General features: G+C 58.0%; 46 protein-coding genes and 1 riboswitch (1 of these 47 cut by a window edge). Of the genes, 32 read left to right on the forward strand and 14 right to left on the reverse strand.

Features of this window, described 5'->3' with window-relative positions; all coding sequences use genetic code 11:
* From R0J87_RS13060 to R0J87_RS13090, 7 genes are all read left to right on the forward strand, one after another.
* A protein-coding gene (locus R0J87_RS13060; RefSeq protein ID WP_498886630.1) for a carbohydrate porin crosses the window boundary here: on the forward strand, nt 1–1,466 show its 3' portion. The gene continues 70 nt to the left of window position 1, outside the view; 1,466 of the gene's 1,536 nt are visible here — the last part of the coding sequence; its start codon lies beyond the left edge, outside the window; the stop codon is at nt 1,464–1,466.
* A gap of 146 nt (nt 1,467–1,612) precedes the next feature.
* Nucleotides 1,613–4,318: an HTH-type transcriptional regulator MalT gene (gene malT, locus R0J87_RS13065; RefSeq protein WP_498886632.1), complete on the forward strand. Its 2,706-nt coding sequence runs from the start codon at nt 1,613–1,615 to the stop codon at nt 4,316–4,318.
* 205 nt (nt 4,319–4,523) lie between these two features.
* Entirely contained in the window at nt 4,524–6,215 is a 1,692-nt protein-coding gene (locus tag R0J87_RS13070) for an alpha-glucosidase family protein (protein ID WP_498886634.1), read from the forward strand.
* Nucleotides 6,203–7,318: a sn-glycerol-3-phosphate ABC transporter ATP-binding protein UgpC gene (gene ugpC, locus R0J87_RS13075; protein WP_498886636.1), complete on the forward strand. Its 1,116-nt coding sequence runs from the start codon at nt 6,203–6,205 to the stop codon at nt 7,316–7,318. Before R0J87_RS13070 ends, ugpC begins: the two co-directional genes overlap by 13 nt.
* Before the next feature lie 115 nt (nt 7,319–7,433).
* On the forward strand, nt 7,434–7,958 hold the full coding sequence (locus tag R0J87_RS13080) for a DUF3455 domain-containing protein (protein WP_399842858.1): 525 nt from the start codon (nt 7,434–7,436) through the stop codon (nt 7,956–7,958).
* Between the two features lie 72 nt (nt 7,959–8,030).
* Nucleotides 8,031–8,708 carry a sigma-70 family RNA polymerase sigma factor gene (locus tag R0J87_RS13085; RefSeq protein ID WP_498886638.1) on the forward strand — a complete coding sequence of 226 codons (678 nt, stop codon included), beginning with the start codon at nt 8,031–8,033 and terminating at the stop codon, nt 8,706–8,708.
* Nucleotides 8,705–9,442, forward strand: coding sequence for an anti-sigma factor (locus R0J87_RS13090; protein WP_498886640.1), 738 nt, complete (start codon nt 8,705–8,707; stop codon nt 9,440–9,442). Before R0J87_RS13085 ends, R0J87_RS13090 begins: the two co-directional genes overlap by 4 nt.
* 40 nt (nt 9,443–9,482) lie before the next feature.
* Here R0J87_RS13090 and trkA read toward each other — a convergent pair whose 3' ends face one another.
* The 7 genes from trkA to malE form a co-directional block, all read right to left on the reverse strand.
* Complete coding sequence (gene trkA / locus R0J87_RS13095) at nt 9,483–10,856, reverse strand: Trk system potassium transporter TrkA (RefSeq protein ID WP_404465914.1); 1,374 nt, start codon at nt 10,854–10,856, stop codon at nt 9,483–9,485.
* The gene (locus R0J87_RS13100; RefSeq protein ID WP_404345414.1) at nt 10,853–11,578 is read right to left on the reverse strand and encodes a response regulator; all 726 of its coding nucleotides are present in this window, start codon (nt 11,576–11,578) and stop codon (nt 10,853–10,855) included. The genes trkA and R0J87_RS13100 overlap by 4 nt, the downstream gene beginning before the upstream one ends.
* Nucleotides 11,568–12,656, reverse strand: coding sequence for a sensor histidine kinase (locus tag R0J87_RS13105; RefSeq protein ID WP_498886643.1), 1,089 nt, complete (start codon nt 12,654–12,656; stop codon nt 11,568–11,570). The genes R0J87_RS13100 and R0J87_RS13105 overlap by 11 nt, the downstream gene beginning before the upstream one ends.
* Nucleotides 12,657–12,667: 11 nt before the next feature.
* Complete coding sequence (locus R0J87_RS13110; RefSeq protein ID WP_498886701.1) at nt 12,668–14,158, reverse strand: TrkH family potassium uptake protein; 1,491 nt, start codon at nt 14,156–14,158, stop codon at nt 12,668–12,670.
* Nucleotides 14,159–14,311: 153 nt separating this feature from the next.
* Entirely contained in the window at nt 14,312–15,202 is an 891-nt protein-coding gene (gene malG / locus R0J87_RS13115; RefSeq protein WP_404345416.1) for a maltose ABC transporter permease MalG, read from the reverse strand.
* Between the two features lie 10 nt (nt 15,203–15,212).
* Nucleotides 15,213–16,772, reverse strand: a complete 1,560-nt coding sequence (malF, locus tag R0J87_RS13120) for a maltose ABC transporter permease MalF (RefSeq protein ID WP_498886645.1) — start codon at nt 16,770–16,772, stop codon at nt 15,213–15,215.
* Nucleotides 16,773–16,834: 62 nt separating this feature from the next.
* The gene (malE, locus tag R0J87_RS13125) at nt 16,835–18,022 is read right to left on the reverse strand and encodes a maltose/maltodextrin ABC transporter substrate-binding protein MalE (RefSeq protein WP_498886647.1); all 1,188 of its coding nucleotides are present in this window, start codon (nt 18,020–18,022) and stop codon (nt 16,835–16,837) included.
* A 312-nt stretch (nt 18,023–18,334) separates the two neighbouring features.
* Here malE and zwf point away from each other — a divergent pair, with 312 nt between their 5' ends.
* From zwf to R0J87_RS13145, 4 genes are all read left to right on the forward strand, one after another.
* Entirely contained in the window at nt 18,335–19,828 is a 1,494-nt protein-coding gene (gene zwf, locus R0J87_RS13130; protein ID WP_404345419.1) for a glucose-6-phosphate dehydrogenase, read from the forward strand.
* A 1-nt stretch (nt 19,829) separates the two neighbouring features.
* Nucleotides 19,830–20,495 (forward strand): 6-phosphogluconolactonase, encoded by a 666-nt coding sequence (pgl, locus tag R0J87_RS13135; protein ID WP_188640197.1) that lies wholly within the window; start codon nt 19,830–19,832, stop codon nt 20,493–20,495.
* Nucleotides 20,496–20,537: 42 nt separating this feature from the next.
* Nucleotides 20,538–21,200, forward strand: coding sequence for a bifunctional 4-hydroxy-2-oxoglutarate aldolase/2-dehydro-3-deoxy-phosphogluconate aldolase (locus tag R0J87_RS13140; RefSeq protein ID WP_399842888.1), 663 nt, complete (start codon nt 20,538–20,540; stop codon nt 21,198–21,200).
* A 197-nt stretch (nt 21,201–21,397) separates the two neighbouring features.
* The gene (locus R0J87_RS13145; protein ID WP_498886650.1) at nt 21,398–22,879 is read left to right on the forward strand and encodes a glycoside hydrolase family 32 protein; all 1,482 of its coding nucleotides are present in this window, start codon (nt 21,398–21,400) and stop codon (nt 22,877–22,879) included.
* Nucleotides 22,880–22,900: 21 nt separating this feature from the next.
* Here the strand turns inward: R0J87_RS13145 and R0J87_RS13150 are convergent, their stop codons facing one another.
* From R0J87_RS13150 to edd, 4 genes are read right to left on the reverse strand one after another with little or no spacing between them, the layout of a single operon-like run.
* Nucleotides 22,901–23,866 (reverse strand): carbohydrate kinase family protein, encoded by a 966-nt coding sequence (locus R0J87_RS13150; protein ID WP_498886652.1) that lies wholly within the window; start codon nt 23,864–23,866, stop codon nt 22,901–22,903.
* Between the two features lie 44 nt (nt 23,867–23,910).
* A complete protein-coding gene (locus R0J87_RS13155) occupies nt 23,911–24,780 on the reverse strand; it encodes an aldo/keto reductase (RefSeq protein WP_404465925.1) in 870 nt (289 codons plus the stop codon).
* Nucleotides 24,781–24,796: 16 nt separating this feature from the next.
* Nucleotides 24,797–25,762, reverse strand: a complete 966-nt coding sequence (gene glk / locus R0J87_RS13160; RefSeq protein ID WP_498886654.1) for a glucokinase — start codon at nt 25,760–25,762, stop codon at nt 24,797–24,799.
* Complete coding sequence (gene edd, locus R0J87_RS13165) at nt 25,762–27,651, reverse strand: phosphogluconate dehydratase (RefSeq protein WP_498886656.1); 1,890 nt, start codon at nt 27,649–27,651, stop codon at nt 25,762–25,764. Before edd ends, glk begins: the two co-directional genes overlap by 1 nt.
* 275 nt (nt 27,652–27,926) lie before the next feature.
* On the opposite strand from edd, the gene cobT reads away from it, so the two are divergent.
* The 19 genes from cobT to rho all read left to right on the forward strand — a co-directional run bounded on the left by cobT (nt 27,927) and on the right by rho (nt 45,004).
* Entirely contained in the window at nt 27,927–29,003 is a 1,077-nt protein-coding gene (gene cobT, locus R0J87_RS13170; protein WP_498886658.1) for a nicotinate-nucleotide--dimethylbenzimidazole phosphoribosyltransferase, read from the forward strand.
* Nucleotides 29,000–29,992, forward strand: coding sequence for an adenosylcobinamide-phosphate synthase CbiB (cbiB, locus tag R0J87_RS13175; RefSeq protein WP_498886660.1), 993 nt, complete (start codon nt 29,000–29,002; stop codon nt 29,990–29,992). The genes cobT and cbiB overlap by 4 nt, the downstream gene beginning before the upstream one ends.
* Nucleotides 29,983–31,125, forward strand: a complete 1,143-nt coding sequence (gene cobD / locus R0J87_RS13180; protein WP_498886662.1) for a threonine-phosphate decarboxylase CobD — start codon at nt 29,983–29,985, stop codon at nt 31,123–31,125. Before cbiB ends, cobD begins: the two co-directional genes overlap by 10 nt.
* Nucleotides 31,109–31,660 carry a bifunctional adenosylcobinamide kinase/adenosylcobinamide-phosphate guanylyltransferase gene (locus R0J87_RS13185; RefSeq protein WP_498886664.1) on the forward strand — a complete coding sequence of 184 codons (552 nt, stop codon included), beginning with the start codon at nt 31,109–31,111 and terminating at the stop codon, nt 31,658–31,660. Before cobD ends, R0J87_RS13185 begins: the two co-directional genes overlap by 17 nt.
* Nucleotides 31,657–32,433 (forward strand): adenosylcobinamide-GDP ribazoletransferase, encoded by a 777-nt coding sequence (gene cobS, locus R0J87_RS13190; RefSeq protein ID WP_498886665.1) that lies wholly within the window; start codon nt 31,657–31,659, stop codon nt 32,431–32,433. The genes R0J87_RS13185 and cobS overlap by 4 nt, the downstream gene beginning before the upstream one ends.
* Nucleotides 32,370–33,023, forward strand: coding sequence for a histidine phosphatase family protein (locus R0J87_RS13195; RefSeq protein WP_498886667.1), 654 nt, complete (start codon nt 32,370–32,372; stop codon nt 33,021–33,023). Before cobS ends, R0J87_RS13195 begins: the two co-directional genes overlap by 64 nt.
* A complete protein-coding gene (locus R0J87_RS13200; protein WP_498886669.1) occupies nt 32,975–33,406 on the forward strand; it encodes a bifunctional adenosylcobinamide kinase/adenosylcobinamide-phosphate guanylyltransferase in 432 nt (143 codons plus the stop codon). Before R0J87_RS13195 ends, R0J87_RS13200 begins: the two co-directional genes overlap by 49 nt.
* A gap of 45 nt (nt 33,407–33,451) precedes the next feature.
* Nucleotides 33,452–33,687, forward strand: a riboswitch (cobalamin riboswitch).
* Between the two features lie 144 nt (nt 33,688–33,831).
* Nucleotides 33,832–35,649 (forward strand): TonB-dependent receptor domain-containing protein, encoded by a 1,818-nt coding sequence (locus R0J87_RS13205; RefSeq protein WP_498886671.1) that lies wholly within the window; start codon nt 33,832–33,834, stop codon nt 35,647–35,649.
* The gene (locus R0J87_RS13210; protein ID WP_498886673.1) at nt 35,630–36,562 is read left to right on the forward strand and encodes a cobalamin-binding protein; all 933 of its coding nucleotides are present in this window, start codon (nt 35,630–35,632) and stop codon (nt 36,560–36,562) included. Before R0J87_RS13205 ends, R0J87_RS13210 begins: the two co-directional genes overlap by 20 nt.
* On the forward strand, nt 36,562–37,533 hold the full coding sequence (locus R0J87_RS13215) for a FecCD family ABC transporter permease (RefSeq protein ID WP_498886675.1): 972 nt from the start codon (nt 36,562–36,564) through the stop codon (nt 37,531–37,533). Before R0J87_RS13210 ends, R0J87_RS13215 begins: the two co-directional genes overlap by 1 nt.
* Nucleotides 37,533–38,321: an ABC transporter ATP-binding protein gene (locus tag R0J87_RS13220; protein ID WP_498886677.1), complete on the forward strand. Its 789-nt coding sequence runs from the start codon at nt 37,533–37,535 to the stop codon at nt 38,319–38,321. The genes R0J87_RS13215 and R0J87_RS13220 overlap by 1 nt, the downstream gene beginning before the upstream one ends.
* 14 nt (nt 38,322–38,335) lie before the next feature.
* Nucleotides 38,336–39,646 (forward strand): cobyrinic acid a,c-diamide synthase CobB, encoded by a 1,311-nt coding sequence (locus R0J87_RS13225; RefSeq protein ID WP_498886679.1) that lies wholly within the window; start codon nt 38,336–38,338, stop codon nt 39,644–39,646.
* A gap of 115 nt (nt 39,647–39,761) precedes the next feature.
* Complete coding sequence (locus tag R0J87_RS13230; RefSeq protein ID WP_239285986.1) at nt 39,762–40,202, forward strand: YtoQ family protein; 441 nt, start codon at nt 39,762–39,764, stop codon at nt 40,200–40,202.
* Nucleotides 40,203–40,221: 19 nt separating this feature from the next.
* Entirely contained in the window at nt 40,222–40,833 is a 612-nt protein-coding gene (gene cobO / locus R0J87_RS13235) for a cob(I)yrinic acid a,c-diamide adenosyltransferase (protein WP_498886681.1), read from the forward strand.
* Between the two features lie 547 nt (nt 40,834–41,380).
* Nucleotides 41,381–42,061, forward strand: coding sequence for a hypothetical protein (locus tag R0J87_RS13240; protein WP_498886683.1), 681 nt, complete (start codon nt 41,381–41,383; stop codon nt 42,059–42,061).
* A 67-nt stretch (nt 42,062–42,128) separates the two neighbouring features.
* Entirely contained in the window at nt 42,129–42,782 is a 654-nt protein-coding gene (locus tag R0J87_RS13245) for a hypothetical protein (RefSeq protein WP_498886685.1), read from the forward strand.
* A 112-nt stretch (nt 42,783–42,894) separates the two neighbouring features.
* On the forward strand, nt 42,895–43,164 hold the full coding sequence (locus tag R0J87_RS13250; RefSeq protein WP_498886687.1) for a helix-turn-helix domain-containing protein: 270 nt from the start codon (nt 42,895–42,897) through the stop codon (nt 43,162–43,164).
* 140 nt (nt 43,165–43,304) lie between these two features.
* Nucleotides 43,305–43,997 carry a Fic family protein gene (locus tag R0J87_RS13255; RefSeq protein ID WP_498886689.1) on the forward strand — a complete coding sequence of 231 codons (693 nt, stop codon included), beginning with the start codon at nt 43,305–43,307 and terminating at the stop codon, nt 43,995–43,997.
* 50 nt (nt 43,998–44,047) lie between these two features.
* Nucleotides 44,048–45,004 (forward strand): transcription termination factor Rho, encoded by a 957-nt coding sequence (rho, locus tag R0J87_RS13260; RefSeq protein WP_498886691.1) that lies wholly within the window; start codon nt 44,048–44,050, stop codon nt 45,002–45,004.
* 49 nt (nt 45,005–45,053) lie between these two features.
* Here the strand turns inward: rho and R0J87_RS13265 are convergent, their stop codons facing one another.
* Nucleotides 45,054–46,253 carry a DEAD/DEAH box helicase gene (locus R0J87_RS13265; protein ID WP_498886693.1) on the reverse strand — a complete coding sequence of 400 codons (1,200 nt, stop codon included), beginning with the start codon at nt 46,251–46,253 and terminating at the stop codon, nt 45,054–45,056.
* Nucleotides 46,254–46,484: 231 nt separating this feature from the next.
* On the opposite strand from R0J87_RS13265, the gene R0J87_RS13270 reads away from it, so the two are divergent.
* Both R0J87_RS13270 and R0J87_RS13275 read left to right on the forward strand, forming a co-directional pair.
* The gene (locus tag R0J87_RS13270) at nt 46,485–46,907 is read left to right on the forward strand and encodes a tetratricopeptide repeat protein (RefSeq protein WP_498886695.1); all 423 of its coding nucleotides are present in this window, start codon (nt 46,485–46,487) and stop codon (nt 46,905–46,907) included.
* A gap of 10 nt (nt 46,908–46,917) precedes the next feature.
* Entirely contained in the window at nt 46,918–47,388 is a 471-nt protein-coding gene (locus tag R0J87_RS13275; RefSeq protein WP_188640221.1) for a YehS family protein, read from the forward strand.
* On the opposite strand, the gene R0J87_RS13280 is transcribed toward R0J87_RS13275, so the two are convergent.
* Together R0J87_RS13280 and R0J87_RS13285 are read right to left on the reverse strand one after the other, a co-directional pair.
* On the reverse strand, nt 47,385–48,140 hold the full coding sequence (locus tag R0J87_RS13280) for a class I SAM-dependent DNA methyltransferase (protein ID WP_498886697.1): 756 nt from the start codon (nt 48,138–48,140) through the stop codon (nt 47,385–47,387). The two genes, R0J87_RS13275 and R0J87_RS13280, sit on opposite strands and share 4 nt — an antisense overlap.
* A 92-nt stretch (nt 48,141–48,232) precedes the next feature.
* A complete protein-coding gene (locus tag R0J87_RS13285; RefSeq protein ID WP_498886699.1) occupies nt 48,233–48,844 on the reverse strand; it encodes a LysE family translocator in 612 nt (203 codons plus the stop codon).
* Nucleotides 48,845–49,121: the final 277 nt, after the last annotated feature.

Here is a 49,121-nt window from a genome sequence, read left to right on the forward strand (position 1 = left end):
CCGCCAACGCTAACATGACCATGGAAGAGCGCTTTGCCGAACTGGAAGCACGCATAGCAGCCGCCGAGCAGCGTGCTGATGCGGCTGAGCGTCGTGCGGAGCTGGCCGAACAGGGCCGCGGCGCAGCGCCTGCTTCAAGCGCCCCAGCCGTTGCCACTACCGATGCTGACATTGAAGAGCGCCTAGCGCGCGTCGAGCGCCAGGCCAGCGGTGAAGAGGGCTTCTCGTTTAACGTTTACGCCCGCTCTGGCCTGTTGATCGGTGAAGATGGCAAAAGCGCACCGGGTGGCCCTTACCTAACACCAGCAGGTGGCAACGGTGGTGCCGTCGGTCGCTTGGGTAACGAGCCCGACACCTACTCTGAAGCCATTTTGAATTACCGCATGCAGTTTGATAACGGTGCTAAAGCCCGTTACACCACCATGTTGGCTCATGGCACTAACTCCAGTAACGATTGGGTGGGCGATGACACCAACCTAAACGTGCGCCAAGTGTATGCAGAATTCAGCGACCTGCCCAGCTTCACCGGGGCGTTTGAAAACGCATCCATCTGGGCCGGTAAGCGCTTTGACCGTAACAACTTCGATATTCACTGGCTCGATAGCGATGTGGTCTTCCTAGCTGGTACCGGTGGTGGTGTGTACGACGTACAGCTGGCGGAGAACTGGAAAACCAACTTCTCGCTCTATGGCCGTAGCTTCAGCGAATTCCCGATCATTAACCGTGAGAACCCCGGTTTAGACGGTGGAGATAGCAACACCGACAACCTGGTACTGACCTCCAACAACTACTTCGGTAACTGGCAGGTGATGGTTAACGGTATGTCCGCTGCCGATAACGATGAGCGCGATATTGGCGCGGGCCAAACCGCTGCTGATACCGGCTGGCACACCATGGTGGCTTACCACGGTGATAGCTTCTTCGGTATGGGCGAAGGTAACTTCAAAGCCGCCGTGCTGCACGGCCAAGGCTTGGGTGCTGAGGTGAAAGGCCTGGGTAGCAATGGCGACCTCACTGACGACGCCACGGCCACGCGTTTAGCCGTTTACGGCACCACTTACATTGCCCCGCAATGGCGTATTGCGCCTGCTATTTTGGCAGAAACCAGCGATGACCGTTTCGCGAATGGCGACAGCTACGACTGGGCGACCCTAAACGTTCGTCTAGCGAATGAAATCAATCAGAACTTTGAAATGCAGTACGAAGCCAGCTACCAGTGGATAGACTTCGAGCCGCAGGGTTACAGCGGTCGTAACGCTGTCGATGGCGACTACATGAAGTTCACCATTGCACCGACCTTCAAGCCGGAAGTGGGTGGGTTCTGGAAGCGTCCTGAAATCCGTCTGTTCACTACTTACAGCGATTGGGATGAAAGCCTGAACAGCTACGGCGCTAGCTCGCTGGGTAGCGACGGCTTCACCGGCGGTGAGTTCACCTTCGGTGTACAAACTGAGGTATGGTTCTAAGAGCGAACCGCTCCCTAGCAAGGCTGTTTTGATCTCATGGAATCATGACGCGTATTTGACCAATGCTGATTGCCCGCGACTCGTCGCGGGCTTTTTATTGGCCTAGCTTTACTAGGCTAGGTTTTGGGTAGAGAAAAGGAGGGGCCATGCCGCTGCTTCAAGAAAAGTTAAAAGCACCGCCACTGCCGCTGAGTGTGGTGGCAAGGCCGCGTCTGAATGACTATTTCGCTTTAAACGAGCGGGTGCGTTTGTTAGTGGTGCAGGCACCTTCGGGCTATGGCAAGACCACGCTGCTGGCTGAACGACTACCCGCCCTGGAGCAAGAGGCCGCCTGGCTTTGCTTGGACCCGCGCGATAATCAGCCCGCTCGCTTCCTAAACTACTGGCAAGCCGCCATCAATGCGCTGTTAGACGAACATACGCCGCTGTCGCCAGCGGTTGAAGAAACCGGGTGCGTTGATCAGCTAGAGCGCTGGCTAAGCGAGCTCCCCGAACAGCACGCCTCATGTCGCCTAGTGCTCGATGAATTTGAACACCTGACACATCCCGATATTTTAGCCGGGCTTGCCTGTTGGCTGCGCCACCAGCCCGCTTGGCTCACGTTAACGCTTACCAGCCGTTCACGACCCGCCTTGGGGCTTGCCAGCCTGCGGTTGCGCGGCGAGCTTGAAGAGATCGACCTAAGTGCGTTGGCGTTTGATAGCGAAGAGGCACACACCCTGTGTGCGGAACAGCTCAGTTTCCCGCCTACGCGGGTAAGCCTTGAGCGGGCGCTGCGCAGAAGCGGCGGTTGGGTAATGGCGCTTAACTGGCTGGTAGAGCGCACGACGACCCGGGCAGGCTTCGATGCGCTGGTTGAGCGATTAAACGGCGCTCACCCTGATTTTGTGGCTTGGTTTGATGAACTGCTTGCCCAGGCGCTGCCACCCGATGAGCGTGAACTGCTGCTGCAGCTGGGGGTATTAGAGCGGTTCTCGCCGGAGCTAATGGCGCGCTTACTAGAAGGTGAGCGCCTGACCCAGCGGTTTGAGGCCTTTGAACAGGCGGGGCTGTTTATTGAGCGCCCCGACCCCCACGCCCAGTGGTACCGCTTTCAGCGATTGTTTGGCGAGTACCTGCGCCATCGACGTCACGAGCTTAGCCTTGCTACCCAGCGCACGCTCCACCAGCGCGCCAGTCAGGCATGGCTGGCGCTTAACGACCCAGTGATGGCGCTGCGCCAAGCCATTCTTGCCGAAACGCCCGACGATGTGGCTAGCCTGCTGGTATCGCAAGGGCCTGCGCTGTTGGCAAGCGGTGCCTACGCGCTCTTGGCCCAAGGCCTCGCGCTGCAAGGAGAACCACAGATTTCACAACGCCCAGAGCTTGCGCTGCTGTATGGCTGGGTGTCTCATGCTCAGTTTCAGTTTGATATCACCGCGCGGGTTATTAGCTGGATCGAAGCACAGCTGGAGGTGCCTGACTGGCAAGTATTGAGGGCGGAGTTTGCCACACTGAGAGCGCAGCTGGCGATCAATCAAGGCAACGCTGAACTCGCTGCTCCGCTCGCCGAACAGGCACTTGCCGTGCCCGCCCGCTATTTGGCCTCTACGCCACTCACAGCGACCGCCATCCTGAGCGAGGCGCGCTTTGTGCTGGGCTATTTAGAGGAGTCGCTGCAGCGGGTGCGCGAAGTGGAGCGCCAGGCCCGACAGCGTGATGACCATCAACTGCTGCTGTGGTCGTTTTGCCACCAGTCGGAGACGCTAGTGGCTCAAGGACGCTTGCAGGCCGCCTACGATATTCAGGAGCGTGCCTTCGCCCACTTAGAGCGCGCCGAGCTTGAGCACTTGCCCGTCGCAGAGTTCCTCTACCGGATTCGCAGCCAACTGCTTTGGGAGTGGCACCGTCTGGACGAGGCCGAGCAGGCCGCGCTAAAAGGCATTGCCGTACTGGATAACCAGGGCGAGCGCTGGACGCTACAGTGCCACATTCAGCTGGCCAAAATCGCCCAGAGCCGTGGCGACCAGGCCCAGTGTGCCGACCATATTCGGCGGCTGCGTAAAATCCTGGCTGAAGGCGATTACCATATTGACTGGGTCGCCAATGCCCATGCCACGCTGCTTTCCTGGTGGCACACTACCCAAGACTTAGAAGCGGTGGAGCGCTGGCGTCAGGAAGCACCAGCCCCGATCACCGAGGGGGCGACCAACCATTTCTCCCAATGCAATGTGCGTAACCACGCCCGGGCGCTAACGCTGTTGGGCCATTTTGATGAAGCACGCACGCTGCTAGAAGCGCTGGAGGTACATACCCAGCGCTTGGGGTTAGTCACCGATGCCAACCGTAATCAGCTGTGTTTAGCGGCAGCGGCCTGGCACCAAGGCGGCGCTGATGCCGCCAGCCATCATGTGCAGCAAGCGCTCAGCTTGGCGTCGCGCACCGCGATGGTCGGCAGTTTTTTACGTTTGGGTAAACCGTTAAGGGAGTTGCTGACCGGGCTTATCGCTAGCGGCTCGTTGCCAGCCTTAGAGCATGCAAGAGCTGAACGGCTGCTAACGCTTGTTGGACGACAAAAAGATTTTGGCAGCGCCCGACGCCTTATGCTGGATGAAACGGTGATTGCCGATATCGTTGCACGGACGGATGTTCCTGAGCTTATTCGCACGTCACCGCTGACCCGCCGCGAATGGCAAATCCTTGGGTTGATTCACGCCGGGCTCTCTAATGAGCAGATCGCCGAGCAGCTCTCGGTGGCTCCGACCACGATCAAGACCCATATTCGTAGCCTCTACCAAAAGCAGAACATCCGCCGCCGGGATGAAGCGATTGCCTTGGCCGGCCAGCTGTTGGCACATATACAGGGGGAGTAGTTCTTAAAAGGTAGTTCTTGCAAGGAAAGCCATACGGCGCTTGGCCGTCTCGTGACTGCTTTCTGACACCTCCTCCTCGCGTCTACGCCTAACGCTCCCCCCGGGGGAGGATTTTATCTCTCCCCTCAGCCTGCATCATGCCAATCATCGTTTATAAAACCATCGTTTATAAAACCGTCGGCAATAATAAGGATAAGGACTCACTATGATGCAGACACCGTCTACTTCTCACTACATCGGCAGCCAAGGGGCCGACTGGTGGCGCGGGGCCGTGATTTACCAGATTTATCCCCGTAGTTTTATGGACAGCCACAGCGATGGCACCGGTGAAGGCGTTGGCGATTTAAAAGGGGTGATCGAGAAGCTCGATTACATCGCCTCGCTGAACGTCGATGCGATTTGGCTCTCGCCGTTTTTCACCTCGCCGATGAAAGATTTTGGCTACGACATCAGCAACTACCGCGATGTAGACCCGATGTTCGGTACGCTGGAAGACTTCGACCGCCTAGTCGAAGCGGCCCATGCGCGAGGGCTGAAGGTAACGATTGATCAGGTGATGTCTCACTCCTCAGACCAGCACGCCTGGTTTGAGGAGAGCCGCCAAAGCCGCGATAACCCCAAAGCCGACTGGTACGTGTGGGCCGACCCCAAGCCCGACGGCGCGCCGCCCACCAACTGGCAGTCAGTATTTGGTGGCAGCGCCTGGCAGTGGGATACCCGCCGCTGCCAGTACTATCTGCATAACTTCTTGGCCAGCCAGCCGGACCTCAACTTCCGCACCCCAGCGGTGGTAGAAGCCATGCTGGAAGAAGTGCGCTTTTGGTTAGAGCGCGGCGTCGATGGCTTCCGGCTGGATGCAGTGAACTTCTGTACCCATGGTGAGTTGAAAGATAACCCGCCGCGTCAGGAAATCACCGAGAGCTTCCTGGGCGTTCGCCCCGACAACCCCTACGGTTATCAGCTTCACCAATACGATAAAACCCAGCCGGAGAACCTGCTGTTTCTAGAGCGGCTGCGGGCACTGCTGGATGAGTACCCCGGCACCACCAGCGTGGGCGAAGTGGGCGACGACGATGCGCTCGGCGTGATGGCGGAGTACTCACAGGGCGGCAAGCGCCTGCACATGTGCTACTCGTTTAACCTGCTGACCGATAAAGCCGACCCCGGCTACCTGCACGAAACGCTTACCGAAATGGAAGCGCGCATTGGCGACGGCTGGCCCTGCTGGGCGCTGGGAAACCACGACGTGACGCGGCTGGCAACCCGCTGGCAGGCGGAAGGGCAGCTCGATAAGCTGCGTCTTTATATGGTGTTTTTGCTCAGCCAGCGGGGCAGCGTATGCCTCTATCAAGGCGAAGAGCTGGGCCTGCCCGAGGCGCAGCTGACCTTCGAGCAGCTCGTCGACCCGGCAGGCATTACCTTTTGGCCCGCCTATAAAGGCCGTGATGGCTGCCGCACCCCGCACCCCTGGCAAGCAGATGCCCGCCATGCAGGCTTTAGCCGCGCAACGCCTTGGCTGCCGGTACCCGATTCACACGTAAGTTTGGCGGTGGACCAGCAAGAGCAGGATGCCGATTCGCTGCTTAACGCTTACCGTGCTTTTCTAGCGTTTCGCCGCACCCAGACTGCGCTGGTTAAAGGCGACGTGCGCTACCATCCGGTACGCGACGAGGTGCTCTGTTTTGAACGCACCTATCAGCAAACGCGCTTGTTGGTAGCACTCAACTTTAGCGATCAAACCGTTACTCGCACAGCTCCCGAGGGTGCTGAAGCACTCGACGATGCGCCTGCGTGGTTAAACGGTGAGTGGCAGGCAGGTACGCTGACACTGCCGCCGTTTGGGGTGGCCATTGCCCGTTGCCCGCAAGCACAGGAGGATGCGCCATGGGACGTTTAACTCTGACCGGTATTGGTAAATCTTTTGACGGTGTTGAGATTTCACGGGATATCGACCTCACCATTGAAGACGGCGAGTTCGTGGTGTTTGTTGGCCCCTCTGGCTGCGGAAAATCCACGCTGCTACGCATGATCGCGGGCTTGGAGGACATCACCACTGGGGATATGCAGCTCGATGGTCAGCGGATCAACGAGATTCCGCCGCAAGAGCGGGACATCGGCATGGTGTTCCAATCCTACGCTCTCTATCCGCATATGAGCGTGGCCGAGAACATGGCCTTTGGCCTGAAGCTGGCGCGCACCGACAAAGCGGAAATTCGCCGCCGCGTGCAGCACGCTGCCGAGATGCTGCACCTCACCGAGCTTCTGGAGCGCAAGCCCAAAGACCTCTCCGGCGGCCAGCGCCAGCGGGTGGCCATTGGCCGCACGCTGGTGAAAGAGCCCGCTGTATTTCTGTTCGACGAGCCGCTTTCCAATTTGGATGCCGCGCTGCGCGTGGATATGCGGGTACAGATCGCCGCGCTGCATAAGCGCTTAAACGCCACCATGATTTATGTCACCCACGATCAGATCGAGGCGATGACCCTGGCGGATCGCATCGTACTGCTTTCAAAGGGGCGTATTGCCCAGGTAGGCGCGCCGCTATCGCTGTATCACTTTCCCAATACCCTTGAGGTGGCGGAGTTTATCGGCTCGCCGCGTATTAATACGCTGCCGGTGACGGTGGTCGACCCCGGCGAGCGCCAAACCGTGGTGCGCCTGCATAGCGGTGAAACGCTGGCGGTGGCGGTGAATGGCCAGCAGCTTCAGGCAGGCGATAGCGCCACGCTGGGGCTGCGGGCCGAAGACTTTGTAGCGGCTGAGCAAGCGGATGCAACGCTGAGTGCAACCCTGATGGTGGCTGAAAAGTTGGGCTATGAAACTCTGGCCCACTGGCAGGTAAAGGGCATTGAAGCGCCTTTAACCCAACGCCTGGATGGTTTAACCCGGCTTGAAGAAGGGCAAGCGTCACATCTGGGGTTGGCAGGGCAGCGCTGCCATCTGTTTGACACTAACGGCAACGCCTGCCCACGCCAAGTCACGGTGGATGGGGTAAGCCGATAATTTTTTAAATAATTAAACTTTTTTTTAAAAAGAGTGCATCCAATCGGTCTCCTTGTGTGTATCCCCTATACAGCCGCTATTTAAAGCGGTTGATACAAAACCCAAGGAGACTGAAATGACCATCCAACATATGACGCGTGCTACTCTCGCCGCTACCTTGATTGCATCCTTCAGTCACGTCGCGCTGGCTGACATGACGCCTGCCGAAGTCCAAGTACCGGACGGCAACACCGTCGCTCTCGAAACTGTGGGCGTTGGCGCTATTACCTACATGTGTGAAGCCAAAGAAGACGGCACCATGGGCTGGGTATTCAAAGGCCCGCACGCTGCGCTGAACGATAGCGAAGGCACCCAAGTAGGCAGCTACTACGGCCCGCCCGCCACCTGGGAAGCCCTGGATGGTTCTAAAATTACCGGCACTCAGCTCGCCGTGGCGCCGAATGGCGATGGCAACATTCCGCTGCAGCTTGTTGAAGCCAACCCAGCTGAAGGCGAAGGCGCCATGAGCGGTGTTAGCTACATCCAGCGCCTGAACACCCAAGGTGGCGTTGCCCCTGATGTTGCCTGTGACGATGGTCACGACGGTGCCACTGCGGTCGTTACCTATCAAGCCGACTATATCTTCTGGACCGCTAACTAAGCGTTCAAACACTGACTAAACTTTATTAAGTTCAGTAAGGCTAGGGACTCGTATCAAGGCTCCCTAGCCGCTATGCTAACTGGCAGTGCGACGACCGATATCGGCGCGTTACCAGGGAGTGAAGATGTGTCTGAACGCGATATGTCTGAAACAGGTAAGGCTAACACCATTAGCACCGAGAACGGCCACGTAAGGCCCACTCAAGAATTTGATTACGCTGATGCGCTCGCCCGCTGCGCCCGGGGGGAGCACGCAGCGCTACAACAGCTTTATCAATACGAAGGTGCCAAGCTGCTTGGCGTTGTTTTGCGCATAGTGAAAGACCGAGGCATGGCGGAAGATATTGTTCACGATGCCTGCCTGAATATTTGGCAGCGCGCGGACAGCTTCGACCCTCAAAAAGGGGCGGCCCGTACCTGGATCTTCAGTATTGCCCGCCACCTAGCGCTGAATGCCATCCGCGGCCGTGACCGCGAAGTGAGTGTCGACCTGAATGACCCCCACGAACTCGATGACGACGACACCTTTCAACAGGCGTCACGGGTGACGGACGCCTTCGATTGGCAAACCGGCCAGCGGATGGATGAGTGTTTGCAGCAGTTGGAAACCGAACGCCGTAACTGCGTGCTGCATGCTTATGTAGATGGTTTGTCCCATGCAGAGATTGCGGCGCACACGGGCGCGCCGCTGGGTACCGTAAAAGCCTGGATTAAGCGCAGCCTACTTCGCTTACGGGAGTGTATGGCATGAGCCCTTCAAACGAACCCGATGACCTTCATGCCCTAGCCGGGGAGTACGTGCTAGGCACGCTGCCCATGGCCGAGCGTGAGGCTTTTGAGGCGCGCTTAGCCGACGACCTTGAACTGCAAAAAGCGGTGGCGGCTTGGGAAGAGCGCTTCTTTCCCTATACCGCGATGGTGGAGCCGGTCACGCCCTCCGATTATCTCTGGCCGCGCATCGAGCGCAGCCTGAAGGCATCGTCTGCGAGCGCCTCGCGACCAATACCTCATCGCACGCCGAGCTCCCATGTGCCGCGTCGTCGCTTGGCGCACAGCCTGCCGTTTTGGCGTGGGGTGGCGGGAGTCAGTTTCGCTGCTGTATTGGCAATGAGCGTGATGCTGACGAACGTGGTCACCGGACCCTCAACACCTGAGTACATGGTGGTGCTGTTAGCGCCGCAAACTCAGTCGGCGGGGTGGGTGGTACAGGCCGCGAATCGCCAGGAGATTCAGTTGATTCCTTTGGGCACGTTTGAAGTGCCCGAGGGCAAAGCGCTGGAGTTCTGGACCAAGGCCGATGATTGGCAAGCGCCTGTCTCGCTGGGGCTCGTCGAGCCAGGGCAACCGCTGCGCCTGCGTTTGGATCAGTTGCCGCCGCTTGAGGATAACCAGCTATTCGAGCTGACGCTGGAAGATGATGCTGGCTCGCCCACCGGGCTGCCCACCGGCCCTATTGAGTTTATTGGCCGCGCGGTCGAAATCTAACATCGCCACCCCTGGTGGCGATGTTTATTGACAGCCTCTGTTAAAAGAAGCTCAACCCGACTTGGAATAGACGCTCCACGTCGCGAATGCGTCGTTTGTCGATCACAAACAGAATCACGTGGTCGCCGCTTTCCACCCGCACGTCACCATGGGCGATGAGCACTTCTTTACCGCGTACGATGGCACCGATAGTGGTGCCTTCGGGCAGGTCGATCTCGGCAATCGTACGGCCCACCACTTTTGACGACTGCTTATCGCCGTGAGCGATGGCCTCGATGGCCTCCGCCGCGCCCCGACGCAGGGAGTGAACATTGACGATATCGCCCCGGCGCACGTGGGTGAGTAGGCTGCCGATGGTGGCCTGCTGAGGGGAAATGGCGATATCAATGTCGCCGCCCTGCACCAAATCCACGTAGGCCGCGTTGTTGATCAGCGTAAGTACCTTCTTCGCCCCCAACCGCTTGGCGAGCAGCGACGACATGATGTTCACCTCGTCGTCGTTTGTCAGCGCGCAGAAGATATCGCAGTCTTCGATATTCTCCTCTTCCAGCAGCCGCTTGCTGGTGGCGCTGCCGTGGAGCACCACGGTGCGATCCAGCCGCTCGGAAAGCGTGGTGCAGCGCTCCAGGCTGTGCTCGATGATCTTCACCTGATGGCTGTGCTCTAAGTGCTCCGCCAGCCGCTCGCCGATATTGCCGCCCCCGGCAATCACTACCCGGCGAAAATCCCGCTCGACCTTGCGCATCTCGCTCATTACGGCGCGGATATCCCGCCGGGCGGCCAGGAAAAACACCTCGTCATCGGCTTCAATCACCGTATCGCCACGGGGAATGATCGGCCGGTTGCGGCGGTAAATCGCCGCCACGCGGGTTTCCACGTTAGGCATATGCTTGCCCAAAAACGCCAGATCCTGACCCACCAGCGGGCCGCCGTAGAAGGCTTTCACCGCCACCAGCTGCACTAAACCCCCGGCAAACTCCAGCACCTGTAGCGCGCCGGGGTGTTCGATCAAGCGGCGCACATGGTCGGTGACCACCTGCTCGGGGCTGATCAGCACGTCGATAGGAATGGCTTCGTGGGCAAACAGGCCCTTGCGGGTCAGGTAGGCGGTGGAGCGCACGCGGGCGATTTTGGTTGGGGTGCGAAACAGCGTGTGGGCCACCTGACAGGCGATCATGTTGATCTCGTCGGTGTTGGTCACCGCGATTAGCATGTCGGCGTCTTCACAGCCTGCTTGGCGCAGCACAATAGGGTAGGAGCCCGCGCCGGTCACCGTGCGGATATCCAGCTTGGTGTGCAGTTCACGCAGTTTTGCGCCGTCGGTATCGACGACGGTGATGTCGTTCTCCTCACGGGCGAGGTGTTCGGCCAGCGTTGCGCCCACTTGGCCGGCGCCAAGAATGATAATTTTCATTCGTTTATGTCCTCACGGTCGAACTCAACGCAAAGCCGATAGCCAATCCCCGGCTCGGTTTGCAGCAGGCTAGGGGCCTGTGGGTCATCGCCCAATTTCTGGCGCAGCTTGCTGATGACGATGCGTAAATAGTGGGTGTCTTCTTGATGGCTTGGCCCCCAGATCGTGCGCAGCAAATGGGTTTGCGTCACGATTCGGCCAGCCTGGTTAATAAGCTGGTGCAGTACCGCAAACTCTTTGCGGGTTAAATGAATCGTCGCACCGTGTAATGTCACTTGATGGGCCGCGATATCAACGGTTAACGCGCCATACTGATAACGCGGTTTGGTGATAGCGGGCGGATGCTGGCGCAGCAGAGCGCGAATACGGGCCAGCAGCTCCTGAATGCCAAACGGTTTAGTGACGTAGTCGTTGGCGCCGTTATCCAATGCGCGCACCTTCTCCACTTCTTGGCCGCGCACCGAGACAATAATGATCGGTATGCTGACCTGCTGGCGCAGCGTGCTGAGTACCTGCTGCCCATCAATATCGGGCAGTCCCAGATCCAGCAAAATCAGATCGATAGGATCAGCCGTTAACATCTCACGTACGGTGTGGATCGCGGCATACCCGGTGCTGGCTTCGCTGATACGAAAGCCTTGCGACGCTAAGCTAATGCGTAAAAACTGCCGAATCGCGGGCTCATCATCAACGATCAGTATGCGTGCGGGCTTAGGCGTCATCGCTCGGCTCCTGGGTGGGGGTCGAGAGTGGCAGCCGCATAATAATGTGAGTTCCTTGCCCGTTGGGCCCTTCAACAGCAGTTACCGTTCCGCCATGGGCGCCCAGCATTCCACGGCAAATAGCGAGCCCCAGCCCAGTACCGTGCAGGCTACGGTCACCCTCATTACCTGTGAAAAACATCTCAAATACCTGTTCACGCATGGCGGGTGGTATTCCGGGCCCTTCATCGGTGACGGTGAGTGTGAGCGTGCTATGGAGAGGATCGGTAGCAGCGGCAATGGTGATCACTCCGTTAGGAGGAGAAAACCGCGCCGCGTTTTCCAGTACGTTGACCAGTGCTTGCTCAATCAGGGCGGGGTGAACATTCAAGAGCGGCAGCTCGCCATCCCATGCTTGACGCACGTTAATATCGGCCAGCGCGCCGGTTAAACGACGCCGTGCTGACGCTACCAAATCGTCGACGCTGATCCAGTCCCGCTCAATCGCCAATTCGCCGTGGCCTAGTCGTGTCATGTCCAGCAAGTTTTGAATGTAACGGTTCAGTCGCTCGCTTTCATGAAGGACGCCGTCAAGCAGTTCAAAGCGATCCTGTTGGCTTAGCTGGGCATCTAACGTGCGCAGGGAGCTGGCGGCACCAATAATCGATGCAAGCGGCGTACGTAGATCGTGAGACACCGACGCGAGCAGGGCAGAGCGCAGCCGCTCCTGCTCCTCTGCCAACCGAGAGGCATTAAGTGCCAGCATTCGCTCGCGGCTAACGCCTGCAATATGACCCACGACCAGCGCGATTAATAAAAAGAACAGGAGCGTGACCAACTGCTCCCGCTCAGACACTGCCAAAGAAAAGTACGGCTCGGTAAAGCCAACGTTAAACACCACAAAGTTCACCAGCGCACTGATAAAGGCCGCATGACTGCTGGCCAGAACGGCACAGGCAAGCACGGCTGTTAAAAAAATCAGCGATAAATTGGCCAGCGCGAGCCAGGTATGTAGCCACCAAGCAGCCAGCAGAGCCACACTGCTAGTGCCGAACACTAAAGCTAACTCGCGCCGGTTGGGAAGACGAAATACGCGCATGTTGTTCACCGTTAGCGCCGCCAAAACATCGGTGTCATGAGGACGACCACGGTTAAAATTTCCAGGCGGCCCATCAACATACCCACACATAGCAGCCATTTGGCGGCATCGGGCAGGCTGGCGAAGTTGCCAGCCGGGCCAATGGTATCGCCAAGGCCTGGGCCTACGTTGGCCACGGCCGTGGCCGCACCGGTCAGCGCGGTAACCAAATCTAAACCGAGCGCCGCTAAACCCAATGCAAGCACGGCAATGGTAATAAAAAAGAAGAACGAAAAAGCCACGACGCTGCGGGAGATATCGCTAGTGACCGGCTGCTGGTTATAGCGGGTGTTAAAAATACCGTTCGCGTGGATCAGGTAGCGCAGCTGGTTGCGTAGAATCAGCATGGCGATTTGAAAGCGGAATATCTTCATACCGCCGCTGGTAGAGCCGCTACAGCCGCCGATAAAAGTGAGGTAGAAAAAAGCGGCAATCGGTAGCGTGCCCCACAGCGTATAGTCGTCTGATGCGTAGCCAGTGGTAGTAACCACTGAAACAACGTTAAAGGTGACGTGGGTGAGTGAGACAAACCAGTTGTCGCCTTGAAATACCCGCCAAGCGCTTAGTATCACAATGGCCGCCAGCAGCAGTTTAAGCAGCCCGCGTACCTGTTGGTCTTTCCATAATGCGCTGCGGGAAGAGCGGATAAAGCGAATATAGAGTACGAACGGCAGCGCGCCGCTGAGCATAAAAAAGCTGCCCATCCATAGCAGCCACGGCTGTTCGGAATATGCTCCAAACGATGCATCAGAATTGGCAAAGCCACCGGTCGCCAGTGAGGTCATCCCATGCACGATGGCGTCTAACGGCAGCATGCCACCCAGCCAGTAACTGAGCATCGCTGCCAGGGAAAGAGTGACATAAATAGACAGCGTGGCTTTGGCAATGCCGCCGGTGCGAGGCATGACCTTATCCGACCAGTCAGAAGACTCGGTATGAAAGAGGCGCATGCCGCCCACTTTCAAAAACGGCAGAATGGCAATGCCCATCACGATGATGCCGATGCCCCCCAACCACTGCATCAAGCCGCGCCATAGCTTTAAGCCGTCTGAGAGGTTCTCAATGCCCACCAGCACGGTTGAGCCCGTGGTGGTGATCGCCGATACGGATTCAAACACGGCGTTGGTGAACGTTAGCTGCGGCGCGCCAAGAATCAGCGGCAGGCTGGCAAAGCAGCTAATGCTGGTCCAACTGCCTGCCGTGAGAATAAACATTTGCCACGGCTTAAGCTCAAGCGATGCACGGTAAGTGAGCAGTAGCGTTGTCGCCACACAGGCGAGCACGATCATAATAGACAGGCTAAACGCCTGGGCGTCGGGGTCTCGTTCAATCAGTAGCACCGCCCAAGGCACCGCCATAAACAGCGCTAGAATAAGCCACAGCACCGACAAAATCTTAAACACCGGTGCCCAGTGGCGGTAGAGCTCTTTGCTGCGATAAAACCAGGGGTTGGTAGTGTGCATTGCCATACTCATCGTTCATTTGCTTTAAGCATGGTCTATAACATCATGCACCTGCATAAAAAGTCCGTAAAAAATAAAACCCGGCGTAGATTTCTCAGGCGCCGGGAATGAGCAAGCCGCTCAAGCGAGGAAACAGTCTAGCGATGCACTCTTTTAACCCTTCACACCCCCTGCAGTTAAACCGCCAATAATCCAGCGTTGGCAGATCAAAAACGCCACGGTAATCGGTAAGCCTGAGAGAACGGCGGCAGCGGCGAAGTTACCCCAGCGCTGGTTGTGGTCGGCTAGGTACTGCTGGGCACCCACGGCGAGGGTCAGCTTGTGTTCGTCCACTAGAAGCACCGAGGCCATGGGGTACTCCATAATGCTCATCACAAACGCCAGAATGAACACCACCATTAAGATCGGGATAGAGAGCGGCAGCAGAATGTAGCGAAACGCTTGCCAAGTGCTGGCGCCATCCACCATGGCAGCCTCCTCAAGCGAGCCGTCGATGGATTCGAAATAGCCCTTAATTGTCCAGATATGCAGTGCCACTGCGCCGAGTGAAGCCACAATCAGCGCGCCGTGGGTATTGATCCCCAGCCAGCCAACAAACTGCCCCAGCCGGTCAAATAGCGCATAAAGCGCCACCAGCGACAGCACCGCCGGGAACATTTGAAAAATCAGCATACCTTTGAGCAGTGGCTCCTTGCCTTTGAAGCGCATGCGGGCAAACGCATAGGCGCTGGTGGTGGCCAGCATCAGAATCAGCACTGACGACACCACGGCCACCTTGATGGAGTTCCACAGCCACAGCAGCACGGGAAAGGGCGGCTGCACAATGGTGCCGTCTGGCCGCTCCCAGGGGATGCCCAGCGCCAGGGACCAGTGCTCCAGCGAGAAATTCTCTGGAATCAAGCTGCCGGTGGCAAAGTTGCCCTCCCGAAACGAGATCGAGATTACCAGCAGCAGCGGAAAGACAATTAGCGATACAAAGCCGATCAGCGCTAAGTGCGCCCCTAGGCGGCGCACGCCAACGGAGCGGGGTTGAACCATGGCCATGTGTAACCTCCTATACCTTCACTTTGGAAAGGCGCAAATTGAGCAGCGACATGCCTGCCACCAGCAGGAAAATCAGCGTGGCAATTGCGGCCGCTAGGCCAAAATTCTGCCCAGCATCCTGAAAGGCTATGCGGTAGGTGTAGCTCACCAGCAGGTCGGTGGTGCCCGCCGGGGTGCTGGCCCCTAAAATATCCGGGTTGCCGCCGGTGAGTAGCGCGATCAGCACAAAGTTATTGAAGTTAAACGCAAAGGCGGCAATCAGTAGCGGCGTTAATGGCTTGATAATCAACGGCAGGGTGATCTTGAACAGGTTGGTGAGCGGGCCGCCGCCATCCACTGCCGAGGCTTCGTATAAATCCTGGGGAATGGCCTGAATCAAGCCCATGCAGAGCAGCAGCATGTAGGGGTAGCCTAACCAGGTATTCACAATCAGCAGCATGCTGCGGGCAAGCCATGGGTCGGTAAACCACTCGGGGCGCACGCCAAACAAGGTGTCCAGAATCATGTTCACTTCACCAAAGTGCTGGTTGAACATGCCTTTAAAAATCAGAATCGAAATAAACGCCGGTACCGCGTAGGGCAGAATCAGCAGCGTGCGGTAAACGGCCTTGCCCTTGAGCTGGTCCCACTGCAGCAGCGAGGCCAGCACAAAGCCAACCGCTAAGGTAAACACCACGGTGAGGGCGGCAAACACGAAGGTCCACACAAAAATTTGCATGAACGGGCCGCGAATATCCGGGTCCGTGAAAATCTGTGTGTAGTTGGAAAAGCCCACGCTCACCGGCCAGCCGGGCGTAATTTGCTCGCCGTTATCCGCGACAAAAAAGCCAATGTTGGGGTCGGGGGTAAGCAGCCGCTCATCGCGGCGATCATACAGCGCGCCATCCTCGCGGGCTTCATAGCGGTTGACCATGGGCGCAAACTGGCGCAAGCCCGCCATACGCAGTTCGCTGCCGTCTGGAGTGACCAGCCGCAAACCTTGCAGGGCATCCCGTGCTTGAATAATGTCACGCATGCCCAGCGCTTCCTGTGCGGGCGGGGCATCGGCTGCCTGAACGCCAATCTGGCGATTTTCCTGATTGGCAAAATTGAGCGGAGACGACACAAACCGCTGGCCCTGAGGGCTTTCCAAATAGAGCCTTACCAGCTCGCCTTCGGGGTAGAGCGTTAGGTCAAAAGCGTTGCCTTCCGCTTGATAGGTTTGGCTCATGAGCTGGCCACGCACCCGCTCTTCTGAAAGCAGGTTGGTAGAGCTGTAATTACTAAAGCTGATCCCGAAAGTGTAAATCAGCGGGAAAATAACAAAGACCCCGAGGCCTGCCACTGCGGGGAAAATATAGCGGTGGCTCATCAGCGTGCGTTTGGTGAACACCACGCCCAGCGAGCCGCCTAACACTAAAAACAGCAGGGCAAACATCCACTGGCCGTTCAAATGGAAGGCCAAGACTAACCAGAGTAGCGCAATCACCAAAACAGCAATCACGCCACGCATGGCCCAGCGGGTGTAGCGTTCAGTAAGATGGCGAGAGCGATGGCGGGGAAGGCCACGAGACGCGTTGGTGGTATACATGATGGCTTCCTGAAAGCTGCCCAGCGGCTAATGCCGCTGGGCAGGGAGGGGAAAGATAGAGGCTACTGACGCATGCGCCGTGCAGCGGCATCCAATGCTTCTTGGGGGGATTGGCGACCGCTGCCAATGTTCTGCAGCGCGGGCTCCATGGCGGCCCAGAAGGCTCCCATTTCAGGAATATTAGGCATCGGCATGCCTACTTCAGCGTTTTCCAGCGTGGCGGCAATATTGGGGTTGTCCGCCAGCTCGGCTTGGTAATCAATATGGGCCACCGCGCCTAGCGAACCGTCGCTGTTGAAGGTGCGCATCCCCTCTTCGCTGAGCAGGTAGTTCTCTAAAAACTCAATGGCCAAAAAGTCATTGGGGGTGGCGGAGTTGATCATGGCGGTCATCACGCCAAACATCGGTTTCGCGTGCTCATCGCCTACTTTAGGCAGTAGCGCCACGCCGTAATCAATGCCGCTGCGCTCCAGGTTAGGCCATGCCCAAGGGCCGCTGATCATGGTGGCTACTTCGCCTTGGTTAAAGCGCGTATCCATCAGGTTGTAGTCTGTGCCACGGGGGAGTACATCGCTTTCGATCAGCTCGACCAGTAGCTCCGCGCCTTGCAGTGCGCCTTCATTGTTGACGCCGATATCGCTGACGTCATAACCGCTGTCGGTCTGTTTGAACGGGTAGCCGCCGTTGGCCGCTAGCAGTGTCCAGCCGTAATAAGGCTCGCTGTAATCAAACAAAATGGCTTTTTTGCCTTCTTGAGCCAGCGTAGCGTCCAGTTCCATTAACTCGGCAAAGCTTTCGGGAGGCGTTTCCACCAGCGCTTTGTTGTAAATCAGGCCGAGGGATTCCACCGAAATAGGGTAGCCGTAGGTTTCGCCATTCCACAGTGCGGCCTCCCAGGTGAAGTCGTAGAACGCTTCGCGGAAGCTGTCGCTGGGGGCGAGTGGTTTGAGTAGGCCGCTTTGTGCCCACTCACCCATGCGGTCGTGGGCCCAAATCACGATATCCGGGCCTTGGCCACTGCCTGCCGCCTGTTGGAAGCGGTCGGTCAGGTTGTCAGGGAACACAACCTCTACTTCAATGCCGGTGTCTTCGAGAAACTGTTCAGCCACCGCACGGATGCCTTCTTGGCCTTTATTGTCACCCATCCAGATGGTTAAACGGTCATCTTCAAAGGCGAAGGCGGGGAGTGTTGCGGTGGCTGCTAACGCAGCGGCGAGCAGCGGCGTGAAAAATGGACGAACCATTGCCATGATGTGCATACCTCATTTGGACATTGTTGTTGTCGTGCACGCTCTAGAGTGACGTGCTTTGTTCCCTGCCAGCGTCGCTAATTCGGCGCAAGGTCACCTCCTCCTCAGGGGGAGTAGGGGTGGCGTATCCCAGGGGCGTAGAGTAAAGGTAGAAGAGCAGGCCAATTTGTAGGCAAACAGCGTCTGGAAAGGGCGGCAGTAGACAATATTTTGTAGTAAAATTACATGAAATATTGCGTATAATGCCTCGCATCAGATAGATTTTAGGTAATCTAACTACATTAGATGATCTAATTATAAATAGGAGCTGAGATGAGCCAGTCACATGCCCCGCTGGGCGACCCCAATCACGCGATCGATTTAGCGCTATTCGGGGCGCTAGGCGACCTTGCTATGCGCAAGCTGTTTCCTGCGCTGTATCATCTTGATCGCGAAGGCTTAATGCCCGAAAGCACGCGGATCATGGGGCTGGCGCGTCAGGAGCACGACACTGCCGCGTTTCGTCAACTGGTCAGCGGCGCGCTGCAAAAGCGCCTGAAAAAAGACGAGCAGGATAAAGAGAGCCTGGAGCGGTTCCTGAACCGCTTAGAGTATCTCAAGCTCGACTTCGCCACCGCAGAGGGCTACGACGCCATTCGCCAGTGGCGGGAAGGCTCCAAGCAGCCCATGGTGGTGTATCTATCCGTCGCAGCACGCATTTATGGCGATATCTGCCGCAATTTGCAGGCGAGCAACAGCCTGGATGATGACACCCGTGTCATTGTTGAAAAGCCGATTGGTTATGACTTGGCCTCTTCAGAAGAGATCAACGACGCGATTGGTGCCGTGTTCCCCGAATCACGCATTTACCGCATTGACCACTATCTGGGTAAAGAGACGGTTCAAAACCTGATCGCCCTGCGGTTTGCCAATCCGCTGTTCGGCACCCAGTGGAACCAGAACCATATCTCCCACGTCGAGATTACCGTTGCTGAAAAAGTCGGTATTGAAGGCCGCTGGGGCTACTTTGATGATGCGGGCCAGCTGCGGGATATGGTGCAGAACCACCTGCTGCAACTGCTGTGCTTGATCGCCATGGACCCGCCCTCCAACCTGGATGCCGATGCCATTCGCGATGAGAAGGTAAAAGTGCTTAAAGCGCTGAAACCCTTCACCGGTGAAGCGCTTGGGCGCGACGTAGTGCGCGGCCAGTACACTGCGGGCACCAGCGACGGTCAAGCAGTGCCGGGCTACCTGGATGAAGAGGGTGCCAACACCCAAAGCCAGACCGAAACCTTTGTGGCCATGAAAACCGAAGTGGCCAACTGGCGCTGGGCGGGCGTGCCGTTTTACCTGCGTACCGGTAAACGGATGCCGGAAAAACTGTCGCAAATTGTCATTCATTTCCGTCAGCAGCCGCACTACATCTTCGACCCGGACCAGCGCGGCATCGCTTCTAACAAGCTGATTATCCGCCTGCAGCCGGAAGAGGGCATTGCCCTTCAGGTACTCACCAAGGATAGCGGCCTGGATAAAGGCATGCGCCTGCGCCCTGGCCCGCTGCACCTGGATTTCAACAGCGCCTTCCCGAAATCGCGTATTCCCGATGCCTACGAGCGACTGCTGCTAGAAGTCATGAAAGGCCAGCAGTACCTGTTTGTGCGCCGGGACGAAGTGGAGCACGCGTGGCGCTGGTGCGACCAGCTCATCAGCGGCTGGAAAACACGCGAAACCCCGCCGCGCCGTTACCCGGCGGGCTCTTGGGGGCCGGTCGCCTCTATTGCCATGATCACCCAGGATGGCCGCAGCTGGTACGAGGATTATTAAGATGAGCAACACACGACAAGCGCTCGCCGAGCAGCTAGCAGAAGCCGTTTACCAAGCCTTGGCCGACGATCTTTCCCACCAAGCGCGTGCGCTGCTGGTGGTCTCCGGTGGCTCAACGCCCGTGCCGTTTTTCAAGGCGCTGGCGCAAAAGCCGCTGGAGTGGGCGCGGGTAGATATCACCCTGGCCGACGAGCGCTGGGTAGATGAGCAAAGCAGCGACAGCAACGCCAAGCTGGTGCGCGAGAACCTGCTGCAGGGTCCCGCCGCCGCGGCTACGTTTGTGCCGCTAACCTCTGACGCCGGTACGCCGGAAGAGGGCGTGGCAGCGGTAGCAGAAGCCACCGCCGGGCTTGCTTGGCCAGCGAGCGTGGTGATTTTAGGCATGGGCGGCGATGGCCACACGGCGTCGCTGTTCCCCGATAGCCAAGAGCTGGGCCTAGCGCTTTCCACCGATGAACCGCTAGTGGCCGTGCGTACTCCCAGCCAGCCGCAGCCGCGCATTACCTTCTCGGCGGACCGCCTGCATCAGGCAAAGCGCCACATTCTACATATTACCGGCGACGATAAGCGTGCCGTATTGGCGAATGCCATGAGTGGTGACGATGTTCGTACACTGCCCATCCGCGCCTTCTTATCTTGCCCGCTGGCGATCTACTGGGCGCCCTAACGCTACACTTTCGCCAATAACAATTTGCTTGGAGACTCACTCATGACCATCGATAAACAGCTACCCTCAACGCGCACCGCCGAGCTAGACAGCATCTGCCTAAAAGCAGAAGTAATCCCGGTGATCACCATCGAGCGCCTGGAAGACGCCGTACCGCTGGGCCGCGCCTTGGTTGAGGGTGGCCTGACCGTGCTGGAAATTACCCTGCGCACCGACTGTGCCCTGGAAGCCATCAAGCGCATGAAAGAAGCGCTGCCGGGTGCCAGCATTGGTGTAGGCACCGTGCTGACGCCCGCGCAATATCGCCAAGCCGAGCAAGTCGGCGCTGATTTCGTCGTTACGCCCGGTGCCACCGACGCGCTTTACCGCTACGGCGTAGAGAGCACGGTGCCCATGCTGCCGGGTGTATCTACTATTTCTGAGCTGATGACCGGCTGGCAGTACGGCTATCGCCGCTTCAAGTTCTTCCCCGCGGAATCCAGCGGCGGTGCCAAAGCGATCAAAGCATTCGGCGCACCGATCCCCGAAGCGCGTTTCTGCCCCACCGGCGGCATCACGGTCGATAACGCCGAATCCTACCTTTCACTGCCGAACGTGATGTGTGTAGGCGGCTCTTGGCTGACGCCGAAAGCAATGGTCGATGCCGAAGATTGGGACGGCATCCGCGAACTCGCCCGCCAAGCCGCAGAGCGTTTCCACCACTAAGCGTTTCCATCACTAATAGGCAACGCCGTACCGAGCACTCTCGTTACTTGCCTCACTGATGTCGGGTCGTGTGAGCAAGACGTTTGCCCGAGCATGTCGCCATGCTCGGGCTTTTTTGTGTCTACACCTAAAGGGGATGGTTCAGAACATAAGCAGTCGTGATACGCTAACTTAAACGATTAAGTTAAGGTTTAAGCATGACGTTAGCGGATTTTGAGCCCCAGCGCCCGGCGGTGCATTTTGCCCCGCCGATGGGGTGGATGAACGACCCCAATGGGCTGGTGTTTTTCGAGGGCGAGTACCATCTGTTTTATCAGTTCCACCCGTTCAGCACCGTCTGGGGGCCTATGCACTGGGGGCATGCGGTCAGTCGTGACCTGTGCCACTGGCAGCATTTGCCCATTGCGCTGGCGCCGAACGAGGAGGGTGCCTGCTTTTCGGGTAGCGCCGTGGTGGATGAGCACGATGTCACGGGGCTGTTTGACGGCCAGCCAGGGCTGCTGGCGTTTTACACCTGCCACCGGGTGCTTTCTGATGACCCGGAAGATTACCAACAGTCCCAGTGCTTGGCGTATAGCCGCGACAAGGGCCGTACCTGGCAGCGCTACGAGGGGAATCCGGTTCTGCCGCCGCCAGGATTTAAAGATTTCCGCGACCCTAAAGTGGTTTGGCATGGCCCTAGCCAGCGCTGGGTGATGGCGCTGGCCTGTGGGCAGGAGATTCACTTCTATAGCTCCCATAATCTGCTGGAGTGGCAGTTTGCCAGTGCCTTTGGCGAAGGCGAGGGCGCGCATACTCAGCACCCCTGGGAGTGTCCGGATCTGTTTGAGCTGCCGGTGGAAGGCGCTGGCCCGGACGAGCCTGCCTCGCGGTGGGTGCTGGTGGTGGGCATTGGCGCAACGCCGGATAACCCGTTTGGCTCGTTTACCCAGTACTTTATCGGCGAGTTTGACGGCCAGCGTTTCACCAATGACAACGCTGCCGACACCGTGCTGATGATGGATGAAGGGCGAGATTTTTACGCGGTGCAGAGCTGGTCAAACACGCCTGGTCGGCAGCTTGCGCTTGCGTGGTTGAACAACTGGCAGTACGCCAACCATGCCCCCGAAACCGGCTGGCGGGGCACCATGAGCCTGCCCCGAGAACTTACCTTGCGTGCGACTTCTCGTGGGGTGCGGTTACATCAGCGCTTCACTTGTGAAGCGGTTCAATCGCTCAGCGCCCCTTGCCGCCTATCGCCTCGTTCGCTGCAAACGGTAGGGGAGCACTGTATTGCCTTGCCTGAGGGCGCGGCGGTTTACGGCCAGCTGACGCTGGCGCTTAAAGCAGGCACGAGGCTGGCGCTATCGCTACAGCAGGGCTATCAGCAGCGGCTATGGCTGACCGCAGGTGAAGCAACAACGTCGCTACACTATGAGCGTCAAGGGAGTAACGGTCAGGCCGCCTTTGATGAGCACTTTGTCTGTGATCACGCGGCGGGAAGCGTCGATGGGTTAACGGTGACGGTGAGGTGGTGGTGCGATTACGGCACGCTGGAAATGTTGATCGAAGGAGCCACCGAGCAGCGCAGCATCACCCAGGTGAGCTTTGTCGATCAGCGCCGTCAACCGGTTACGCTGGAAATCGTCAGCGGGCGGGTGGATGTGGCGGAAGGGGTTACCCAAAGCGTCGTCGAGTAGCGAACTCGACGACGCTGAGCGCTAGCCTGCCGAACTGCGCAGGGCTTCAATATCGGCGTGGGTGGGCAGTGCGGCATACGCGCCGGGGCGGGTGACCGCGTGGGCACCGCAGCGGCAGGCGATGTCTACCGCGCGAGTGAGAAACGCGCTGTCCTGGTGCCAGCTCTCGCTAATGCCGTAGCTTGAAAGCTCCGCGAGCAGGCCGCCAATAAAGGCATCGCCACCGGCGGTGGTGTCCACCGCCGTGACGCTGGGCGGCGTCACGGTTTGGTCAATGCCGATGCCTTTGAGCACCACGTTATTGGGGCCGTCGGTAATCACAATCACCTTCACCCCTGCGGCCATACGCTCGGCCAGCCACGCGTCTTGTGGGTGGTCGCCACGCAGGTAGTCCAGCTCTTCGAGAGATACTTTCACCAGCTCGGCGCTGTCGATCAGATCGGTGACCAGCCAAGTGTCCGCAGCTCCCTCTGCCCATAGGTTGTGGCGCAGGTTGGCGTCCACGCTCACAAGGCAGCCTGCGCGTTTGGCCATGGCGGCAATCGCGAGGGTGGTCTCGGCAATGTCGGGGTCTGTCAGGCTGTTGCTGCACAGGTGAACGATGGCGGGCTGCTCGAACACGCCGTGGGGCAGATGCTCCAAGCGGTAGAGCAGGTCGGCGGCCGGTGGGCGGTAGAAATCGAAGGTGCGCTCGCCGCTGCTGTCGCGGGAGACAAACGCCAGCGCCGTGCGGGCCTCTTTGGTGAGCACCACGCCCTGGGTATCCACGCCGTGGCTTTTCAGCTCACGAATTAGAAAGTGCCCAAACGTATCATCACCCACCATGCCCAAAAACTGGCTGGGCACGTTGAGCCGTGCGCAGGCCACCGCCACGTTGGCGGGTGCGCCGCCAGCGTAGGGGGTAAAGGTTTCCGGCCCTGTGTTATCGCCCAATCGGCTAGAGAGCATATCAATCAAGGCTTCACCGAAAGCAATCACCGGCGTCATAGGTCTTTCCTTGTCATTATTAGCATTAATGTTGAGTGGGCGTACTAAGCGACGCAGTGGCCGCGGGCGGCCTCCAGCAGTTCATACCAGGCTTCTCTGGGCAGCGTTTCCGGGCCGTTCAGCATATCGGCGATACGCTCTGGTTTCACGCTGCCTACCACCGGTGCCGGGCGGCCGGGCAGGGTGCGCAGCCATGCCAGCGCCAGCGCGCCGGGGGTGCTGTTCAGCTCGCCTGCTAAACGGTTCAATACGCGGCTCACCTCGCCCTGCATCAGTTGGCCGCCCGCCAGCGGGGACCACGCCATGGGCGCATGGCCATCGGCACCCAGGTCGTCAAAGCTGCCGTCAAACAGCGGCGCGCTATGGGCAATGGAGAGTTCGATCTGGTTGGCCTGAAGCGGGTGGTGCATATGGCGTTGCAGCCGGCGCCACTGGCTGGGCAGGTGGTTGGAAATACCCGCCGCGCCAATTTTGCCTGCCTCAATGGCGTCATCCAGCGCGCGACCCGTGGCAGCGGCATCCATCAGCAGGTCCGGGCGGTGAATCAGAAAGTGGTCCAGGCGCTCGACGCCCAGGCGGCCTAGCGCATCGTCAATGGCGCGGCTGAGGTACTCCGGGCTGGCATTGTAGTGCTTTACCTTGCCGGAACCCGGTGCCGGGTTGTCGTTGGCGATGCTGGCTTTGGTCACCACATTCAGCCGTTTGGCGAGCGCCGGGCGGGCGCGCAGCGCTTGGCCAAACAGTGTTTCGCATGCTCCGTTGCCATAAATGTCGGCATGGTCAAACCAGTGCAAACCCTGCTCTAAGCGAGCTTCGATCCAGTCGGCCAAATGGCTCGCTTGGTGCATCTCTTGCGCTTCATGCAGGCGCATCATGCCGAGTACAAACGGCACGTTGAACGTTACAGCAGCCATGGCGTGTTCCAATCCGTTAAAAGACTTCTTCGTTATGCAGCGCTTCGGCGGCACCCAGCAGGCCGGTCCATGGGTGAGTCACAATCCACACCGGGATGTCGGCGTTGTACGCGCCCATGCGCCCTTTATTAACAAAGCTTGAGCGCAGTTCGCACTTAGGCAGCCACTCTAATAAGCGGGGCAGAATGCCGCCGCAGAGATACACGCCGCCGCGTGCGCCCATGGTCAGGGTGGCATCACCGCACACGTCGCCGAGAATTTTCAAAAAGCGCAGCAGGGTGGCGGTGGCGATGGCATCGCCCTGGTTAGCCGCTTGGGTCACCTCGGCGGGGGTCTCGCAGCGCGGCGCTTGGCCTTCCAGGGTGCAGTGGGCTTGGTAAAGCTCTAACAGCCCTTGCCCGCAAAGAATGCGTTCCACACTCACACGCTGGTGGCGCTGTAAGAACACGTCCAGCAGCGCACGTTCGGTGGTGTCGGTAGGCGCAAAGGTGACATGGCCGCCTTCAGTGGGCAGCGGAATCCAGGCGTGCTGGCCGGGGAATACCCCGGCAACGCCCAGCCCCGTACCGGGGCCGATGACCAAGCGGGTAGAGTGCGACTGGGCTTCCCCAGGCTGCACTTCCACCAGGTTATCTTCCCCCACGTGGGGAACGCCCAGTGCTTGGGCGGTGAAGTCATTGATGACTTTGAACAGCGACAGATTCAGCGCCTGCTGAACGTCGCTTTTCATAAAGTCCCAATGGTTGTTGGTCATTTTCACCCGCTCGGCGTGCACCGGGCAGGCGAAGGCCAGACACGCTTCTTGCGGGGCGTTATCGCCCGTTGCGCCTACCCGAGCGAGATAGTCCTGAATCGCTTCAATGACGCCGGGGTAGTCGGCGCAGGGCAGATTAAGAATATCGTGGGGCGTGACCTCGCCTGGCGTGACCAACGCCAGGCGAGCATTCGTGCCGCCGATATCGCCGATTAATGCCGGTCGCATCAGGCGTCCTCTTGAAAAATCTGGCCTTCTTGACGAGCGAGGTCGTCGGCTTCAAAGCCGCCCAACGAGCCTGCGCCCTCTTCACCGCGCATTGCCAAGTGGCGGAAGCCCGAGAACAGCTCGCGGCCCAGGCCAACGTGGTAGTGGTCAAGGTTCGCCACTACACGCTCGCGGTCCGCCCAGGTGGCCACATCCACTTTGGCTTCCAGGGTACCGGTGTTGGCATCCAGGCGCACCACGTCGCCATCGCGCAGTTTGGCCAGCGGGCCACCGTCCAGCGCTTCCGGGCTCATGTGGATAGAGGCGGGCACTTTACCCGACGCACCGGACATACGGCCATCGGTGACCAGTGCGACCTTGAAGCCACGGTCTTGGAGTACGCCCAGGAAGGGGGTGAGTTTGTGCAGTTCGGGCATGCCGTTAGCTTTGGGGCCTTGGAAGCGAACCACCACAATGACGTCGCGGTCCAGGTCGCCCGACTCAAACGCCGCTTTCATTTCGTTCTGATCTTCAAAGATCTTCACCGGCGCTTCTACTACGCGGTGCTCTTCGGCCACCGCCGAAACCTTGATGACGCCACGGCCCAGGTTACCTTTCATGACGGTGAGGCCGCCAGTGGCAGCGAAGGGCGTCGCGACCGGGCGCAGCACTTCTTCGTCCAGGCTGTTTTCCGGGCCTTCACGCCATACCACTTTGCCATCTTCCAGGAAGGGCTCTTGGGTGTAAGCGGTGAGATCGGTACCAAACACCGTGGGGATGTCGCCGTGGAGCAGGCCCGCGCCCAGCAGCTCGCGGAACAGGTAGCTCATGCCGCCCGCTGCCTGGAAGTGGTTAATATCCGCCTGGCCGTTGGGGTAGACCTTCATGATGCTGGGCGTGACCGCTGAAAGGTCGGTGAAGTCGTCCCAGTTCAGCGTGATGCCCGCCGCAGCCGCCATGGCAATCAGGTGCAGGGTGTGGTTAGTAGAGCCGCCAGACGCCAGCAGGCCCACGACGGCGTTAACGATGGCGCGCTCGTCGATCTGCTTGTAGAACGGACGGTACTCGCCGCCGGGCTCGGTGTTGCGAATGGCCTGTTCGGTGGCGTAGCGGGTCAGCGCTTCGCGCATCTCGGTGCCAGGATTGACGAACGAGGTGCCCGGCAGGTGCAGGCCCATCACTTCCATCATCAGCTGGTTAGAGTTAGCGGTGCCGTAGAAGGTGCAGGTGCCGGGGCTGTGGTAGGAGTCGGACTCTGCTTGCAGCAGCTCCTCGCGGCCCACTTTGCCTTCGGCGTAGAGCTGGCGAATGCGCGCTTTCTCTTTGTTCGGCAGGCCGCTGGGCATGGGGCCAGCGGGTACGAACATGGCGGGCAGATGGCCAAAGCGGGCGGCACCGATAAACAGGCCCGGGACGATTTTGTCACACACGCCGAGGTAAATAGCGGCATCGAACATGTTATGTGAAAGACCCACGGCGGTGGCCATGGCAATCACATCGCGGGAGAACAGCGAGAGTTCCATGCCCGGCTGGCCTTGGGTTACGCCATCGCACATGGCGGGCACGCCACCGGCAAACTGCGCGGTAGAACCCATGGCGCGGGCGGCCGCTTTGATGGTTTCCGGGAAGGTTTCAAACGGCTGGTGGGCCGAGAGCATGTCGTTGTACGAAGAAATAATCCCTAGGTTGGCGCTGTTCATCAGCTTCAGGGAGTCTTTCTCCTGGGCGCTACAGGCAGCAAAGCCGTGGGCCAAGTTACCGCAAGAGAGTTCAGAGCGGTGAACGCCGCGCTTGTGCTGGTCGGCCATGCGGCGCTCGTAGAGGGCGCGTCGCTCGGCAGAGCGCTCACGAATGCGTTGGGTAACCTTAGCAACCGTAGGATTAAGTGTAGCGGGTGTTGAACCAGGCATAGAGACCTCTGCGTGTGTAGAGACGGTGAGTCAATCTTGTAGTTATTTTACATATTATGGCGTCGATATAAGAGACTTTACGGCAATAAAAACGCTATTTATAGCTTAAGTTGTAGTTTTATTACCCTGATGGGCAACCACTATCGCCGTTGCGCGTGATGCTTTGATGAATGTCATAAAAAACGGCGCGCCAGCGCCTGTTCAGCGGCTAAAGCACAAGTATAGCAGCCATGCTTTTGCTACTATCCTGCGCCATCAGCCTGTGGAGAATTGCGATGGTTAACGAGCCGACCGCTGAACAGCGGCTTCAAATACTGCTGGCACGTATCAATGCGGTGGACACCGCCGCCGCTGAGCGCAGCCGTGCTTATATCGATACGCTCACCAAGCCCCCCGGTAGTTTGGGTCGGCTCGAAGCGCTGGCCATTCAGCTTAGCGCCATCACCGGCCAAGCCGCTCCTTTCGTTTCGCCGCCGGGCGTGGCGGTATTTGCCGCCGACCACGGCGTCGCTGAAGAAGGAGTGTCGGCTTTCCCTCAAGAAGTGACCGCACAAATGGTGGCTAACTTTGCTCACGGTGGGGCAGCCATTAACGTCTTTGCCCGCCAGATTGGCGCACAGGTAGAAGTAATTGATGTGGGCGTGGCGTCACCGCTTTCACTGCCGGGCGTGGTCGATGCCAAGGTGCGCTCCGGTACCGCCAATATGGTGCAGGAAGACGCCATGAGCCGTGAGGAAGCGCTGAGCGCTATCAGCGTTGGTGCCGATTCGGTAGGGCGCTTGGCTGAAAAGGGCGCAAAAAGCATCATCGTTGGAGAAATGGGTATTGCCAACACCACCGCCAGCAGCGCGATGCTGGCGGCGTTCACCCACGCGCCAGTCGCAACCGTGGTAGGGGCAGGAACCGGCATTAATAGCGCCCAGCAGGCGCATAAAGTGGCAGTGATTGAGCAGGCGCTTCACGCCCGCCAAGCCGATAGCAACGACCCTTTAGATGTGCTGAGTAAACTCGGCGGCCTGGAAATCGCCGCCATGGCGGGGGGCTATTTAGCCGCTGCCGCCCATCGGCTACCCGCCATTGTGGATGGCTTTATTGCCACCGTGGCTGCGCTGACGGCCTGCCGACTGTGCCCAGAAGTGCGCGGCTATTTGGTGTTCGGCCATCGCTCTGAAGAGCCGGGCCACGCCACCGCGCTAGAAGCGCTTCAGGCCGAGCCGCTCTTGGCGCTGGGCATGCGTTTGGGTGAAGGCGGTGGGGCGGCGCTAGCGTTCCCGCTGGTCCAGGCGGCGGCCGCCATGCTGAAGGAGATGGCCACCTTTACTCAGGCCGGTGTTAGCAGTAACGCCGTATGAGTTTTATGACTGATGTGATGCCTGCCGTCGTCATCCTCGTCGCCGTTGCTATTCTCATTGATCTGCTCGTGGGCGACCCGCGCTGGTTGCCACATCCGGTGGTGATCATTGGGCGGATGATTAGCAGCTATGAGCAGCTGTGGAATCGGGGTACGGCCCGGCAGCGTCAGCTAAGCGGTGCCTTTTTAACCGTGATGATGGTGGGTGGCGTGTGGCTGGTGAGCTGGCTGTTTCTCTTAGTGCTTGCCAGGCTTCACCCTGGGTTGGCGCTGATAGCCGAGCTGTGGCTGCTTTCCACGACGCTTGCGATAAAAGGCTTGGGTGATGCGGCCCGTGCGGTGGCAGCACCGCTCAACAAAGGCGATTTGCCCACCGCACGCAAGGCGCTGGCAATGATTGTAGGGCGCGATACGCAACGCCTAGAGGAAGCAGACATCACCCGTGGCGCGGTGGAAACCGTGGCAGAAAATACCGTGGACGGCATCACGGCTCCGCTGTTTTTTGCGCTTATTGGCGGGGCACCGCTGGCGCTAGCGTACAAGGCGGTGAATACCCTGGATTCGATGGTGGGCTACCGTAACGCACGCTTTAACGAATTTGGCTACGCATCGGCAAAACTGGATGATGTGGCTAACTGGCTGCCTGCACGGCTGACGACGGTCTGTTTATGGATAGCAGGGGTTTTGCTCAGCATGAAAGGGGTAAAGCTACGCTGGCAGGGCGCGCTAAGCGCCACGCGCCAGCAGGCCCCCCGCCACCCAAGCCCCAACGCTGGCTGGCCGGAGGCCATGGTGGCGAATTTGCTTGGCGTTCAGCTCGGCGGTACCAATTTCTATCAGGGAGTGGCGTCTCATCGAGCGACGCTCGGCACGCCGCATGAAGCGTTGCAGGTGAGGCATATCGAGACCACCGTTCGGCTTATGCATGGGGCTTGGCTGCTGTTTTTCCTGCTAATGAGTGTGCTAATGACGGGGTTGGCATGGGTGTAGGCGTAGATACAGACACCGATATGACGGGCAACACCGCCCTAGAGAGCGTGAACGACTGGCCCAGCCATGGCGGCCAAGCCGCTGCGCTGCTTCAGCGCTTCGGGCTGCCCGCCGACCACCCGCTGGAAGACTTCAGCGCGAACCTAAACCCCCACGGCCCGCCAAGCTGGGTCGCCCATTTTTTGGCGGAACGCATTCACCAGCTAGATCAATACCCAGAGCCAAGTTACTACGCCGCGCGGCAGGCCATTGCCGCACAAGAGGGCGTGAGTGTGGATCAGGTACTGCTCACCAACGGCGGGGCAGAAGCTATTTTTCTCGCCGCTGCCCATCACGCTGGCCAGCGCGGACTGATTGTGATACCCACATTTGGCGAATACGCCAGAGCCTGCGCGGCGCATCGGCTAACGGTGACAGAACACGCCCTTACCGGCCCCGCGTTCGAAGTGGATGCAGGGGAACTACAGGCCAGTGCGGCCGAGGCGGACGTGGTGTTTCTATGCCGCCCCAATAATCCCACCGGCACGGTGGTGCCCGTGGCCGTCATTGAAGGGCTGCTGGCAGGCTTAGCGCCTACGGCCTCGCTGGTGGTCGATGAGGCGTTTATTGATTTGGCACTGGCAGCCGAGCCGCTGACGCCGCTACTGGCTCGCCATCCGCAGTTGGTACTGCTGCGCTCACTGACCAAGTTTTTTACGCTGCCTGGACTGCGCTTGGGGTACGTTGTCGCTCATCCATCGCACATCGAGCGGTTAGCGAGTCAGCAGCCGCCTTGGAGCGTTAACCATTTTGCGGCAGAGCTCGTCGCGCCGCTGTTGGCTGATACGGAGTTTGCCACGCGTACCCAGCAATGGCTGGCCAGTGAACAGCCGCGTATGGCAAGCGCGCTGGCCGCGCAGGGGTGCGAGGTAGTGCCCAGCCAAAGCTGCTTTTTGCTCGTGAGGCCCGGCGATGCCTTGCAGCGGCGCGGTGTGACCAGTGGAGCGCTTTTTGAGCGCTTGTTAAAGCAAGGTATGCTAGTGCGCCATACCCACAGTTTTCCAGGCCTAGACGGCGGCTGGCTGCGTGTAGCGGTGCGCGATAGTGGGGCAAATGATCGGCTATTACAGGTGTTGAATGATTGTCTTTGTTAGCGGTGGAGCGCGCTCCGGTAAAAGCCACATCGCGGAGCAGTGCGTGTTGAGCGCCGCCAACGGTAACCCGTGCTACTACGTGGCAACAGCCAGCGTATACGATGATGAAATGGCCGAACGCGTGGGTCGACACCAGGCAGACCGAGCGTCGGGGTGGGTTACTCTGGAAGCGCCGCTGGCCATTGACCAAGCCATTGCTCAGGTGCCCAGCGGCCATGCCGTGCTACTGGATTGCCTCACGCTGTGGGTGAGTCAGGTGATGTTTCAAGACGGCGAAGACGATGAGCCACCGTTAACCGACACCGAAGCGCTAGCGCTACTAGGACGCTGCCTTAACGACGCCCGCGACAGAAACCTAACGCTGGTCGTAGTCTCCAACGATATCAATGAATCGCCGCTGCCCCGTGACCCAAACACTTGGCGCTACCTAGAGTGGCTGCAAGGTTTTCACCGCTGGCTGGCGGCCCGCGCGGATAGCGTGGTGGAAGTAGTGGCGGGCCAGTCTATTGAGTGGAAGGCGGTCGCAAACTCGTGAAAAATGTCATCTATGGCGCTCTGCTCGCTCTGCAATTCTTAACCCGCTTACCAATTCCGATTGCCTGCCCCTGGACTCCGGAAACCCGCCGCTGGGCCATTCGCGCCTATCCGCTGGTAGGCCTACTGATAGGCGCGCTGCTGGCCGGTAGTGCGCTGGTGCTGGAACAGCTAACAACGCCTGCGCTCATTACCGCGCTTGTACTGCTGAGCCTGTGGGTGGCTATCTCCGGTGGCCTGCACCTGGATGGCGTGATGGACCTTGCCGACGCGCTGGGCAGCAACCAGCCGTTAGAGCGGCGCTGGGAAATCATGAAAGACCCGCAAACTGGCAGCTTCGCGATGTTAGCGCTGCTGTTTTTGCTGGCCTGGAAAGGCGTGCTGCTGTGGGCGCTGCTTCACTACAGCGCCCCGCTGTGGTGGCTACTGGTACTGCCTGCTTTTGGGCGCTGGGCAGGCGTGGCGCTACTCATTCTCACCCCCTGTGCTCACCCTCGCGGTTTGGCTTGGAGCTGGCAGCAGTCGCTTGGCCGCCGTGATGTGTTATTCGCATTAGTGCCGCTATTGCTGCTGGCGCTGATATTTCCTGCGGTGGGCGTTTGGCTGGTAGCGGTGGCGCTATGGGTGGCGCTGGCAAGGTGGGCGCTGCTGCGACTATTTAACGGCATCAACGGCGATATGGTCGGTGCCACGATTGAAGGAGGAGAGCTTTGGCTACTGATCTTAATGTGGAGCTGGTGGCAGTTCGTCACGGCATTACCGCCTGGAACTTAGAGCGCCGCTACCAGGGCCAGCGGGATATCCCGCTGCTGTTTCCGGACGCAGAAGATGGCTTGCTAGCGCTGCGCGCTGCGCTGGCTGAAGAGCGTTTCGATGCGATTTACGCAAGTGACCTGGGCCGCTGCCAGGAAACCTTAGCGTGGTCTCAAGCCGCCAAGCCGGGCGTGCCGGTGTATGCCGAACCGCGCCTGCGGGAGCTGGATTTTGGCGAGTACGAAGGCAAGGTTTACGATGAATTGAAGGAGCTTCCGCACTATCGCGCCTGGATCGACAGCGTCGGCGAGCTGCAGATTCCCGGCGGTGAGTCGTCCGGCCAGCTGCGAGAGCGGCTGGATGCGTGGCTTGACGATGTGGCGGCTCACAGCCAGGCGCACGGTTATCAAAAAGTGTTGGTGGTCACCCACGGCGGGGTGATTCGGGAGCTGCGTCGGCGCTTTGAAACCCTCGATTTTTGGGAGGGCATTGTGCACCAAGCCCAGGGGCGACGTTGGCAGCTTGTCTATCAGGCAGGGGCGGATGGAAAAGGAGGGTGGCAATGCAACTATTCATCGGCGGTGCCTGCGCAGGAAAGCGCGACGCCGTAAAACAGCGCTTTCCCGGCGCACTTTGGTGGCGCCTAGCGCCCGGCCAGCGCCTTCAGGAAGTGGCCCAAGTGATGCTGACCAATACACCGCTGGTGGTGCACGGGTTATTTGAATGGTTAATGGCGACGCTTGATTCAGATCTCAGCATTGACGAATGGCGTGCCCAGTGGCGAGAAGATTTTCCTCGCCTCCATCAGGCCGCAGAAGCAGATAACGTAGCGCTAGTGATGATTGCCAATGAGCTAGGCCGAGGGCTGGTGCCCATGGCTCGTGACCAGCGCCGCCTGCGTGATTTAAGCGGCTGGTTCACACAGGATGCCGCTGCCCAGGCAAGCCACGTGTGGTACGTGCGGCACGGGTTAGTGCAAGCACTAAAAGGCTAGCCGCCGAGGCGAGCGGTAAAATTGACCTGCTGACAGCAAGTTGCTAGTTTACGCGCACTCTCAGGTGCTGATGGCACGCATGCCATCAGTTAAACGGGAAGTTGGTGACCCTTTGGGGATAAATCCAACGCTGCCCCCGCAACGGTGATCGAGATAAGAACGGCTAGGGACGCCACTGTGCAATTGCATGGGAAGGTGGTCGTTCGGAAAGGCACGGCGCTTATGGTAAGCCGCCCCTTTCGCTCGTCAGCCCGGAGACCGGCCTAAGAGTGACGGCTTTGAGAAGCCACGGATTACCGGTATGCGGAGGGCATACGCAGGGTGATAGGTAGGCAGCTCATGGCTGTCTGTCTCCCTTGCGTGTGCCCCTGCCCGGTCACAAAAACACGCTGTGCGGGTGAGCACAGTGAGCAAGGGACCCCACCATGTTATATCGTTTCCGCACTACCGCTTCGCTGGCAGCCTTTGCCATGGCAGCACTGCCCATGGCGGTTCAGGCACAGGTGGCGAATGCCGCTAATAATGCCTCAAACGCTACCAACGCCTTAAACCCAGTCGTTGTGACGGCCACGCTGGCCCCTCGCACGGCCAACCAAAGCCTTTCATCGGTCACGGTGATCGACGAGGCCGCCCTGCGCCGCCAAGACCCCGTGAGTATTACCGACCTGCTGCGCGGCCAGCCGGGCGTTGACGTTTCCAGCAACGGCAGCTTTGGTAAAAACAGCAGCGTGTTTATTCGCGGCACCGGCAGCGCCCAAAACGTCCTGTTGATTGACGGCATTCGCCTACGCTCAGCTACGAGCGGCGGCGCGGCGTGGCAGTCGCTGGAACCCCGCATGTTCGAGCGCGCTGAAATTGTGCGCGGGCCCCGTGGCAGCCTCTACGGTGCCGATGCCATTGGCGGTGTGATTCAGCTGTTCACCCCCGAAGGCCAAGAAGACGGCCCCCAGCCGCGCATCTCTGCAGGCGGTGGTTCGTTCAACACCCAACGGCTGAGCGCAGGGATTAGCGGGAAAGAGGGCGGTACGCGCTACAGTTTCTCAGGTAGCCACTTCAATACCGACGGCCAGCCGGTGCGCCGAGATGGCGATGATAAAGGCTACGACAATACCTCAGCGTTGGCGCGGGTATCGCACACCTTTGATAATGGTGCTGAAGCGGGCGTACTGGCACTCCGCAGCCGTGGGTTCAACGAGTACGACGGTGGGGAAAACGATTTTGTACAGCAGGTAGCCGGTGTGTATGGCGAACTGCCGCTGGCCGACAACTGGCGCAGCCGGTTAACGCTCAGCGAAGCGCGGGATGAGAGCGATAACGTCGCCGAGTTTGGCGACTCCTCTTTTAACACCAAAATTCGCACCGCCCGCTGGGAAAACACCCTTACCGTCGGTGCCCACGAGCTAGTGGCCGGGGCGGAGTACAGTGAAGACCGTGTAGACAGCACCACCGCCTACGATGAAACCAGCCGCAGCAACGCCGCTGTCTTTACTCAGGCGCTGCTGGATTTCTCGCCCTTTATGCTACAAGGCAGCCTGCGTTTTGATGATAACGAGTCTTACGGTGAAGAAGTCACCGGAAGCTTAGGGGTGGGCTATGAGCTAGACGGCCACCACACTTTGCGCGCCAACTACGGCACGGCGTTTAACGCGCCCACCTACAACCAGCTCTACTTCCCTGGGTTTGGTAACCCAGATTTGGAATCAGAAACGTCCAGTACTATCGAAGCGGGCGTGCGCGGCCAGTATGCCGATTGGTTTTGGGACGCGGCGATTTACCAAACCGATATCGACAACCTGATTGCGGGCCAAGGGCTACAGTTTAACGTGCCGGAAACCCGCATTCGCGGCGCTGAGCTGAGCACTGGCATCGAAGTGAACGAGTGGACGCTCGCCGCCGCACTCACCTACACCGACCCTGAAAACCGCCTGACCGGCATGCGCCTGCAAAACCGCGCCTCACAAAGCCTGCGCCTGGACGTAGACCGCGAGCTGGGCGATTGGTCGGTGGGTGGTTCCTGGGTGGCGCAAAACCATCGCTACCGCGACGCCGCTAATGAAGACCGCCTGAGTGGCTACGGCTTGTTGAACCTACGCACGGGATGGCAGTTTGCGCCCTTGTGGAGCGCCCGTGTAACGTTAGAGAACGTGCTAGACCAAGACTACATCACCACGCGCTCGTTCGATGGTGCTGATTACATCAACGCAGGCCGGGCAGGATTCTTGAGTGTTCACTTTGGCCAATAAGCTAATGCAGTTCGGCGGCGCCTTGGGCGCCGCTTTGGTATGGCTGGGGAGTGGGATTGCCAACCCACTCCAGGCAGACAACCCCAGCCGCTGCGCGGTAGACGACCGAGGCCGGGAAGTGTGCCTGCACGCTTCGGCCAACCGCATTGCCACGCTTTCACCCGGTGCGACGGAACTCACCTACGCCGCGGGCGCTGGGGATCAGGTAGTGGCCGTGGTGAGTTACAGCGACTACCCGCCGGAAGCCCAAGACGTGGCTTCGGTGGGTAGCCATACGCGAATTGATTTAGAAGCCCTGGTGGGGCTTGCGCCGGATTTAGTCATCGGCTGGGTAACGGGTAACCCCGCCGAACAGATGGAAACCCTCGAAGCGCTGGGCATGCCGGTGTTCTACATCGAGCCGCGCAGCGTGGAAGAAGTCGCCCACACCATTGAGCGGCTGGCCCGTTTAGCGGGAACTGAACCAACAGGGCGGCAGGCGGCTAGCGAGTTTAGAGACGGCATGGCCGCGCTTACCGCCCGCTACAGCGAACGCGACCCGGTACCCACGTTTTACCAAGTGTGGGACGAACCGCTGATGGGTGTGAGTGATGAACACCTGATCGGCCAAGTGGTGCAGCTGTGCGGTGGCGAAAATGTGTTTGGCGATCAGCACCGGCTGGTGCCGCGCTTGGATGATGAAGCCGTACTGGCGGCCAACCCCGAAGCCATCATTGCCGGTGGCATGGGGGAGGAGAACCGCGACTGGCTCACTCACTGGGAGCAGTACCCCAATCTTGCCGCCGTCGCGGCCGATAACCTCTATTTTGTACCGCCTTCTTTAATTCAGCGGCCTACGCCGCGCCTAATGGAAGGCGCGCAGCTTCTGTGTGACAAGCTTGAACAAGCCCGCCAAAAGCGCGGGGCCACTTAATGGTGGCGCGCCTGTGGCAACCCCTAGGCCTGCTGGCGCTGATCGCCGTGGCCGCCATGCTGTTTTCTCTGGCGGTAGGTAGCGCGCAGCTCTCGGCAACGCAGCTCTGGGCGGTGGTGCAGGGCCAAGGCGATGCGCTGGCGCGCACCATGGTGATTGAGCTTCGACTGCCACGGGCGCTTTCCGCCTTTGCGGTGGGCGGGCTGCTGGCGGTGGCCGGTGCCTTAATGCAGGTGCTGCTGCGCAACCCGCTGGCGGACCCCTACGTGCTGGGGCTTTCCGGCGGGGCATCGATTGGTGCGCTGGCGGCCATGCTGGCAGGCGTGGGCGGTGTGCTTATTTCTGGTTCGGCGTTTTTAGGCGCGCTGTTCTCCACGTTTTTAGTGTTTGGCTTAGCCCACGGCAGCGGCGGCTGGACGCCTTCTCGGCTTTTGCTCACTGGCGTAGTCGTGGCCGCGGGGTGGGGCGCGGTGATTACCCTGATGCTGGCGCTAAGCCCCGCCGAGCGGCTGCCGGGCATGCTCTACTGGCTGATGGGGGATTTATCCTATGCCCGCACGCCGTGGCCGCCGCTGCTGCTATTAATCGCCACCTGCGTGCTACTCATACCGCTAGGGCGCAGCCTCAACGTGCTGGCCCGTGGCCCGCAGCAGGCTGCCGCCCTGGGTGTAGATGTTCGCCCGCTAGAGTGGGGCATCTACATTGCCGCCAGCCTCTTAACCGCCGCCGCCGTCACCACCGCAGGCAGTATTGGGTTTGTGGGGCTGGTAGTGCCCCATATGCTGCGCCTGCTGTTAGGCAACGACCAGCGGCTGATTTTACCCGCCTGCGCCCTGGCAGGTGGCACGCTGCTGGTACTGGCCGACACCCTGGCGCGCACCATGATTGCCCCGGAGCAGCTCCCCGTAGGGGTGATTACCGCGCTGCTGGGCGTGCCCACCTTTCTCTTTCTGCTCTACCGGAGCCGCTGATGACCCGCTTGGCGACTCAAGACCTGATCATCAACGTGCCAGGGCGTAGCGCAGGCACAGCGCTGAATCTCACCATCGAGCCAGGGCAAGTGTGGGGCGTGCTTGGCCCCAACGGGGCGGGTAAAACCACGCTGCTGCATACGCTGGCGGGGTTAAACGCCCCCCGTTCCGGGCAGGTGATGATAGGCAACACGCCGCTTAGCCAACTGCGCAGGCGGCAAGTGGCGCAGCAGCTAGGGCTGGTGTTTCAAGAACGCCTAGACGGCTTTCCCGCCACGGTGCTAGAGACCGCGTTGATTGGCCGCCACCCGTACCTTTCCCTGTGGCAGATGGAAGGTGCCGACGACTACGCCCGGGCTGAGGCCGCTCTGGAAGCGCTGGATGTGGCTCATCTTCGCCACCGCTTGGTCAGCACGCTTTCCGGCGGCGAACGCCAGCGGGTAGCCATGGCGACGGTGCTTACCCAAGCGCCCAACATTTGGCTGGCGGACGAACCCACCAACCACCTGGATTTACACCACCAAAGCGCGGTGATGGCGCTAATGGCCGAGCAGGCCGCCCAGGGCAGCGCGGTGATGATGTGCCTGCACGATTTGAATTTAGCCGCCCGCTGGTGCGACCACATTCTGCTGCTCTACCCCAGCGGCGAAGCCTGCTGGGGTCCACGGGACACCATGCTGGTGCCCAGCGCTCTAGAGCGGCTCTACCGCCAGCGGCTTGCCACGGTAGAAGTAGATGGCGCGCCGGTGTTTGTGCCCATCCAGGCACCCCTTACCGACCATGAGTGATTTAAGGAAGAGACATGTTGCAAGGTAAAGCACACGCCGCGCTCATCAGCGCCCCCGGTTCGGGCCAGGGCAAATCCATGGTGACGGCGGCGCTGGCGCGGCTGCACCGCAACGCCGGGCGCACCGTGCGGGTATTCAAGCACGGCCCTGATTACTTAGACCCCATGGTGCAAGAAGTCGCTTCCGGCCAGCCCGTGTATCAGCTTCACCCCTGGATGACCGGCGAGCACGAGTGCCGCTGGCGCTTAGCCAAAACCGCCCAAGAAGCCGATGTGATTTTGGTGGAAGGCTCTATGGGGCTGTTTGATGGCTCGCCCTCTAGCGCGGACTTAGCCATTCTGGCGGGCATCCCCGCGCTGCCGGTGATCGATGCCTGGGGCATGGCACAAACCTTTGGCGCGGTGGCTCAAGGCCTGGCCAACTACCACCCCGACCTCGCCATTCATGAAGTGATCGCCAACCGCATCGGCAGCCCCGGCCACGGCAAGCTGCTGAATGAGAGTATGCCAGAAGGCATTGCGCTGCTGGGGGCAATTCCCCGTCATGACGCGATGAAAATCCCCGACCGCCACTTAGGCCTAGTGCAAGCCAGCGAGCTGAGCGGCCTGGATGCCCAGCTAGATGCCGCCGCCAAAGTGTTAGAAGAGGCCGGGCTAGGTCGCCTGCCTAAAGAGGTAACGCTAAGCGCTGACGCCCCCACGCCTGCACCGGACTATTTGCGCGGCGTGCGTATCGCCATCGCGAAAGACGACGCCTTCGCGTTTATCTACCGCGCGAATCTCGATGTATTAGAAGAGATGGGCGCAACGCTGCACTTCTTCTCGCCACTTAATGATGCAGCACTGCCCGAATGCGATGCGCTCTGGCTGCCCGGCGGCTACCCAGAACTCCACGCCGCCCGCTTCAGCGCCAACCAGCCCATGCGCGACGCGATCAGCGCCCACCACCGCGCAGGCAAACCCATTTTGGCCGAGTGCGGCGGGTTAATGAGCTGCGTTGAGCAATTAGTCGATGGCGAAGGCAGCGCTCACGCCATGTTAGGACTACTGCCCGGCACCGCCAAAATGGCTGGTAAGCTGACAGCGCTAGGCCTACAAAGCCTGCACACCCAAAGCGGCGAACTGCGCGGCCATACCTACCACCACTCGCTGCTGGAAACCTCCATGCAGCCGCTGGCCCGCACCCGAAAACTAGCCGGTAGCGAAGCCGAACCGATTTATCGTGATGGCGCGCTGGTAGCCAGCTACTTCCACGGCTACTTCCCCTCAGCGCCCAGGCTGGTGGCGGATATTTTCACCGGCCAAATGGTTCACCTAGCGGAGTAACGGGCAGGGGGGGGAAAGCGCAGCGACCAGCCTAAAAATATGGAAGGTCTTTCCATAAAGCAGCAGTGGGCTATCATAGAGCCCCGAGACACTCCCCAACCCTAAAGGAGCTACCATGAGCTTTTACGTCTACCTTTCCGGCGAGATTCACACTGACTGGCGTGAAGAGATCCAGCGCGGCGCAGAAGCGGCAGGCCTGGATGTCGTCTTCACCGCCCCGGTGACCGACCACGACGCTTCCGATGCCGCAGGCGACCACCTGGGCAAACCGGATAACGGCTTCTGGCGCGACCACCAGTCTTCCAAAGTGAACGCCATCCGCACCCGCACGATGATTGAACAGGCGGATTTAGTGGTGGTGCGCTTTGGCGACAAGTACAAACAGTGGAACGCCGCCTTTGACGCAGGCTACTGCGCGGCACTGGCCAAGCCCTACATCACCCTGCACAGCGAAGACATTGTTCATCCGCTGAAAGAAGTCGACGCCCAAGCGCAAGCCTGGTGCACCACCACCGATCAGGTCGTTGAAACCCTGCGCTACGTGCTGAAAGCGTAAAACACCCCAAGGAGACCCCATGCGCGAAAATGCCAAAACCCCCGAACGCCATGCCCAGCGCATGGCGGCCAAGCAAAAAATCATGAACGAGCGCATTGCCCGCGCCGATAAAGAGCAGGGCATCTTGCTGGTGCTCACCGGCCCCGGCAAAGGCAAAAGCAGCTCCGGTTTTGGCATGCTCGCCCGCGCCCTAGGCCACGGCATGAAGGTTGGCGTTGTGCAGTTCATCAAGGGCGCGTTCAGCACCGGCGAAGAAGCCTTCTTCCGCAACCTGCCCAACGTGGACTACCACGTGATGGGCGAAGGCTACACCTGGGACACCCAAGACCGCGAACGCGACGTCGCCGCCGCCAACGCCGCCTGGGAACAAGCCAAGCGCATGCTCCAAGACGACAGCTACCACATGGTACTGCTCGACGAACTCAACATCGCCCTGCGCTACGAGTATCTAGACCTAGACCAAGTCCTCGACGACCTACAAGCCCGCCCCGACATGCAGCACGCCATCGTCACCGGCCGCTACGCCCCCCAACAACTCATCGACCTCGCCGACACTGTCACCGAAATGAAAGTGGTCAAACACGCTTTCAAAGACCAAGGCATCAAAGCCCAGAAAGGGATTGAGCTTTAAGGGGGGAGAGGCGGTTAGTGAATTGTGAATTGTGAATGGTGAGGGAACGATAATCGAACCCTCATTACCCTGCGCCATGGCTATGGCTATGGCTATGGCTATGGCGGCCTGAAGTTGTAGGAGGGAGCTTTAGCTCGCGATGATAAAAGCACATAGCCCAATCCCCACGTAGCGCGGCGTAACGACTAAGCGAGAGCAACGAGCGAAGAAGGCACCCGCGAAGGCGGCGACTAGCCGCCCATCCACTGCGCCACGGCCAAGCACCCAGCTCAAGTTCAGCAGTTATCAAACCACTCACCTCTTATGCCGTAGCACAACTCGCCCAAAAATCTACGTGACCTAAGCCAAATTTATGAATACAGTATGAATAAGTCGTAAAAAGAAGCGGTCACGCGAATTTTGGATATGCTGCCCAGCGAGATGAATAATGCTATAAAAACAGTGGTTTATTTTTTTAAAGCGGCTAGATAACACCAATAAACGCGCAGTCACGTTCATCAGTGTTATGCGGCAGTCTGTATAATCACTGTTATACAAGGGGAAAGCCTTGAGTGATACATGTTACATGTGTGATGCCCCTTCAACCTCTCGGGAACATGTTCCACCAAAATGCATATTTCCCGAGAAGAAAGATTCACCCAAAGGGGTCGATTTTAGAAAAAATCTTATCAAGGTCCCTTCTTGTGATCGACATAATTCGCACAAGTCGAAAGATGATGAGTATCTGATGTTTGTGCTGGCTTGTGCTTTCCGTGGCAACGAAGATAAGAGTAACCACTTTGCGTCAAAAGTATTACGGGCTTTCGCCCGAAAGCCTCATGTTTACAGGAGTTTTATGGATGGCTTGTCCCCCATCTATTTGAAGCACCCAAATGGAAAAATGGAGAAGACGGCATCTTTCAAGGTTGATCTTGAAAGGTTTCATAACGCGATATTCCAAGTTGCTTGTGGCTTATTTTTCCACCAGTACGGAAAAAAGTGGCAAGGTGGGTACCAAGTCATAACCAATGAGCTAATAGCTCTTGATTCAACTAATGCAGTCCAAACTAACGAGGTCATACAGAGAGTTGGGGAGCGAATTGGCAAGGTATTCGAGAACTATGCTCGGCATGGTCAAAACGACAGAATATTTGCATACTCCATCGTCTCAGACGACCAAGATAGACATGGAATCTACATGAAATTCTACGAAGGCATCGAGATCACGGTGCTTCTCACGCATGTATAACCAGTGCAGGCAGGGGACGCTCCTGACGTCGCGCCCCTGCTGCAAACGTTAGTGCCCGTCGCTCCAAGTGGGAGGTTTAATCCTAGCCGGAAGAAGAAACGAAGAGCTGCATTCCGGTACCGCAGCATTTGTAGAGTATAAACATCAAAAGTGGATTGGTGGGTTTTATAAGTGCTGCAAAGTCTTGGCTGAAGCTCAGAACGAAAGCTTAACCAGCTTGCTAGGCGAAGACGAGGCACAAACGGCTGAAAAAATAATTGAAGAAGTTAAAAGTGAAGTGACAAGCAAAGTCAAAAGTAAGATTGCTGCTTTTGCAAAGGTCTTTAGTGAAAAAGATCCTGATGAACAGGCTAGACTAAAACAGGAATCAGAAGATCAAGGTGAAGTACTTAGTCATCAACAGCATCATAGAGTCGAATGCCCTGCTTGTAGTTGTGTAGCAACAGTTCAAGGGGATACATACGGGCGTGAGCAAATCCAGAACGCAGAAGATGAGGTAATTGTAAGGCAGTCCGTTATTCCGACAAAGTTTGCATGTAAAGCGTGCGGCCTAAATTTGAATGGATACGGCGAGTTAATGGCTGCAAGTGTTGCGGACCATTTCACCCATCGGGTGCACTATACTCCAGAAGAGTTTTACGAGCTTGTGGACCCGAACGACAGAGAAGCTATGGATTCATACGCTGAAGACCATGGTTATTTTCATTTTAGCAATGATTAGGCACTAACAAAGCGTTGCACCGGACAAGCAGGTGAACGCGGCGTTGAGGCTTTAGAAAAACCCCGCTGACGGCTACGTTTTGATAGGATCGAGAAAACGAGGAGTGGTCAGCATGCCGCGCTTCAAGGCTTATAATGCTGAGGAGCTTGGCAACAAGCTGCTTCAATCAGTCAAAGAGATGAAGGCGGGCAAAACCGCACGGGTTAGTCATGTTGAGCCTAATGAGGTGGCAGAGGCGAGAGGGAAAACTGGCCTTACGCAGCGAGAGTTTGCCGAGGTGTTGCATATTTCTCCGCGTACGCTTCAGGAATGGGAGCAGGGGCGGCGTAAGCCGTCTGGGCCAGCCCAAGGCATTAATCGAAATTGCTTTTCGTCATCCTGAGGTCATTCGTGAGGATTTCGGGCTTAGGCGCTAACAAGCCTCTTCACGGTAAAATTCTCGTATATCCTTATCAAAGAACCACAGGCCGATTTGAGGGCCTTAGCGTAAACCACCACCCTATGCACCCATCAGGAGCTAATATGTGGGACATGAAACCCAATATACCTCTGGCTGTACAGCTGGCTAAAAGAGATGTGCCTGCTCTGGTTTACGATGCGGTGAATCTGGAAGGCGTTGCCATGACGCTGCCTGAGGTGCAGACCATTCTGGATGGTATTACCGTAGGTGGGCATCGCATCAGCGATCAGAACATGGCGATTAACCAAGCCAAAGCGTGGGCGTTCATTTTTGATTTGGTCGAGCAGGGTGAGTTTACATTCGACAAAAAAACGGCTCTGAGTATTCACGAGATCGCCGGAAAAGAAGAAGCGTTAGAGTGGGGTAAATTCCGTTCAGGTTATGTCACTATCGCTGGCTCTGATTATGAGCCGCCTGCTCCCGATGAGTTGGATGCAACATGGCGAGAAGTGGAGCAACAAGTCTACAGTGAGGCTGATGTTCACGATCAGGGCATCACGGCATTTTTACAAATGGCTCGCGCTCAGTTTTTTTGGGACGTCAACAAGCGCACTGGCCGTTTCATGATGAACGGTATCTTGTTGGCTAACGGCTTCCCGGTGATCAACGTGCAAGCGAAGCGGCAGCAGGAATTTAACACCTTGATGCTCGATTTTTATTCATCGAACGATATGCGAGCGATGAATACATTCCTACGAAGCTGTTTAGATGAAAAAATTATTCGTAACTTCACGCTAGGCCTCAACATGGGTTAGCACGGGGGTTAATAATGAGCACCCAAATTTAAAAGGCAATCCACCCTACCATGACCCGCAAAACCCTAAGCCTCAAAACCAAAAGGCCACCAGAGCCCAAACCCACCAACGAAGCCGAAGAACAAACCACCAACGACCCATTAACACGCTTCCTCAACGGCACTGCCATCCATCCTTCCCCACGCCTGTATCTAGCGCCTAGCGATCAACCGCGCACCGTGCGGGCGATGGATTTGATCACGCCCATTGGCATGGGGCAGCGGGGCTTGATTGTGGCACCGCCCGGTTCTGGCAAAACGACGCTGTTAAAGCATATCTGCCAAGCCGTGGCAGAGGCTTACCCGGATATAAAACTTTACGCCTTGCTGATTGATGAGCGTCCGGAAGAAGTCACCGATTTTAAACGCAGCGTCTCGGCGGAAGTGCATGCCTCGTCGTCCGATGAAAGCTACGCGCACCATGTGCGGATGGCCGATCAACTGCTGGATAAAGCGCGTCAGCAGGCAGGCGAGGGGTACGATGTGATGATCGTGATTGATTCACTCACCAGGCTTTCGCGGGTTCATAATGCCGAGCAGCGGGGCAATCGGCGCACGATGTCGGGTGGGCTGGATGCCCGGGCGATGGAAATCCCCCGCAAGCTGTTTGGCGCGGCGCGAAAGATCGAAAACGGCGGCTCGCTCACCATTCTGGCCACCGTGCTGGTGGATACGGGAAGCCGTATGGATCAGGTGATTTTTGAGGAGTTTAAGGGTACGGGCAATATGGAGCTGGTGCTATCACGGGACGTGGCGAATCAACGAATTTTCCCGGCGATTGATATTGCCAAAAGCAGTACCCGCCGAGAAGAGCTGTTGGTCGATGCAAAAGATATTGAAAAAGTAAGGACACTGCGCAGAGCGTTAACACCGCTTAAGCCCATAGAAGGCGCGCAGAAGCTGCTTGCACTGTTAGAGAAATACCCCACGAATGCCGAGCTGTTGGATGCTTTTTCGCCCGCTGAGTAGAGGTGAAGCTCACCCTTGTATTCTTAAAGGTGAGCTTCTTGGTGAACGCTTAACGGCTGCTTTTTTTAACGTGGTTCAAGTTAGACGCGGGCACGGCTTTTTTAACCGGGAAGCCTTCTACTTCTTTGCGCTCAATCGTGTTTTTCAAGCGCGTTTCAATCGCACACAGGTTTTTAAAGTCGCTGATATCGACCAGCGAGATGGCTTCACCGGAGGCACCCGCTCGGCCGGTGCGGCCAATGCGGTGGATGTACTCTTCCGGCTGGAAGGGTAAATCGTAATTCACTACGCGGCTGAGTTCGCCAATATCCAACCCCCGCGCGGCGACGCCCGTAGCTACTAGGTACTTCAGTTCGCCCGATTTGAACTGATCCAACACCTTTTCGCGCATGGCCTGGCTTCTGCCGCCATGGATGGAATCCGCTTGAATACCGCGCTTTTCCAACTGAGCCACCAGCTTGGCCGCGCTGTGCTTTTTCTCGACAAAAATCAGCGCCTGATCCCACGCTTGCTCAGTGATTAGGTGGCTCAACAGGGCGGACTTGGTGTCTTTGTCGACTGTGATCAGCCACTGTTTGATGGTGGCGGCGGCGCGGACGTTGGGGGTAATGGAGATGTTCGCCGCCATGTCGGTCATTTTGCTGTCTGAAAACGCGTGGGCGATGGCGCGCACGTCGTTGGTCATGGTGGCCGTGAACAGCAGGTTCTGTCGGTTCTCCGGCAGGCGCACAATGATTTTGTGGATATCATCGACAAAGCCCATATCGACCATTCTGTCTGCTTCGTCCAGCACCATGACTTGCAGTTCATCAAAGTGCAGCGCGCGCTGATGCGCCAAATCCAGCAGCCTGCCCGGTGTGGCGACCAGAATATCCACCCCTTCGATTAAGCGCTCTTTTTGCGGAGCGGTATCTACACCGCCATACGCGGCCATTGAGGTGAGCGGGGTATGCTTGGCGTATTGCGCCACGCTGGCTTCCACTTGAACCGCCAGCTCGCGGGTGGGCACAAGGATGAGTGCGCGAATGCGTTTACCGCGCAGCGGCTCTGCTGCCTTGCTGAACTGTTCCAGCAGCGGCAGCACAAAAGCAGCGGTTTTGCCCGTGCCGGTTTGTGCGGTGGCGATTAAATCTTTGCCCGAAAGAATGGCAGGAATCGCTTGCTCTTGGATGGGCGTTGGCGTTTTGTAACCGAGTTCGGTAATTGCCTGAACGAGAGGGCTGGATAAGCCTAGTTTTGAAAAGGGCATGAGAAGCTCTGACAGAGTGTCGTAAGGGGTGTCGAAAATAAAAAGTGGTGCAGCATAGCGTAAAATCAACCGTTCGTTGCTCGAATACGCGTTTATTTCCCTCCAACCTTTCCCCCGTACCCCCATCCCCACAAGGTATAATCCCCTCATTCACCCAGAAGCTCACGCTTGCCGGGTTTGTTATCAGTCTGTTTTGCGTCATCTGTTACTGAGCAATAGGGGTAGTGGTCCATGATTAACACCAAAATTTACAAGGCAGTATACGAACTCGCCGAAAAGCTGATGAAGGCCGCTGCTAAAGATGACCGCGCCACCTTTGAAGCGCTGTATGCTGAGTTGCAGGCGATCTGCACCGAGCACGAGAACACCGAGAAAGACCACCCGGAGCAGTGGGAAACCCTGGCCGACTTCACCGAAGAGCTAGAAGACGCGCTGCCCATCTACCAACAAGCGCTGGATAAAGCGGTGGCCAAGCAGTCGAACGACCACATTGCCTCGATTGGTTTTTCCATGGCGGCACTGCAAGTGGAGCTGGGCGACACCCAGGCGGCGATTGAACGCTTGCAGCAGGCCCAGGCCAGTGCCCACACTATTGAAGATAACGAACTCAAAGCAGAAATTGATGAACTGCTGGCAACATTAACTACCGGTTAGGAACCTGATTTTGACCAACAACGATATTTTTCGCCGTATTCGCTACACCTTTGATTTAAAAGACAACACCATCGTGGATATCTTCGCGCTGGCAGAAGTGCCCGTTACCCAGCCGCAGGTCACCGCGTGGCTGAAAAAAGACGAAGACGACGCCTTCGTCACGATGAAGAACCGCGAGCTGGCCGCGTTCTTGAACGGTTTTATCAGCTTTAAGCGCGGCAAGCGTGAAGGCCCACAGCCTGCGCCAGAATCGCAGTTGAACAACAACATGGTGTTCCAGAAGCTGCGCATTGCGCTGAATATGAAGGCCGACGATGTATTGGAAGTGTTTGAGCAGGTGGGGCTGCCGCTAAGCCATCATGAGCTCAGCGCGTTTTTCCGCAAGCCGAGCCATAAGAATTACCGTGAGTGTAAAGATCAGATGCTGCGCAATTTCCTGATGGGCATTCAACTTCAGCTGCGTCCGAACGATAAAGGCTAAGCAAGGCCCTCGCGCTTCACACACACGAAGATCGCATTGCCTGAGACGTTATCCCAGGGCGTGATGGTCTGGTAATCATGCTCAAACACGTGCACCTCGAAGGTAGGCTCCAGCAGGGCGATAAGTTCGCTAAAGCTGACCGCCACCATGGGGTGCTCGTCGTTCCACACCTGCGTTGTGCCTGCCTCTGTTTTCTCAATGCTCAGCCGTAACGACTGCCGTGCCCCTTGCCCGCTGTAGTGCCACCCCGAGCGGAAGGTGAACGCGGCGTCTGCCTGTTTAGCCGTGTGCTTAACGAATAGATCGTTATTAATGCGCTGCTTATCTACCCCGTTAAAGCAGAGCACGCCGCCTGCGTTTAAAGCGCGGTGGGCGCTGGCAATACAGGCGCTTAGCTTCTCTAGGCCATCGCTGTAGTGGATGGAGTAAAGAAAGCAGGTGATGAGATCCAGCGGTTCGTCGACCTCAAAGCTGCTCATATCCTGCAATGAGAAGTGCGCCTCTGGACAGCGTTGGGCGGCAATATCCAACATCGGTTGGTTAATATCCAACCCGCTGCTGGTGTACCCAGCATCCAGAAAATAACGCACATGAGGGCCGGTGCCGCAGGCTACGTCCAGATGGCGTTTGCCTTCGTTACCAAAAATTTGGTGCAGGCGACGAACAGCGTTGCTTTGGGCCTGGTAGTCGATGTCGACGCACATCAAATCGTAGTAGCCAGAAAGGTCGGTGTAGAGTGCGTTGACGGACATAGTGGCCTAATGGTGAGGGCTGAAATAAATTGGGTGGCGCATAGTAAACGAGCAGTTGGGGTTTGAGAAGCGAGTAGAAGAGCTTGGTATCACTAAGACGCTAAGCGCATGGCAAAGCCAATCATTAGGGTGCCAAACACCCAGCGTTGTAACACTTGCCTTTTAGGGTGAGCAGAAAGCCAGCGCTGTAGGCTTGTACCCAGGCAGACGTAAAGTGCGTCATAGATAAGTCCGACCCCCACCAGCAAGGCTCCAAGTAGCATGAACTGAAGCGCTATGTTTCCGTGGTCCGTGTGTACAAACTGGGGGAGTAATACCGAACAAAACAGCAGCGATTTTGGATTCAGTAGGTTAGTTAATAAGCCTCGCCGCGCCGATATGAGATAGCTGTCAGTGAGTGAAACGTGCGAGTGATGCGTAGTGGCATGTTGTTGGCGACGAATCAGCTGTATGCCTAATGCAATAAGATACGCCGCACCCAAGTAGCGGATGAGGTCAAATAACCATGGGGCAGCACTCAACATCGCGGCCAAGCCTATGCCCGCTAACGTGACATGAATACCCCGTGCTAGCGCTAAGCCCAGCGAGGTCGCTAGACCTTGTGCGCGTCCTAATGTGCTACTGGTATGCAGGACTAACAACATATCAGGGCCAGGGATTAGGTAAACAATGGCTAAGGCGCTAATAAAAATACCGATTTCCATGGTCATTCTCTCGCTGTGATGGAGCGTGTTGTCAGTAGGAGCATGGTACCTTTAAAGGAGTGAGTGATTTCTTGCTATTTACGCTGATAAAGCGTTCGCTATTAGTGTTTTGTGCCTATTAGAAGCGGGGAAAAGATGGCTTATGCCCGGCGGATGCAGACTCTGAGTGCAACACACTCATTGGATGGTTGATGGGCTTGCATGGTACTTGGCCATCAGCTCGCTCATCACTTCTATCGGACATTTAAATCCAAAGCGTTTTCGAGGTCGCATATTC

This window comes from Halomonas sp. SIMBA_159 (assembly GCF_046536035.1).
Taxonomy (GTDB): domain Bacteria; phylum Pseudomonadota; class Gammaproteobacteria; order Pseudomonadales; family Halomonadaceae; genus Vreelandella; species Vreelandella venusta_A.

Bases quoted from the DNA above. Each gene is read 5' to 3' on its own strand.
- R0J87_RS13150 (WP_498886652.1), bottom strand. From the start codon at position 23,866: ATGACGCCGGTGATTGCTTTCGGTGAAGCCTTGATTGATATGCTCTCT.
- R0J87_RS13225 (WP_498886679.1), top strand. From the start codon at position 38,336: ATGTTGCAAGGTAAAGCACACGCCGCGCTCATCAGCGCCCCCGGTTCG.
- R0J87_RS13080 (WP_399842858.1), top strand. From the start codon at position 7,434: ATGACCATCCAACATATGACGCGTGCTACTCTCGCCGCTACCTTGATT.
- R0J87_RS13280 (WP_498886697.1), bottom strand. From the start codon at position 48,140: ATGTCCGTCAACGCACTCTACACCGACCTTTCTGGCTACTACGATTTG.
- R0J87_RS13230 (WP_239285986.1), top strand. From the start codon at position 39,762: ATGAGCTTTTACGTCTACCTTTCCGGCGAGATTCACACTGACTGGCGT.
- R0J87_RS13265 (WP_498886693.1), bottom strand. From the start codon at position 46,253: ATGCCCTTTTCAAAACTAGGCTTATCCAGCCCTCTCGTTCAGGCAATT.
- R0J87_RS13085 (WP_498886638.1), top strand. From the start codon at position 8,031: ATGCTAACTGGCAGTGCGACGACCGATATCGGCGCGTTACCAGGGAGT.
- malT (WP_498886632.1), top strand. From the start codon at position 1,613: ATGCCGCTGCTTCAAGAAAAGTTAAAAGCACCGCCACTGCCGCTGAGT.
- R0J87_RS13270 (WP_498886695.1), top strand. From the start codon at position 46,485: ATGATTAACACCAAAATTTACAAGGCAGTATACGAACTCGCCGAAAAG.
- R0J87_RS13285 (WP_498886699.1), bottom strand. From the start codon at position 48,844: ATGGAAATCGGTATTTTTATTAGCGCCTTAGCCATTGTTTACCTAATC.
- R0J87_RS13215 (WP_498886675.1), top strand. From the start codon at position 36,562: ATGGTGGCGCGCCTGTGGCAACCCCTAGGCCTGCTGGCGCTGATCGCC.
- R0J87_RS13185 (WP_498886664.1), top strand. From the start codon at position 31,109: ATGATTGTCTTTGTTAGCGGTGGAGCGCGCTCCGGTAAAAGCCACATC.
- trkA (WP_404465914.1), bottom strand. From the start codon at position 10,856: ATGAAAATTATCATTCTTGGCGCCGGCCAAGTGGGCGCAACGCTGGCC.
- R0J87_RS13220 (WP_498886677.1), top strand. From the start codon at position 37,533: ATGACCCGCTTGGCGACTCAAGACCTGATCATCAACGTGCCAGGGCGT.
- cobD (WP_498886662.1), top strand. From the start codon at position 29,983: ATGGGTGTAGGCGTAGATACAGACACCGATATGACGGGCAACACCGCC.
- R0J87_RS13105 (WP_498886643.1), bottom strand. From the start codon at position 12,656: ATGCGCGTATTTCGTCTTCCCAACCGGCGCGAGTTAGCTTTAGTGTTC.
- cobT (WP_498886658.1), top strand. From the start codon at position 27,927: ATGGTTAACGAGCCGACCGCTGAACAGCGGCTTCAAATACTGCTGGCA.
- zwf (WP_404345419.1), top strand. From the start codon at position 18,335: ATGAGCCAGTCACATGCCCCGCTGGGCGACCCCAATCACGCGATCGAT.
- malE (WP_498886647.1), bottom strand. From the start codon at position 18,022: ATGGCAATGGTTCGTCCATTTTTCACGCCGCTGCTCGCCGCTGCGTTA.
- ugpC (WP_498886636.1), top strand. From the start codon at position 6,203: ATGGGACGTTTAACTCTGACCGGTATTGGTAAATCTTTTGACGGTGTT.
- R0J87_RS13155 (WP_404465925.1), bottom strand. From the start codon at position 24,780: ATGGCTGCTGTAACGTTCAACGTGCCGTTTGTACTCGGCATGATGCGC.
- glk (WP_498886654.1), bottom strand. From the start codon at position 25,762: ATGCGACCGGCATTAATCGGCGATATCGGCGGCACGAATGCTCGCCTG.
- R0J87_RS13090 (WP_498886640.1), top strand. From the start codon at position 8,705: ATGAGCCCTTCAAACGAACCCGATGACCTTCATGCCCTAGCCGGGGAG.
- R0J87_RS13070 (WP_498886634.1), top strand. From the start codon at position 4,524: ATGATGCAGACACCGTCTACTTCTCACTACATCGGCAGCCAAGGGGCC.
- R0J87_RS13100 (WP_404345414.1), bottom strand. From the start codon at position 11,578: ATGACGCCTAAGCCCGCACGCATACTGATCGTTGATGATGAGCCCGCG.
- pgl (WP_188640197.1), top strand. From the start codon at position 19,830: ATGAGCAACACACGACAAGCGCTCGCCGAGCAGCTAGCAGAAGCCGTT.
- R0J87_RS13145 (WP_498886650.1), top strand. From the start codon at position 21,398: ATGACGTTAGCGGATTTTGAGCCCCAGCGCCCGGCGGTGCATTTTGCC.
- rho (WP_498886691.1), top strand. From the start codon at position 44,048: ATGACCCGCAAAACCCTAAGCCTCAAAACCAAAAGGCCACCAGAGCCC.
- cobO (WP_498886681.1), top strand. From the start codon at position 40,222: ATGCGCGAAAATGCCAAAACCCCCGAACGCCATGCCCAGCGCATGGCG.
- R0J87_RS13200 (WP_498886669.1), top strand. From the start codon at position 32,975: ATGCAACTATTCATCGGCGGTGCCTGCGCAGGAAAGCGCGACGCCGTA.
- malF (WP_498886645.1), bottom strand. From the start codon at position 16,772: ATGTATACCACCAACGCGTCTCGTGGCCTTCCCCGCCATCGCTCTCGC.
- R0J87_RS13110 (WP_498886701.1), bottom strand. From the start codon at position 14,158: ATGCACACTACCAACCCCTGGTTTTATCGCAGCAAAGAGCTCTACCGC.
- edd (WP_498886656.1), bottom strand. From the start codon at position 27,651: ATGCCTGGTTCAACACCCGCTACACTTAATCCTACGGTTGCTAAGGTT.
- R0J87_RS13250 (WP_498886687.1), top strand. From the start codon at position 42,895: ATGCCGCGCTTCAAGGCTTATAATGCTGAGGAGCTTGGCAACAAGCTG.
- R0J87_RS13140 (WP_399842888.1), top strand. From the start codon at position 20,538: ATGACCATCGATAAACAGCTACCCTCAACGCGCACCGCCGAGCTAGAC.
- cbiB (WP_498886660.1), top strand. From the start codon at position 29,000: ATGAGTTTTATGACTGATGTGATGCCTGCCGTCGTCATCCTCGTCGCC.
- R0J87_RS13205 (WP_498886671.1), top strand. From the start codon at position 33,832: ATGTTATATCGTTTCCGCACTACCGCTTCGCTGGCAGCCTTTGCCATG.
- malG (WP_404345416.1), bottom strand. From the start codon at position 15,202: ATGGCCATGGTTCAACCCCGCTCCGTTGGCGTGCGCCGCCTAGGGGCG.
- R0J87_RS13255 (WP_498886689.1), top strand. From the start codon at position 43,305: ATGTGGGACATGAAACCCAATATACCTCTGGCTGTACAGCTGGCTAAA.